Below are 55095 nucleotides of genomic sequence, written 5' to 3' on the forward strand. Positions count from 1 at the left end.
CGAGGCCAGCCATTGCGGCACCGTGCCGTCGCGCAACTCGCGTCCGATGGACGTGACGACGGCAACGACGATGAATATCTGCAGCATGGCCGGCATCAGGGCCAACGTTAAAAATGCTTCATAGCTGGTGTTTTCATTGTACAAACTGTTCAGTGTCGTGCGGATCGGTTCGAACTGGGCCGCCGCCTGCACGCCCGACATGCCCTTTTTTGCGCGCGCCGTCATCTCGATGCCGGCCGACAAGGTCGTGCTCACCGTGCGCACGTCGCGCAGCAAGGCGCCCGCATGCGAGGAAAACTGCGCGTTGTACAGCCATTGCACGGTGGCTTGCCTGCCGCCCAGCAGTTTCTGTTCGAAATCGTTGGGGATCAGCAGGTAGCCGAACGCCGTACGCTCGCGCAAGCGATGCAGGGCTTCGTCGCTGGACGCCACTTTCGCCGCCACCGCGATGCCGGGCGAAGCGTCGAGCCAGCGCGTGAGCTGGCGCGACAAGGTCGAGTTGTCGTTATCGATGACAACGATGGGCAAGTCGCGCGCAATGCCAGCGGAAAACACCAGCCACAGCATGCCGCACAACACGACGGGAATCCAGCTGAGCATGCCGAAGTCCCAGAAATCGCCGCGCAGCCGCGCCCACTCGCGCGCCAGCGCAGAAACCGGCCCCTTATCCGCTTCGTTCATCGCGTATCAGAGCGGTGGAAACACGACCGACATGCCCGGGCGCAAGCCCTCGACCTTGATGGCGGGGCGCAGCCGGATTTCAAACGTGCGCAAGTCAGTGCCGCCCGGGCGGGCCGCGCGCCACGTGGCGAAATCGGGCAGCACGGCCACGGAACTGACCTTGAAGCTCACTTGCTGCTTCAAGCCCGGCACATTGGCCGTATGCGTGCTGCCCATGGCAAACGCGGCCATTTCATCTTCGCGCACCTGCAGCACGGCCCACGCGTCATCGAGGTTCACCAGGGTGATCACGGGGAAGCCTTGCGGCGCCAGTTCACCGGGCTGTATCTGGATCTTGCTGACCTGCCCGGCCACGGGCGCGGCGATCTTCGTTTCCGCCAGGGCGACCTGCGCTTCCGTCAGCACGGCGCCCACCTGGCGCGCCTGGGCGGCGGCGGCCGTCTTGTCTTCCGGACGGGCGCCCTTTTGCGCCATGTCATATTGCGCGCGGGCCGCTTGCGCCAGCTGGTCGGCGGCGCGCCATTGCGCTTGCGCCTCGTCGCGTTTCTGCTGCGCGATCACGCCTTGCTCGTACATATTGTTGACGCGGGTGTACGTGGTCTTGGCGATGGTGGCGCCCGTTTGCGCCCGCTCCCAGTTGGCTTTCGCGGCGGCGATTTCTTCCGGACGCGCACCCGCTTGCGCCTTTTGCGCCACGGCATCGGCTGCCTGCGTGGCGGCCGTCGCTTGCGCGATCTTCGCGTCCACTTCCGGACTCGTCAGCTGGAACAGCAGTTCCCCTTTCGGCACCGTCTGGCCCAGCTTGACGTACAGCTGGCCCACCCTGCCCGGCACTTTCGACGAGACATTGACTTCCTGCGCATCCATCTGTCCCTGCAAAGGCAGGCGCTGCGGCTGGAACGCCTGGTACAAGCCCCAGCCCACGAAGCCGAGGACGGTGATGGCGGCGACTATGGCCAATGGTTTTTTGGAGGTGCTCATTATTATTTGTCCACAGGTAATTGGATATCGGCCGCAGCGGCCAGGCTGCCCAGGCGCTGCGTCTCGCCCGTCGCTTCCAGCAATTGCGCCAGGCCCATCACATAGTTATAGGCAGTCTGCGCGCGCTGGGTCTCGACCTTGGCCAGGTTCAGGCGCGCGTCGACCACTTCCAGCGACGTCACTTGTCCTTGCTGGAAAGCGACCGTTTGCAAACGGATATTTTCGCGCGCCAGCTCCACCGACGACGCCGTGGACAGGTACTGGATGCGGGCGTTTTCCAGCGCGCGCCAATTCTTTTCGATCAGGGTGGGAATGTCGCGCTCGGCCTGGCGCGCCACCACTTCCACGCGCTCCTGGTCCAGCTTGGCGGCGGCGATCATCTTGCCTGTGTTGATGCGGTGCACGAGCGGCACGGCCACGACGAGGCCGATGGCCCAGTTCGACCGCACGAGTTTTTCGTTGCCGCGATTTAGGTTGTAATTACCGATGGCAAACACGGTGGGCGCATATTCCTTGCCGTGCAGCTTCAATGCTTGTTCGGCCTGCACGCGCTTGCTGTCGATCTTTTTCCAGTTCGCATTTTCACGCATGCCCGTGCTGATGAACGATTGCAAGGTGCCCACCGGCAAGCTGTTGACGAACAGGGGCGTGCTGGGCCGTACTTGCGTGTTGACGGCGAGCAAACGGTCGAGCGCCACCTGGGCGATTTCCTCGTCGCTGCGCGCCTGCGCCTCGTCGCTGCGGGCGCTGTCCAAGGCCACGTCGGCACGCAGGCGTTCCGCGCGCGAAATCAGGCCGCCCTTTTCCAGCCTGGCCGCGTCGCGCTGGTGCTGCGTCACGCCGGCCGTCACTTCGGCCCGCACGGCCACCACCCGCTTCGCCAGCAGCAACTGGAAATAGCGCTGCGCCACCAGGGTGGCCAGCTGCTCTTCCGCTTCCGCGCGCTCCGCCTGCGCGGCCAGGGTCAGGCTCGAAGCGAGGCCCTTGACGGCGTCCAGGCGCCCGCCCGTGTAGATGGGCCACATGCCCAGCAAGCCGAACGAGGTCAGGTCCGTCACCACTTCGCGGCTCAGGGAATTGGGAATCTGTGGCTTGGGCAAGCCGGGAATCGATGGCAGCACGGACTCAATGCCGCCCACCACGCCGGACAAGCCGCTCGTATCGATGTTCAAGTCCGTCGACAGGCGGCCGCGAAACGCCGTCAAGTCCACGGAAGGGCCGTCGATATTCGACAGCGCCTCCGCCTTGAGGGTCTTCGCGCGCACGTCGAGCGCGGCGCCCTGCACGGCGCCCGAAGCGGCTGCCGCTTGCTGCAGCGCTTCGCTGAATGTCAGAGGTTCCGCCAGGGCCGGCATGGCCGCGCCCAGCGCGCTCGCCAGCAATAATGATAAATGTCCTTGCAATCTGCCCATGTAGCGTCCAGTCAATGAATGAGGGGAAAGCACGGGGTTGCCATGTTTATACTTTCACAATAGCAATTATATCCACGGATGTCCATTCCAGCCTGCACTATTGGTTACGCAAGCTGACAGACAAAAACGGGCGCCTCATGCGGGGCGCCCGTTTTTGTCAGACTACACGGCTAGCGGCTTACTTCTTCGCCTTCTTGCCGCCCTTTTCCTTTTCCTTTTCAAACACGGCAAAGAACTCGGACGCCATGCTGCGGATGGCGCGGCCGATATTGGCGTAGTCGTATTCGTTCAGGTTGGCCAGCGAGACGCGGCCGGACGGATGCGTGGTACCGAAGCCGCGGCCCGGCAGCAGGATGACGCCCGTTTCCTCGGCCAGGCGGAACAGCGCTTCGTTCGGCTTGAGTTTTTTCAGCAGCCACTGCGAAAACTCCACGCCATGCATCTGCGCGGCCAAGGATTCCATGTCCAGCAGATGGTAGTAGCGCACGGAATTGGCGTCGTGCACCATCGGCAAGCCCAGTTCGCGGTACAGCGCTTCCTTGCGGCGCAGCACGATGCGTTTCATCGATTGCTTGTACTTTTGCTCTTCATCCATCAGCGAGAACAAGGAGAACAGGGTCATCTGCGCCTGCACGGGCGTGGACAGGCCGGCCGTGTGGTTCAGCGCCACCGTGCGGCTGTCGGCCACCAGGCGGTCGATGAATTTCAGCTGGCGCGGTTCCGTCGTGATGGAGTGATAGCGCGCATCGAGCTGCTTCTTGATGGTTTCAGGCAACTTCGCAATCTTGTCGTCGAGCACATTGTTTTCATGCGTGGCCACCACACCCATGCGCCAGCCCGTCGCGCCGAAGTATTTCGAGAACGAATACACGAGGATGGTGTTGAACGGGCAGATGGCGAACAGCGAGACGAAATTGTCGGCAAACGTGCCGTACACGTCATCGGTCAAAATGATCAGGTCCGGGCGCTTCTTGATGATCTTGGCGATGTATTCCAGGGTCTCGTCGTCGATCTTGACCGAAGGCGGATTGCTGGGGTTGACGAGGAAGAAAGCCTTCACTTTCGGGTCCAGCAGCTTGTCCAGCTCCTTCTTGGTGAATTGCCAGTTGTTCGATTGCGGCGCATCGATGTGCACGGTGTTCAGCTTGTAGTCGTTCAGCTGGGGAATCTCGATGTAGGGCGTGAAGATCGGCATGCCCAGGGCGATCGTGTCGCCTTCCTGGATGATGTGGTTCGATTTCAGGCTGGCGAACAGATACGTCATGGCCGCCGTGCCGCCTTCGACCGCGTACATGTCGAAGTTGCCGACGAATGGATGGTCGCCGATCATTTCGCGGTGGATATACTGGCCGACGATTTTCTCGGACAGGCGCAGCATGCGGTCCGGCACGGGATAGTTGCAGCCGAGGATGGCTTCGCACATTTCATAGATGAAGTCGCCCGCGCTCAGGCCCAGCTGGTCGCGCACATACGACACGGCCGCCTCGATGAAATGCACGCCCGGGTTGCCTTCGTGCTTGCGCACGAAGATTTCAAAGCGCGCCTCGATGCCCTCGCGCGTGGGAAAGCCGCCCACGTCGTCCATGTACACATACGAGCGCTCCGCTTCCGTCATGGCGAACTGGCCGAACTGGAAGAAGCCGTGGCGTGGCGTGGTCGCCAGGAAATTCGGGTTGCCGCGGCCCGCATTGAGCATCAGGCGGTTGCTTTGCTTGGCCGTCTGGATCAGCGCATCCTTCAATTCGAAGGGGCTCAACAGGGCGAGTTTGCTTGGGTTACTGAAATCCATTTTTGCTACTCCTTATCAGACTGATAATTTTGAGGGTTCTTGCAAAGGTGCTTGCACATACATGCAGACTCAGACGAAGGCCACAATCAGCGGCCCCAGCAAGGTCAGGAAAACGTTGGCCAGGGCATATGTGATGGCAAACGGTACGGTGGGAATCGAGTTTTGCGCCGCGTTCAGCACTTCGCCGAATGCGGGATTGGCGCTGCGCGAGCCGGACAAGGCGCCCGCAAACACGGCAACGTTGTCATAGCGCAAGATGTAACGGCCGATCAGCATGGTCAGTATCATCGGCAGGATGGTCACCACGACGCCCACGCCGAACAGCGTCAGGCCGTGTTCGCGCACGGTTTGCACGGCTTGCAGGCCGGACGTGAGGCCGACGACGGCAACGAAGCCGGCCAGGCCCAGATCCTTGAGGATTTGCACGGCGCCGCTGGGCATGTAACCGAAGGTCTGGCGCTTGGCGCGGAACCAGCCGAACACGAGACCCGACAGCAGCACGCCGCCGCCGCTGCCCAGTGTCAGCGGAATCGAACCGATGCGCGCCACCAGCAAGCCCACCAGCAGGCCGACGACGAGGCCGGCGCCCATGTAGACGAAATCCGTCTTGGCGCTCGGCACGATCATGTAGCCCACTTCGGCCGCCACGCGCTTGACGTCCTGCTCGGCGCCATAGATGGTCACCACGTCGCCCGTCTGCACGACGGTTTCCGGCTGCATGGGCAGGATCTTGCCCATGCGGCTCAGCTGCACGACAAAGATGCCGTGACGCACGCCCGGCGCCGTCGCGCTGCGGATTTCGCCCACCGTCTTGTTGTGGTAAGCCTTGTTGGTCAGCACCATGTCGCGGCGCTGCATCACCAGTTCCATGCCTTCGACGGCCAGCAATTCCTTGCCCAGCTGGGAAGACACGCTGAGCATGGCTTCGCGGCGGCCCACCAGCAGCACGATATCGTCGGCGGCCAGCACCAGGTCCGGGCTGACGTCGATGATCTGGCCATTGCGTTTCACGCGCTCGATGGTGATGGCCGTATTCGGATGAGCGCTTTCGATCTCTTCCACGGTGCGGCCGGCACCGGGACCCACGTCGTAGATGCGGCCGATCAAGTCGGGCGCGGCCGGCGTCTGGCCAGGTCCCAGCACCTGCACGCCCGCCTGCAGCGCCGTTTCCGCCTTGATCGCATCTTCGCGGATGGTGCGACCCATGAGTTTCGGCAAGATATTGACGCAGACGATGATGGCGCCAAACGAGCCGAACACATAGGTGACGGCATAGCCGACGGCCACGTTGCCCTGCAGGCGCGCCACCTCGTCGGCCGCCAGGCCCAGCTTGGTGATCGCGTCGCCGGCCGTGCCGATGATGGCCGACTGCGTCAAGCCGCCCGCCGCCACGCCGGCCGCCAGGCCCTTGTCCAGGCCGAACACCTTGGCCATGATGACCACCGTCAGCAGCGCCGTCACGGCCAGCACGACGGCCAGGATGATTTCGCGCACGGACTGGCGCCCCAGGGAATTGAAGAATTGCGGTCCGCTTTCATAACCGACCGCGTAAATGAACAGGGCGAACAGTACCGACTTGACGCCGGGATCGATGGCCACGCCTACCTGGCTGACGAGGACCGCCACCAGCAGTGAACCGGCGACCCCGCCCAGCTGAAACGAGCCGAACTTGATCTTGCCGATGTAGTAGCCCACTGCCAGGGAGAGAAACAAGGCAATTTCGGGCGACTTCTTGAATAACTCATGCAACCATTCCATGCGGACCGCCTTTCGTGTTGAAGGAATTCTTTACTGCCTGTGCTCTTGCAAGCTGCTCATGCATGAACGGACCCGGCCAGGGCCACGATGAGCGGCCCCAGCAGAGGCAGCACCACGTTCGAGATGGCATAGGTAATCGTGTAGCCCAGCAAGGGCGTGGAATTGCCGGCCGCGTTCTGCACGGCCGACAAGGCTGGCGTGCTGCACTGCTGGCCGGCGATGGCGCCCAGCAGCACGGGCGCTTCCAGCTTGAGGAAAAAGTGGCCCACCAACAACGACAGCGAGGCGGGGATGACGGCGATCAAGACGCCCATCAGCGGCAGCGACAAGCCGTACTGGCGCACCAGCTCGATTGCCTGCGGTCCCGACGCCAGGCCCACGCAGGCGATGAAGGTGGCCAGGCCGATATCCTTCATCATGTCGAGCGCGCTGGGGTGGATGCCCGGCATGCCAGGTTTTCGCGCCTGGTACCAGCCGAATACGAGCCCCGTCAGCAAGGCCCCGCCGCCCGTGCCCAGCGAAAACGGAATGCCGCCCAGCCTGGCGGTAAAGCCGCCGATATACACACCGAGCACGATGCCAATGCTGGCGTAGACGATATTGCTGCGGTCGCCCGTGGGCACGCGCTTGCCGATGGCCGACAGCGCCGTGTTCAGTTCGCGTCCTTCCGTCGTGCCGTACAGGCGCAGCACGTCGTCGCGCTGCAGGGCCAGGTCGGGCAAGGGCGGCATGCTGTGCTCGCCGCGGATGACGGCCGCCACATGCACGCCGGTGGGCAAGGCCAGCTGGCGCAAGGGCTGGCCGACCAGCGCGGCTTGCTGCAGCACCACTTCGACGGCGGAGACGGCCATGTTCAAGCCCGTCGTGTCGGCAAATTCCTCGCCCAGGATGGCTTCGGCCGCCACCAGCGCGGGACGGTGGCCGATCACCAGCACTTCGTCGTTATTGCGCAGGCGCAGTGCCGGCTCCAACGGCAAGACCTTGCCATGCCGGCGCACGCGCGTGATGCTGGCGCGGCCCGCAAAAATATGCTGCAAGGCATCAAGGCGGCGTCCCGCGCCCCGGCTGATGCGGTAAGCGCGGCCGACCATTTCCGGCGTCGCCTGCAAATCGTCGGCGCCCGCCTGCGCGCCGCCCATTTTTTCCCATAATTTGTCCGCTTCCTCGCGCAGATTGACGCGCAACAACAGCGGAAAAATCTGGCTGGTGACGATGACGATGGCGATCAGGCCGAAGATATACGTGATGGAATACGCGGTGACCACATTGGCTTGCAGCTCGGCGATGCGGGCCGTCGGCAGCGCCAGCTTCGAGATCGCGTCCGTGGCTGTGCCGACGACGGCCGATTCCGTCGCCGCGCCCGCCATCATGCCGGCCGCCGTCCCCTGGTCCAGGCCCAGGAAACGCGTGGCCAGCAGCACCAGCGCCAGCACCACCACCACTTCGATCAGGCACAGTATTCCCAGGCGCAAGCCCTTGGCATTGAGGTTGGCAAAGAACTGGGGACCGCCCGCGTAGCCGAGGGCAAAGATAAACAGCATGAAGAAAACGTTTTTCACGCTGGCGTCCAGGGTAATGCCAAGCTGGCCGATCAGCAGCGCGGCGATCAGGGTGCCGCACACGCCGCCGAGCTGGATCGGGCCGAAGCGTATCTGCCCTACCGCGTAGCCCAGCGCCAGCGCCAGGAACAGGGCCAATTCCGGCACCTGGTGCAATACCGACGCGATCGAATCGAGCATGGGCAAACCTTCGAAAAGATAACGGATGGTTACAAGGGAGCACAGCGTTCGGTGGCTGGCGGCGGCTTGCCGTTGAACGGGCGCACGGGTCCGCACGACAGCCGCCATGGCGGCTATCGCTGGGAAAGTATTGCAAAGTGTTGCAAGATGGAATGATGTTCGGCGAAAATTTTATAAGTGTCAACAGGTGTTCTGTTGAACTCGCTTTGCGTTTCCTCAAACATCCTGCGCACGATTGAAGCAGTCATTTGACATAGCTCAACTAAACCATTAGTAATGATTTGGACGATACCAAAGTGCCTTGCGCGCCAGCGGCGTCTCCTCCGGCAGGTCAGGATTGACGAGCTCCAGCACGTAACGCCGGGACAGATTCAGGCCCTGCGCGAGACGGCCGAAATGGCGCTGGAACAGCTGCGCAAAGCTGCCATCGGCCAGCATGGTTTCCAGTCCCAGTTCAATGTGGCGCGCCAGTTCCGGCCTGTGCTTGCCGACAAAAAAGTACAGTACGGCCGGGTAGCGGAAGACCAGATGGGTGTCTAGCGCGAGCGGCAATTGCGCGTGGCTGGCCAGCTCGCTTTGGGCCTCGATCACGGAGCGGGGAAAGTAGTCGATGCGCCCCGCCGCCAGCTGCTGGAACAGGCCTTCGTAGGTGCTCGAGGTATCGAGGCGCAAGCCGTTCGCCTGCAGGATGGCGCAGTCGGGCCAGTCGCGCATCTGGCCGGCAGACAGCCGCGCCAGGGCGGCGACGCTGCGCACGCCGCGCAGCAGCTGCGTCTGGCGGGCATGGATCAGGGCCACGCGCCAGCCGATCAGGCCGCGGTCGATCGGTATGCGCACCGGCAGCAATTGCGTTTCGCGCGCCCGGCTCGTCATGGCCCAGACGACATCGACGCTGCCTGACGCCATGGCGATTTCCTGCATGGCGCGCGTCTGCACCATGCGCAGTGCGGAGCGGCGCAAGGCATAGGCATGGCCCGACCGCGACAGCGCCATTTGCAGCAAGGCCGTCACATAACCTTGCTGCGGATCATCGAGCGCCTGATGGCGCGGATACACGAGCTGCAGCGGCGGCGACGTGCCGGCGGCGGCAGCGCCCAACGGCCACAGGGCGGCAAGCATGAGCAGGGGGCGGCGCTGCATGGCCCCTCCTTTCCAGCGCTTTCATCAGCGTTCTTATCAGAATGACAGTATCGCGCAGCGGGGCACGCTTGTCGACTGGATTATGGAAACTGTGTACAAAACAACAGCAATTCAGGCGGGAGTGGAGCGGTGCAAATTAATCCAGATCAATAAAACCGCAAATAGAAAATAAATCTTGCGTGCTGCTCTGGACGGCATGCGCGCCCCTCGCCTACGCTGTTTTTTTATCTGAAAAACAAGAGGACCACATGCAGACAGCGCGCTTGAATATTATTGGAATGGATCACGAAGGCTGCGCCGACAGATTGACGGGCGCACTTGAGGCCGTCACAGGCGTGGCCACCGTCTGCGTCTCGCTGGCGCGCCACGGCGCCACGGTGCAATTCGACGAACGCCTGGCCACGCAGGAACGTTTGCTGACCGCCGTCAACGACGCCGGCTTCATGGGCGAGGCGTCCGATGAAGAACAATTGCCATCGTGCAGCGGCGCCTGCGGCCACTGCCGCCACTGAGCGCCGCCTCCCCTTTTCCGCTCAGCCTCCCCGCGCGCCCCGGTCGCGCAAATGCGCCAGCACGCGACGCGGTCCCAGCGACTGCAGGTCGAACGGCGGCAATTCGATGGCATCGAGCGTATTCTTGAACAGCAAGCCCAGCTCCGTATCGCCTTCCAGACTCAAACGGCGGCTGAAGAACAAGGTGTCCGGATCTTCCTGGCGCCGCGCCAGCAGCATCAAGTCATGCACGCTGGCGGCGATGCACAGGTCCGGCACGTCGACATAGCGTTCGGCCACGAACACCGTGCCCTGCCACTCAAAATCGAAGGCGATACCGGCGTCCAGCAAGCGCAAGCGCAGGCTGCGCCCCTCCAGGCTGCAGCGCACGTCGTCGGGCAATTGCGGCGCCAGCAGGCGGTTCAAGCCTTGCACGAACAGCCAGGAGGCGGGATACGGCGGCAGCTTGGACAGCAATTCGGCCAGCGGTTCGGGCAGCCGGTACGACACGGCGGGCTTGCTCATGGCAGGCTTGGCCGGGACCGGGACCGGGACGGGCAATCTTTCCAGTTGATCTTGCATGTTCTTCCTTTCGATGCGTTCAATGGGCGGCGTGCTGTTCCATGCCGGGCTGGCCGTGCCAATAGCCGTCGCAGGCGCCGGCCGGCTGGCAGGCCGCCAGTTGGGCCTGGGCGCCGATGCCGCTGACCTGCCCCCGGCGGGCGCGGTCGAAGATGGCGATCACCTGTTCCGTGTGCATGGCTTGCGGACTGATGCGCGCCACCGACACGCCCATGTCGCGCATGGCGTCGAGTTCGCGCACCAGGTTGTAGACGAGCGCCGACTGCGTCTGCGTGCCATTGAGTACGAGGAAGGGCACTTCGTCGCGCGTGCGCAGCAGCAGCCCGTCCGGCTCTTCCAGGCAGCTGTAGCCGCAGTCGTCCTTCGGCAGGTTGCGGTTGCGCGCCGTGAAGCAGCGCGCGGAAAACGCCAGCGGCATGCGTCCGTAGGCAAACACTTCCGTCTCCAGCCCTTCCGGTTTCTGGCGCTGCATCTCGGCCAGCGCCGTCTGTCCCATTTCCAGCGGCATCACCCAGCGCCGCGCACCGAGGCGCGCCATCAGTTGCAGGCTGGGGCCATTGAACAGGTTCAAATGGGGGCCGGCGACGAAGGATGCGCCCTTTTCCATGCAATGCACGGCGCCCATGTCGTTGGCCTCGACGCCGTAGCGCCCATTGCCCGTGATGCGGCGCAGGGTCGCCAGTTCGGCGCCCGCCTCGATCAGCGCCTGCGTCGACAGCACCACTTCCTTGCCGGCGGCGGCCAGCATGTCGGCGATATCGAGCCAGTCGGCCAGGCGCAGCTCATGCCGGCGCGAGCAGACGGTTTCGCCCAGGTACACGATATCGACGGCGGTGCCGGCGATCTGCTGGTAAAACTCGAAGACGGTGGCGCGCGGCCAGTAGTACAGCAAGGGGCCCAAAGAGAGTTTTAGCATGCCTTTTCCAATATTTTTTTAAGTGACAAAACCGTAGCGAGCGGCTCGCGGCGGGGCCGAGAAGCGCAGCAGGTTTTGCTATTTCCAGGAGCGGTGATACGCGCCCAAGGTGTGCTGCTGGCCTTCGGCCAGCTTGTCCATGGCCGCCATCCAGCCCGGCTTGACGGCGTAGCGCGCATTGCCTTCGCGGCAGGCGTCGATCGCTTCGCGCCACACGCGCGTCACCTGCGCCACATACGCGGGGCTGCGCTGGCGCCCTTCGATCTTCACGGCGCGCACGCCCATGGCGATCAGCTGCGGCAGCAGCGCCAGCGTGTTCAGGCTGGCCGGCTCCTCGATGGCGTAATACTCTTCGTCGTTGACTTCGAAACGCCCCTTGCACAGGGTCGGATAGCTGGCGTTTTCGCCCGGTGCGTAGCGGTCGATCAGCACGCCGTTCAGGCGCGATTCGAGGCCGCTCGGCGTTTCCAGCCAGCGCACGGATTTCGCCGGCGAGCACACGCCGTGCGTGTTCGGCGCCTCGCCCGTCGCATACGACGACAGCGCGCAGCGCCCTTCGACCATCACGCACAGGCTGCCGAAGCCGAAGACCTCGATCTCGACGTCCGTCTTGCTGATCAGTTGCTCGACCTGCGCCATCGACAGCACGCGCGGCAGCACGGCGCGGGCGATGCCGAAGTGTTCCTGGTAAAAATTGATCGCTTCGTAGTTGGTGGCCGAGCCTTGCACGGACAGGTGCAGGCGCAGCTGCGGGTGATGCTCGCTTGCATACGCCATCAAGCCCGGATCGGCGACGATCATGGCGTCGATGCCGGCTTGCGCGGCGCGGTCGATGGCGCTGCGCCACACGGCCCAGTTGTGCGGCTGCGGATAGGTATTCAGCGCCAGCAGCACCTTGCGTCCATATTGGTGGGCGTAGCGCACGCCCTCGGCGATGGCCTTTTCGTCGAAATTGAGGCCGGCGAAATTGCGTGCATTGGTGGCGTCGCGAAAACCCAGGTACACGGTGTCGGCGCCATTGTCGACGGCCGCTTTCAAGGCGGGCAGGCTGCCGGCGGGGCAGACCAGTTCCAGCGGTCCGGCCACGCGGGTGGCGGTAGTTGATTCAAGCATCATGATATTCACAGTCCTGTATCGGCTCAGGGTGCAGACTATAGCCCCGCCCATACCGCCCAGTCCTTGACACAGGTGAAGGAATGCACGCATGGCTGGCGCGCGTTCAACTTGCTTGACCTGGCTGTAAAATGCCCCACTTTTTCCCTATCCGATTGCCCGCCATGACCCGCAAACCGCTGCTGATTTTCCTGCTCACCCTGTTCCTCACCGCGCTGCAGGTGCAGTGGGCCGGCCCGCCCGATGGCTATGACGCAGGGACCATCTCCGTGCTGTCGCCGGAAGTGCTGGGCGCGTATCCGGGCGTGCTGCTGCTGTTCCTGCTGGCCGTGTTCGCGCGCCGCAAGATGCCGCTGCTGCGTCAGGCCGCCATCTGCACGGGCCTGCTGGCCGTCTACTGGCTGCTGGCGAACTACGTCACCTTCGACGCGCGCGTGGCCAGCTGGAGCACCTACACGCCGCTGGAAATCTGGACGCACGTGCTGCCCGCCTCCGTCGCCAGCGTCGCCGCCTGCGGCGCCGCGTTCTTTTGCGCGAGCTGGCTGATCCTGCGCGAAACGCGCTGGAACAAAAGCGGCTGACGTGGATTTTTCACCTGCATCAAGGATTCGTCACGCAACTGCACGCACCCTTTGACGCCACTATATTTAGTGATTAATCTCCATAAAAACACCGCATGTTGTGTTTATTGGAGGTTTCATGACGACAAATGCAGTTTCCCCCACACGCGGCCACGTCGATGTCGCCGCGTCCATCAATGAATACCTGGAGCGGCGCGACTGGCGTGTCAACGCCAACGCCAACCAGGGTTACTCGCTGGGCGGCCTGATACTCAATGTATCGGGCAAGGTCATCGCCAACTACTGGCTGGACCAGGTGTATCCGCCGGAAGTGGGCGCGGCGCACCGCGAAGCGGCCCTGCACATCCACGACCTCGACATGCTGGCCGGCTATTGCGCCGGCTGGTCGCTGCGCACCCTGCTGCACGAAGGCTTGAACGGCGTGCCGGGCAAGATCGAATCGGGCCCGCCGAAACACATGTCGAGCGCCATCGGCCAGATCGTCAATTTTCTCGGCACCCTGCAAAACGAGTGGGCCGGCGCGCAGGCGTTCAGCTCCTTCGACACCTACATGGCGCCCTACATCCGCAAGGACAGCCTGCGCTACGAAGATGTGCGCCAGTACATGCAGGAGCTGATCTTCAACCTCAACGTGCCGTCGCGCTGGGGCACGCAGACGCCGTTCACCAACCTCACCTTCGACTGGGTCTGCCCGGACGACCTGCGCGAGCAGATTCCCGTCATCGCCGGCCGGGAAATGGACTTCAGCTATGGCGAGCTGCAGGCGGAGATGGACATGATCAACCGCGCCTACATCGAGATCATGATGGCGGGCGACGCCAAGGGCAGGGTCTTCACCTTCCCCATCCCGACCTATAACATCACCGAGGATTTCGACTGGCATAGCGAAAACGCGGAACGCCTGTTCGAAATGACGGCCCGCTACGGCCTACCCTACTTCCAGAACTTCATCAATTCGGAACTCAAGCCGAACATGATCCGCTCCATGTGCTGCCGCTTGCAGCTGGACTTGCGCGAACTGCTGAAAAGGGGCAATGGCCTGTTCGGTTCCGCCGAGCAGACGGGCTCCCTGGGCGTGGTGACGATCAACTGCGCACGCCTGGGCCACCTGTGGCGCGGCGACGAAGCGGCCTTGATGGCGGACCTGGACCGCCTGCTGGAACTGGGCAAGACCAGCCTGGAAATCAAGCGCCGCACCATCGAGGAACTGATGCAGCAAGGCCTGTTCCCCTACACGAAACGCTACCTGGGCACCCTGCGCAACCACTTTTCCACCCTGGGCGTGAACGGCATCAACGAGATGATCCGCAATTTCAGCGGCGACGCCCATGACATCACGTCCGCCGAGGGCCATGCGCTGGCGATCCGCCTGCTCGACCACGTGCGTGCCCGCATGGTGCAATTCCAGGAAGAGACGGGCCATATGTACAACCTGGAAGCGACGCCGGCCGAAGGCACGACGTACCGCTTCGCCCGCGAAGACCGCAAGCGCTATCCCGCCATCCTGCAGGCCGGCACCGTCGACAATCCGTATTACACGAACTCGTCGCAGCTGCCCGTCGGCCACACGGACGACCCGTTCGAAGCGCTGGAATTGCAGGACGCGCTGCAGCGCAAATACACGGGCGGCACGGTGCTGCATTTGTACATGACGGAAGCGCTGTCGGACGCGAACGCCTGCCGCGAGCTGGTCAAACGCGCCCTGAGCCGCTTCTCGCTGCCCTACATCACCGTCACGCCCACGTTTTCCATCTGCCCGCGCCACGGCTACCTGGCCGGAAAACACGAATTCTGCCCCACCTGCGACGCGGAACTGATCGCCCGCAAGCAGGCCCACATCGCTCCATCACTTGAGGAAACGCCATGAATGCACGTCCCGACTTCACTCCCGCCATCACCCTGCTCGACAGCGAACGCCAGCGCTGCGAAATCTGGACGCGCGTGATGGGCTATCACCGCCCCGTCGCCTCGTTCAACATCGGCAAGCAGGGCGAATTCCACGAGCGCCAGTATTTTACGGAAGCGAGCGCCCGGGTTGGCCAGCCGGCCTGCCATGGCTGAGTTGAAAGTGGGCGGCCTGACGCCCTTTTCCGCCACCGACTACCCGGGCAAGCTGGCTGCCGTGGTGTTCGTGCAGGGCTGCCCCTGGCGTTGCGGCTATTGCCACAATCCGCATTTGCAGGCGCGCACGCCCGAAGGCGCCATGCCGTGGCAGGACGTACTGACCTGGCTGCGGCGCCGCGTGGGCCTCGTCGACGCCGTCGTCTTCAGCGGCGGCGAGGCGTGCATGGACCCGGCGCTGGGGCGCGCCATGCTGGACGTCAGGGCGCTGGGTTTCGGCATCGGCCTGCACACGGCCTGCATCTATCCGCAGCGCCTGCAGGAAGTGCTGCCCCTGGTCGACTGGGTCGGCTTCGACATCAAGGCGCCGTTTGCCGACTATCGTCATGTGACCCGCGTGGCCGGCAGCGGCGACCCGGCGCGCGCCTGCCTGGACGCCATCCTCGCCCGCGGCGTCGCCTACGAATGCCGCACCACCACCCATCCGGACTTGCTGCCGGACGCACAGCTGCTGTCCCTGGCCGCCGCCCTGGCCGCGAAAGGCGTCGATAACTACGTGCTGCAGCAGTTCCGCGCCGAAGGCTGCGCGGACGCGGCGCTGTCCGGCCGCCCCCTGCACGGCTATCCGGCGGCGGCTACTGTGGCGCAAATCGGCGCCATGTTTCCCCGTTTTACATTCCGTAATCATGGCAGTTGATCGTGCAGCCACATAATTATTGAAAGTCCCGCAAAATTCCCCGTTCTGCAACGCTGAAATGTCTTGCGTGCTGTAATGTATCAACTGTGCCGCGCACCATGCGCAGCCCGTCAGATTCCTCACACCGCATTACAGATAAGCGTCATCCATGAACGATTTCACCGCAGTCAGCCCAGGCATCCCTTCCACCCACGCCGACATCCTGTACGGCCCGCCGCGACCGGATCTGCTGCGCGAGGAAGTGCTGGCCGACCTGCTGGAAGCGACGGCGCGCCGCTGCCCGCAGCACATCGCCCTGATCGATGGCGCGCGCCGCATCACGTATGCCGAACTTGATGCGCAGGCGGGCCTGGCGGCATCGCGCCTGATGGCGGCCGGCGTCAAGCCCGGCGACATCGTGGGACTGTGGCTGCCGCGCGGCGCACATCTGCTGCTGATGCAGGCGGCCATCGCCAAGGCGGGAGCCGCCTGGCTGCCCGTCGATGAAGACACGCCCGTCGAACGCCTGCAGGTGTGCCTCGACGACGCCAATGGCGCTGGCGTCGTCAGCTGCGCGCAGTTCGCGCCGCGCCTGGAGCAGGCTGGCGTCGAGCGTCCCGTGTGGACCGCGGAAAGCCTGCTGGCCCCCGCCGCGCCGGGCGAACTGCTGCCCGCGCGCGGCACAGTCTTGCCCGAACACCCGGCATACGTGATCTACACGTCCGGCTCCACGGGCAAGCCCAAGGGCATATTGATCAATCAGCGCAGCATCTGCCACTTCCTGCGCAGCGAAAACGCCGTGCTGGAAGTGGAGCAAAGCGACACCGTCTACCAGGGATTTTCCGTCGCCTTCGACATGTCGTTCGAGGAAATCTGGATCGCCTACCTGGTGGGCGCCACCCTGTGGCTGGGGCCCAAGGAGATTTCGGGCGACCCGGAAGCCTTGCCGCGCGCGCTGGCCGCCAACCACGTCACCGTTCTCCATGCCGTGCCGACCCTGCTGGCCCTGTTCGCCGAGGAAGTACCGAGCCTGCGCCTGATCAACCTGGGCGGCGAGATGTGCCCCGAGTCCCTGGTCGAGCGCTGGTCGCGCCCGGGCCGCGCCATGTTCAACACCTATGGTCCCACGGAAGCGACCGTTTCGTGCAGCCTGGCGCGGCTGCGCCCCGGAGAACCCGTCACCATCGGCACGCCGCTGCCCAACTACGGCTTGCTGGTGCTGCAGGTGGCCGAGCACGGAGAAAACCGCCCATTGACATTGCTGGCGCGCGGCGAAACGGGGGAACTGTGCATCATCGGCCCCGGCCTGGCCGAGGGCTATCTGGGCCGGCCCGACCTGACGGTGGAAAAATTCCTGCCCAACCCGTGGGCGACCAGCGACGATGACGCGCGCCTGTACCGCACGGGCGACCTGGCCCGCATCGATGCGGACGGCCAGGTGCTGTGCCTGGGCCGCGCCGATGACCAGGTGAAGATACGCGGCTTCCGCGTGGAGCTGGGCGAGATCGAAGCCGTGCTGGCGCAGCAGCCGGGCGTGGGCACGGTGGCCGTCCTGTTGCGCAAGGATGACGGCATCGACCAGCTGGTGGCCTACATCGTCGGCAGCGACGAGGCGCCCGGCGACGCCCTGGCGGCGAAAACCCTGCGCGCGGCCCTGAACCTGCACCTGCCGCCCTACATGGTGCCGGGCCGCTTTGAATTGCTGCCGCTGATGCCGCGCCTGACCTCGGGAAAAATCGACAGAAAAGCCTTGAAAGCCATGCCCCTGTCTGCCCCGCCCGCCGGCGAGGCGGGGATCTCGGACGTGCCGGAAACGCCGGCCGAAGCGGCCCTGTTCGCGGCCCTGGCCAAGCTGTTCCCGGGCCAGGCCATCTTGCGCCAGCTGGATTTCTTCAGCGACCTCGGCGGCCACTCCTTCCTGGCCGCGCGCCTGGCGTCCGCCCTGCGCGCCGATCCGGCCTACGCCCACATGACGGTGCGCGACATTTACCAGAACCGGCAGATCGGCAAGATCGCCGCCGTGCTGAACGAAGCGCCCGCGCTGGCCACGCCGGAAGCGGATTGGACGCCGCCGTCGGCCTGGAAGCGCTGGATCTGCGGCGCGGCGCAGGCGGCGGCCGTGCCTGGCCTCGTCACCCTGCGCATGGCGCAGTGGATGGCGCCCTTCTTCACCTATCACTTCTTCACGGGCGACACGGGCGACACCGTGCCGCGCGCCATCGCCGCCTCCATCGGCGTGTTCTTGCTCGCGACCCTGGCCGAATTTGCCATTGCGATTGCCGGCAAGTGGCTGATCGCCGGGCGTCTGAAACCGGGCAGCTATCCGCTGTGGGGTGTCACCTATTACCGCTGGTGGCTGGCCGACCGCCTGGTCGAATCGGCGCCCGCCTATCTGCTCAGCGGCTCGTCCCTGAACAGCTGGTGGCTGCGCGCGCTGGGCGCGAAAGTGGGCAAGGAAGTGGTCATCGGCTCGATGACCCTGCGCGCGCCCGACTTGCTGTCCATCGGCGACAACGTCAGCGTGGGCAATGCCGTCAACTTTGAAAACGCCCGCGTGGAACGGGGCCGTTTGCTGCTGGGGCAGATCAGCATCGGCGACGATGCCTGCATCAGCTCTTACGCTATCCTGGAAGGCAATACGCAAGTAGGCGCCTTCGGTCACCTCGAGGGCCAGTCGGCACTGGCCGACGGCGCTTCGGTGCCGGCCGGGCGCGTCTGGACGGGATCGCCCGCGCGCGACATCGGCCCCTATGACCGGGCCAGCCAGCCGCCGCGCCCCGCCGTCTCGCGCCTGCGCCTGACGGGCGAAACCGTGTTCTTCTGCTTCGGCATGGTCCTCATCGCCGTGCTGTTCTTCATGCCCGTCTTCCCCAGCTTCGTGCTGATCGACTGGTTCGACGAGCGCGAAATGATGCCGTGGCTGCAGGGGCGCGACGTGACGACCCAGCTCGCCCGCTACTTCCTGCTGGCCTTCCCCGCCAGCGCCGTGCTGATCGTGCTCACGGCCCTGCTGTCGGCCGCCATCCGCTGGGGCGCGCTGCCGCGCCTGAAACCGGGCAGCTCGCCCGTGCACAGCAATATCTATTGCGCCAAGTGGCTGGTCAGCCATATCCAGGAATCGAGCCTGAACGTCCTGCACGGCATCTACGCCACCGTGTACGCGCCCTACTGGTACCGCCTGCTGGGCGCCAAGGTCGGCAAGGGCGCGGAGATTTCCACGGCGCTGGGTGTCGTGCCCGACATGCTGACACTGGGCGACGACACCTTCATCGCCGACGCCGTCATGCTGGGCGACGAGCAGATCGACGGCGGCTGGATGACCATGCGCCCCACTGTCGTCTCGCACCGCAGCTTCGTCGGCAACGGCAGCTATATCCCGGACGGCACCGTGCTGCCCGAACATGTGCTGATCGGCGTGCACACGCACGCGCCGCGCAATGAGCAGATGCACAGCGGCGATACCTGGCTCGGTTCCCCGCCCATGCATTTGCCCGCGCGCGAACAGGTCAGCGGCTTTGCCGAGCACCTGACGTTCAAGCCGTCGCTGCTGCGCCGCCTGGGCCGCAGCCTGATCGAAGCGTTCCGCATCGTCGCGCCGCACGCCGTGGTGATCGCCGTCGGCTATACGCTGGTGCTGGACGTGATGCCCATCGCGGGCGCAGGGCGCTGGGGCGAAGTGGTGAGCGACCTGGCAATTGCCGGCATCGCCTATGGCATCGGCAATTTTTTGGTGGTCGTGCTGTTCAAGTGGCTGCTGCTGGGACGCTACCGCAAGCACGCGGCGCCCATGTGGACGCCGTTCGTGTGGATTTCGGAAGGCGTGACCAACCTGTATGAAGGCATCGCCGTGCCCAACTTCATGCGCTACCTGCGCGGCACGCCGTGGCTGCCGCTGGCCTTCCGCCTGTTCGGCTGCAAGATCGGCCGCGGCGTCTACATGGACACGACGGATATCACGGAATTCGACTGCGTGCACATCGGCGACTACAGCGAATTGAATGCACTCACCTGCCCGCAGACGCATCTGTTCGAAGACCGCGTGATGAAGATCGACCACGTGGAAATCGGCCAGCGCGTCTACATGGGCCCGCGCAGCTCCGTGCTGTACAGCGCCAAGGTGGGCGACAATGCGCGCCTGGGACCGCTGACCCTGGTGATGAAGGGCGAGCACATCCCCGCCGGCAGCAACTGGGCGGGATGTCCGGCCGCGCCTTTGCGTAGCTGATTGCAGCTGATGGATTTTACGGTGCTTTGGGCGGGCGACGGCGTGCTGGCGATCGGCATCGTGCCGCCGCCATCCCGCGTGGAAGCGCGCGCGCACCTGCGCCAGGCCGTGCGCGAAGCGGCGGCACAGTGGCAAAACCTGGACATCGAGGCGATTACAGTGGAATCGACACCGGGCGCCCCTCCCCGTTTGCTGCTGGCCGGCCGCGCGGCCAGCCTGTCGTTCAGCCATGACGAAGGACTGTCGCTGGCCGCCATCGGCCTGCATGATCTCGTCGGCATCGACGTGATGCGGGTGCAGGACATTGCCGACTGGTTCCATCTGGCACGCGACTATCTGGGGCCGCAAGTGGCAGCTAAGCTGGCCGACTGCCCTGCCGATCAGCGCCCGCGGCGCCTGGCGCAGGCGTGGACGGCGCGCGAGGCGGCGCTCAAGTGCGCGGGCAAGCAGTTGGCGGAGTGGGATGGGGTGGCATTGAATTGTCATTTGCAAGCCGTGGAGACTCCGCAAAATTTCGTGGCAATGTTAGCGACAATCCGGGGTCAGACCCGACGGGTCTGACCCCAGCTTCACGCTGTTGGGTTAATTCCCTATCAATCCTCTTTACCGTCATCAGCCGCGCCGATCTGGACGAAAATCAGTTTTACGATAATACTGACGAGCAGTCCCAGCACCCCGATCAATTCCAGCATGGTCTTTCCTTTGCAGTGACAGCAGACCAGGCCACTGTAGCGCGAACGCCGGGGCCAGGCCAATATCAAATCAGGCAGTCTCCGATCTCGAAAAGGCATACGATTGATTTCCATCAGACAGTTCCGCTACTTTGTCGAAGTCGTCGATGCGGGCAGCTACTCGCGCGCGGCGGAAAAGCTGTATATCGCGCAGTCGGCCCTGAGCCGGCAAATCAAGGAGCTCGAGGGCGAGGTGCAAGCCCTGCTGCTCACGCGCGACGCGCGCCATATCGAGCTGACGCCCGCGGGACAGCTGTTTTATGAACGCGCCAGGCGCATCCTCGACGACATCGAGGAAACCGTGCGCCAGACACGCCACGTGGGACAAGGCGCGCAAGGCATCATCCGCCTGCTGCATTCGAGTTCCGTCACTCTCACGCCCGCCATCGGCGCCGTGCTGAACCGGCTGCTGGCGCAATTCCCCGGCGTTTCGCTCGACGTCTCGAAAGGCTCGTCGGAAAACCAGGCGTTTGATATCGAAGAAGGCCGCGCCGACCTGGGCCTCGTGCGCCTGCCCACCCTGCGCAAGCACGCCAACATCGTCGTGCGCGAACTGTACGCGGAAAAACTGGTGGTGGCCGTGTCGGCGATGTCGCCGCTGGCGGCGCTGGAGCGCACGACGATCGCCGCCCTGCGCGACGAAGCGTTCGTCTCTATCCCGCACAAGGACCGGGGGGGCCTGAGCTACCTGGTGGCGGGCCTGTGCCTGGCACAGGGCTTCTTCCCGAAGGCGGCGCGCGCCCTGTCGCGCAAGACCTCGCAACTGAACCTGATCGAAGCCAATATGGGCATCGCCATCGTCCCCGACAGCATGCGCCTGGTGGCGCCGCCCGGCGTGCGTTTTATCGCGCTGCCGGACGAGGAATCGCACTCCGTCGTGGGCCTGATCTCGCCGCGCGCGGCCAGCGGCATGGTGGCCGCGTTTACGGAAGCGTTCGTGCGCGAGATGAACGCATCGGCAACTACGGCTTAGCCTTCCGCATACAGCGCCGCATCCGCGTCGCGCACGGCCGCCATCAGCAAGGCCAGCTTCATGACATCGAGCTGGCCGTCCGTGCGCACGCGCGAGCACAGGTCGATGCCGTAGGGGCGTACCTGGCGCAGCGCCTCCATCACGTTGTTCGCATCGAGGCCGCCGGCCAGGAAGACGGGACGGGGGCTGGCGCGCACGAAGCGCGCGCTGACGGACCAGTCATGCGTGCGGCCCGTGCCACCCAGCTCCGGCACAGCCGCGCCGGGGCGTCCCGAATCGAGCAAAAAAGCGTGGACATGGGGCGCGTAGGCGGGGATCAGCGCCAACGCCTCCGGTCCCTCCACGTGGATCACCTGCACGCGCCGCACGTGCGGCAGCAAGCGCGCCAGCTGCGCCACTTCGCCGGGGTCGATATGGCCGACGATCTGCACGGTGGACGGCTGCGTGGCGCGCACGTGTTCGGCGATGGCTGCCGCCGTCGTCTCGGACGTCAGCAGGAAGGTGGCCACGGGAGGCGGCGTCCAGGCGGCGATCTGCGCGATGCGCGCGTCGGGAATCGGGCCAGGGCCGGACGGCATGGCGGCCACCAGGCCCAGCGCGTCGGCGCCGGCGGCAATGGCCAGTTGCGCTTCGTCGATGGAAGCGATGCAGCAGATCTTGATGCGGGTTCTCATGGCCTTGCGTACTCCGTCGGGATGATCAACATTACAACACAGGGCGGCGCGCGCGCCAAGACACGCGGTCAAGGCCGTGCACGATTGTGTGCCAGAATGGGGACCTGCCCACATCCAGAGGAATCCATGGCCGACTACAAAAACCCCAGCTACGTGGCGCGCTCCATGCACCCGCGTTTCGATGAACTGACCTCGCCAGGCGAAGCCGTGCCGTATTCGGGCATCTACCGCTGCGACGGCTGCGCGCACGAGATCGTCTCGACGGAAGGCCACGTCATGCCGCCGCAAAACCACCACCAGCACAGCAGCGGGCAAGGCGCCATCCGCTGGCGCCTGATCGTCAGCCCCCGCTGATTGACATGCGCCAGGCGGGGGACGATACTTGATTGATCCCGGATCGCCATTGGAACGTCACTGGAACACCAGCATGCGCATCGTCGATTTTGAAGTCCGCAAGGAGTGCCCGCCGCAGCTGTGCGACTGCGAGCGCGAGCGATTGCTCGACGATCCGCAGGCGGACCTGTCCATCCTGCGCCTGAACCTGACGGAAGAAAAGCGCCTGCTGGCGCACATCGAGGGCATCGCCACGTATGCACAGCTGCAGAAGCTGCAGCGGCTGTTGAAGAGCAACCTGGGCGTGGAATTGCAGATCGTGCCCGGCAGCGGCGAAGTGCGCACCGTGCGCGGCTTCCAGATCCGCCTGCTGGAGCGGCCCGGCCTGTGCCGCAAGACGCGCGCCGCCATTCCCGCCGCTGTGCGCCGCTGCCTGGCCGCGCATCCCGAGATCGCGTTTGCGATATTGAATGAAAATGATTTGCTCGGTGGGGTGTGAGCCGAGTAGGTCGGATTAGCGGGCACCGCGTAATCCGACATCATTGTTGGCGTATGGGCGAATGTCGGATTACGCTCCGCTAATCCGACCTACGCCGTCACGCTGGCACGGATGGGAATGACCTTGCCCTTCGCTTCGCGCGCCCGCAACTGCCCGCAGCCGCCCTCCACGTCCTGCCCGGCCGAATCGCGCAATTTGGTCAGCACGCCGCGCGCGTGCAGGGCGGCGGCGATGGCCCGCGCCTTGTCCCAGCTGGGACGCCTGAACGGCAAGTCATCGATGGTGTTATACGGGATCATGTTGAGCACCGCGTACTTGCCCTGCAAGAGCGCGACGATGCCGTCCATCTCGTCGTCGCCATCGTTGACGCCCTCCATCAGGGTCCATTGATACTGCACCGGATAGCCGGTCAGGCGCGCATACGCTTCGCCGAAGTCCACCAGCTCGCGCGGGGTGAGCCTGGGCGCGCGCGGCAGCAGCTGTTCGCGCAGCGCCGGCTTCGTCGTGTGCAGCGACAGGGCCAGCGCCGGCTTGACCCGCCCCTGCGGCAGGCGTTCGAAGGCACGCGGGTCGCCCACGGTGGAGAACACGAGGTTCTTGTGGCCGATATTGCCCTCCGTGCCCAGCAGCTCGATCGCTTCCATCACATTGTTCAGGTTATGCGCCGGTTCGCCCATGCCCATGAAGACGACTTTTTTGACGGGACGCAAGGTGCGCGCCAGCACCACCTGCGCCACGATCTCGCCGCTGGTCACTTGCCGGATCAAGCCGTCACGGCCCGTCATGCAGAACTGGCAGCCGACGGCGCAGCCCACCTGGCTCGACACGCACAGGCCGTCGCGCGGCAGCAGCACGCTTTCCACCGTCTGGCCGTCGTGCAGCCCCACCAGCAGGCGCGCCGAACCGTCGGCACCCGGATGGGTGCTGAGCAGTTTCAGCATGCCCTGCAGTTCGAGGTCGAGCGCAGGCAAGGCGTCGCGCACGGGCAGCGGCAAAAAGTCTTCGGCGCGGCGCCGGCCCTGGTCGTGCGGCTGGCCCTGTATCCAGTCGCGCAACACGCGCTGTTCGTGCAGAGGCTTGGCGCCCAGGGCGCGCAGGCGCTGGCGGAGATGGTCGATTTGCATGGGATCTGAAATAAAAAACGGCGCGCCGGCAACAATGCGAGGCGCGCCGCGAATGGCAAGGAAAAGTCTTACACTTTCTTGACGAATTCCGTCTTCAAGCTCATGGAACCGAAGCCGTCGATCTTGCAGTCGATGTCGTGGTCGCTGTCGACCAGGCGGATGTTCTTGACCTTCGTGCCCATCTTGACGACACCGCCGCCGCCCTTCAATTTCAAGTCCTTGATGACGCTGACCGTGTCGCCGTCCTGCAGGATATTGCCGGCCGAATCGCGGTACACACGGGCGCCCTCTTCCACGGCTTCGCCAGCCGTGGCCGACCATTCATGCGCGCACTCAGGGCAGATCAACTGGCTGCCGTCTTCGTACGTGAATTCGGATTGGCATTGCGGGCATGGTGGTAATGTGCTCATTTTCTTCTCTGTCTGGTGAACAGCGCGTGCTGTAAAAGCCGACATTATACGGCCTACGCCCTGCATCAACGGGCTTTTTTCCCCATCATTATCAAGGCCGGTGAATAATCTCGATGGTGCTGTGGACGATTTCCTCGTGGAGGCCGATGCGCGCGCGCAGTTCGGCGGCCGTCAATGCAGCGTCGCGGCTGACGACGGACAAGGCGCACGAATACAGCTGCTTGCCGACTCGCCACACGTGCAGGTCGACGATGCGCGGCGTGTCGCCGGCGCTTTCCATTTCCACCGCTTCGCGGATTTCATCCACCACGGGGTGGTCCATCTCGCGGTCCAGCAAGACCTTGCCCGTGTCCAGCATCAGCTTTTTCGCCCACAGCGCCACCAGCACGGCGCCCGCGATACCCATCACGGGATCGAGCCACTGCCAGCCGTAAGCCCACGCGCCGGCCAGCGCCACGATGGCCAGCACGGACGTGGCGGCGTCGGCCAGCACGTGGATGTACGCGGCCTTCATGTTCAGGTCTTCGCCATGGCCATGGTGGTCGTGGTGCCCGTGATGGTCATGATGGTCGTGACCATGATGGTGGTCATGGTCGTGGTGGCCGCCGAGGATCAGCGCGCACACGAGGTTGACCGCCAGGCCGAAGGCCGCCACCGCCATCGCCTGCGGATATTGGATGGGCTGCGGCGAGAACAGGCGCTCGACGGAAGCGGCCACCATCAGCACGGCCACGCCCAGCAGCAGGATGGCGCTCGTATAGCCGGCCAGCACCTCGATCTTCCACGTGCCGAAGGCAAAGCGGGGGTCGCGCGCATAGCGGCGCGCCGCCGCATACGCAAACGCGGCCAGGCCGATGGCCAGCGCGTGCGAACTCATATGCCATCCATCGGCCAGCAGGGCCATGGAGTTGTACCACCAGCCGGCGACGATTTCCAGCACCATGGTGGCCAAGGTGATCCACATGACGATGCGCGCGCGGCGTTCGGCCTTGTCGCTGGCGGCGCCGAAGACGTGTTCGTGCTGCCAGGCGGAGAGGTCTTCGCTCAGGGATTGCGTTTTCATGACGTTCTCCTTATTTGAGGTAGGTGCGCAGGATGCCCGCGATGTCGTCGGCGCCTCTGGCCCGCTCTTCGCCGGAGAGATCGGGACTGGCCACGTGCTCGCGCAAATGCTCTTCGATGACTTCGGCCATCAGGCCATTGACGGCGCCGCGCACGGCGGCGATCAGCTGCAGCACTTCGCCGCAGTCGCGGCCCTCTTCCAGTCCCCGCTCCAGGCCTTCCACCTGGCCGCGGATGCGCTTGACGCGATTGAGCAGCCTGGTCTTGTTGTGTGCCGTGTGGCCCATGATTCACTCCGATAAATACTATAGGGGGGTATACTATCAGAAAGCGCCATGGCTGAGTCAACAAGGCATACCCGCCTCAGGGAACGGGTGCGATCTTCTGCAGCTTGCTGGCCAGCGAAGCGTCGGACAATTCACCCAGGTGGGTGTCGGCAAGACGCCCCTGCGCGTCATAGAACAGGGTGGTGGGCAGGGCCGAGGAACCGGCCGCCTTGCCCAGCGCCGCTCCGCTGTCGAGCACCACATTGCGCAGGGTCGTGCCGCTCCTGTCCAGGAAAGCGCTGGCCGCCGCCGCATCCTCGCGCTGGTTCGCGTACACGAAGACGATATCGGCGCGCGCCTGCTGTGCGGCGGCCAGCACGGGCATCTCGCGCCGGCATGGCGGGCACCAGCTGGCCCACAAGTTGACCACCATGGGCTTGCCACCGGCCAGCGCCGCCAGGCTGGTGGAGGTGCCGTCGAGCGCATGCAGGGCCACGGCCGGCAAGGCCGCCGGCTTGTCGTACGCCAGCCCCAGCCCTGCGCTCAACACGCCCCAGGCCAGCGCACCGCAGGCCACGCTGATGGCCAGCGGCCGGCGCATGAGCGCCATGGCTGGACGCCGGCAGCGCCACGCGGCGATGGCCAGCGCGGCCGCGATGCCAGCCGGCGCCAGGAAGCCGCCGTCGCGGATATTGAGGATGGACGCGGGCGCGGCCAGATACTGTTCGTGCCAGCGCAGCACGAACGCCACGCGCGCCCCCAGCAGGCCGGCGATCAGCATGTCGGAAACGAGGGGGCCGGCGTCCGGCAGCCGGCGGTGCTTCCGCAGCCACCACGCCGCGCCGTAGGCGACGCACAGGGAAACGAACAACAGGACCAGGCCCGTGGGCAGGGCCAGGGGACCGATTTGCAGGGACAGCATGGGCGCTCGCTATAACATCGAATGGATGGCCATTCTGCCCCATGCGGATTAAGCAGGCGTTAATCCGGCATCAAAAATCGGCCAGCGCCTCCTTGCGCACGAAATGCATGGCTTGCGGCTGGTCCACCAGCACGCACTGCTTGCCCGTGCGCTTGCAATGGTCATGCACGCGCCAGTAGGCATCGTGGCTGACACAGCCCGTCTGGCAAATCACCAGGTCGGCCGCCACCAGACCGGCTTCCAGCGCCGCCGCGTCGTCGGCGCCGTCATCGCCGCCCGCATGGTGCAGGAAGCGCCCGCCCGCCTGCTCGATGGCCAGCTGCGCCACGTTGGCGCCAGCCGCGTGCTGTCCCGGCGCCAGACTTGAATAAGTGCCCACATACAGCACGGCTTTTTCGCGCACGTCGGCCTGCAAGGATGGCGCCGGCAGCCACTGCAGGCGCAGCAGCTCGCGCATCAGGTCCTGCACGCGCTCACCGAGCCACTCGACCCGGCGGGCCAACCTGGCACGCGTCGGCAAGCCCGGCACGCTGGCCGCCAGTTCGGCCAGTTCATCGCGCGCCAGCGCCAGCCTGGAATCGCGGATCACCACCTGCGCCCGCGCGCGCATCAATTCCGACTCCAGCTGCGCGATGCGGGCCGCCTGCGCCGCCAGCTGCGCACTGCAACGCGCCTGCGCCCGCCCATATTCGCCCATCAGTACACGATGCTCGTGCGCGATCGCGTCCTCGTAGCCATACACACTGCCCATCATGCCCTCCTTCACCACCCGTGGCGCTATGGCGCCAGCCCATTGCATCCCCATAGCGCTGAATTATAAATGAGAATCATTATTATTTGTGTATGCACGTGCACGCAGCAGGGATATGCGAAGGCGACCGGCTTCACGCGGCCGGCGGGCAGGACAGCATGCGTTTCCAGACATCGTCCTGCACTTGCCGCACCTGCCGCAGGGCATCGGGGCCGCGATAGATATCCAGCGTGTTCGGCCACGCGATATCGATGAACAACTGCCGTGCCGGATCGATCAGCAGCGACTGCCCCACATAGTTCCCCTTGATCTCACCCTTGTTGACGGCCAGCAGGCGCGCGCCGCCCGCAAGCGCCCGCTCGTCCAGCGCCACGCCGCTGCGCTCGGCCACGTCGCGCAGCCAGCGCTCGCGCCAGCGCGCCTGCTCCGCGAACTGTCCCTGTGGCGGCCGGTCCAGCTTGACGACGGCCGCCACGGGACCGCCTGTGCCCGCCTGCAGCGAAAAGCCCATGCGTTCCTGCAGTTCGACCGTGTAGGCCTCCCCCTTGACGTCGATCTGGTAGCGCCCCGCCCCGTCCTGTACCAGCAGGTCGGCCTGATGGTAGGCAGGTTTGACGCAATTGGCGTACTGATAGGCGAGCACATCGAGGAATGGTGGTGCGGCCGGGGTGGACGCCGCCATGGCGGGCGACAGGCTGGCCCATAAGGCCGCTGCGGCCGCGTATTTGATCTTGCTCATGCTTGCTCCGGTTCACGTAAAAGACGATGACGGCCGAAAAATACCTGCGGCACGCCATCGAGTCGCTCATGGTAGCTATTTTGAATATTTCTTTCTGGCACACGATTCAATTGAATCGCGCTTGTTGAATCACTATTTCTAGTATGTAATCTTGCAAACAAGTCATTACATCAACTGCCAGTACGTTTCCCTCATCACACGGAGTCCCAGGCAATGTCCGCATTTTTCCATGTAAACGCATCTTCCTTACGCGTCGATCACGACGGCAGCCAGACAAGATGAACAATCGTCCATTCACTGAGCGGCGCCGCCAGCAATTTCTGGATGAAGAACTGTATGTCAAAACGCGCAGCAATCAATTTGCGCTGATTGCAGGAGGACTGGAAAACAAAAAGGTCGCCGACTCAGCGCAGGAAAATGCTTCCGTCCATCATTTTTTGTATTTAGAAGAACTCTGGATCTGGATGCTCGACTATACGGCGGGCGAGTCCATCGAGGCCTTGGCGCAGCGCATCGCGGGCATCGTGGATAAGTTTGAAGAATGGAATGCGGTCGATCAACTCTATCAGCAGGATGCGGCGCTTGAGTTTCCAGAGTTTGGGCCCTACGAATATGAGGGAGCACCAGAGTTTTACGTCCTGTCCGACTATGAGGACACCTTGCAACTGCTCAGCATTGCCATCCTGCTGCGCGATCACCGTTCGGTGCTGCGCATCATCCACGTGCTGCGCAGCCACCGTGGCCGCGATGGCCTGTTCGAGCAATTGATCGACGGGTATGTGGAGGATGGACAAGCACTCGACGCCTGCATCATCGCCAGGCCCTATGACACCCTGCTGCAAGTGTTCTATGAGGAGGATGAGGACGCTACCTTGGCCCTGCTCCAGAAATACCTGAAACAATGGTATCCGGCCATGAAACATCATCCGCGCTGGTACAACGAGCATCTCAATATCAGCGAGGAAGGCTATGCCGGCTACTACGGCTACTGGGCATTCGAAGCGGGGGCGACGGTTTTCCTGCTCGACCTGGAAGATAGCCAGGCCGCGCATCTGGTGTACCCCAGGGATCTGGTCGACTATGCGCGACGGCTACGCAAGGAAGGCCGCTACACCAGCGAAGTTACATGGCCGCAACCATAATCAGCAAGGGGCAAGGATGCAGACGCTGAACGAACGGGATTTTTGGGCCCGGCGCAGGGAAGCGCGGTTGTCCTATGCCATCTACCTTGAAAGCAAGGAAAGCCAGGATGAGTGCTACGACATGGTGGCAGCCGGCTTGCAACAGCCGGCGCACGTGCTGCAACATATTCCACCAGAAAATTTCATGACGGCCACGCGCCAGCGGGCCTGGGATGGCGTCGACCAGCTAGCCCTCGCCTACAGCGCCGGTCACGCGCTGGATGAGTTGCGCGCCGCGTACTCCACGATACTCGCTTACTGGCTGGCGTTTGCCCGCTATGACATGGCATTTGACGCTCAGGCCGGCGAAGCCGAACAGGGATTTCCCCACTTCGCCCTGCCCGGCGACGGCTACGAGCAGGTCAACCGCATGGTCTGCCTAGGCATTTTGCTGGGCTGCGGCAGTTTGCTGCCCCGGCTGGCGCCCGTCATCGATTTCAATAACCATGAAAAGGATGGCTTGCTGGAGCGGCTGCTGGCATGCTTCGTCGCCGGCAGGGATGCCGCCTGGCCAAAGTGCACGCGCCATCTGCCCTACGTCAATACACTCAAGATATTCGCGGCAGAAAAAGATGCCCGTCCTGCGCTGATGCACGCTTATCTGCAGCAATGGTATGCAGCCAGCCGCCGCGAGCCCTATTACGACAGCCACCGGCGCGACACCTCGTTCTGGGGCTACTGGTCCTGGGAAGCGGCCGCCATCACCTGCGTGCTCGATATCGATGACAGCGGCTATCGCGGCGCGCCCTTCTATCCGGCCGACCTCGTGGCGTTCTGCCGGATGAAAGGGATCGCCCCCGGCGCCACTGCGGCAACGCAGGACACGCAGCAACAACGACTGGACGAAGCATGAAAACCAGCACTGCCATCGCCACCGGCATCGCCATCGTTGCCGGACTCTGCTTTGCCATGCCCACGCTGTGGCGTGTCGCCACCAATCCCTTTCCGGGCATTTATTCCATCATCGACCCCGTCACTGGCGAGACCAAGGATGTCCTGAAAGTAAAATCGCTGCTGGGCGAGTACGTGGTACTCGCGCGCTTTGGCGGCCATGGTCCATGGACGGGCCCCATCTACGCCAAAGTCATGGGCAACGGCGACAGCTACGCGTCACCGCCACTGTTTCAGCAAGACCGCATGGTCAGCGCGCTATCGCTGGACGAGATCGGCTACCTCTACCACACGCCGGGCAACAGCGACTCGCGCGTCGGCCCGTCCGATACCGGCTATATCAGCAGTATCGCGAGCTTCGGCATTACCCCCCTGTTCCACCGGCCCCTGCTTGCGGGCGGCAACGAGCGCGGTGAGCGGGGCTTGCACGCGTACACGCCCGGCGCCGGTGAGCGCAAGGTAACGGTCAGTACCTTGAACTACAGTCCGCGCATGATACAGGTGGGCATCAGTTCCGTCGGCGATCCCGACAACGCTGTCGATACCGATCCACTGAGTCCTTACATGAGCAGCGCCGCCAGCTGCTGCTTCTACCTGCCGGCGCAGGCCGCAGCGCCGTTGCAGGTCAAGCTCGAATATCGCTGGCTGCCCAAGGGCAAGCCTGAAGTGCTGGCCATGACCTTGCCAGCCAACAGCGACGCCGACGAACTGCTGATACTGGTGCAGGCGGATGGAACAATGGGCGTGGAATTTCGCGCCCCCGGCAAGGACCTGGATCCGACGCCCGAGGGCGTCAGATCCATCAATGGCAAGCCGTATCCGCTGCCACCGGCCGCCGAGCGCAAGGCGCGCCTGGCTGCGGAACTGGCGCGAAGAAAACGCTTCTTGAAAGATATGTACAGGCTGCGGGACAAAGGCACAGGCGAATCTGTCGAGATGGCATATCAGCTGCGCTACCTGATCGACGAATACGAGAAAACCATCACCTATCTGGAAACGTTTTCCGCATGCACAGGTACCTTGGCAACGTGCGACAAACAAGCCACGGCAGCGGCCCGCGCGCCATAGCGCAGCCACGCCCAGGAAACGCCAAGCCGAACGGCGTCCTGACCGCCAGCCAGCCTGTCACCGGCCCGGATGCGCGGGCGCCGCCAGCGCGCTGGCAGCGCCGCCCGCATCGAGCTTGAACACGCCCACTTCCCGCACCAGACTGGCCGCCTGCTCTTCCAGGCTGCCGGCGGCGGCCGCCGCTTCCTCGACCAGGGCGGCGTTCTGCTGCGTGACCTCGTCCATCTGCGTGATGGCCTGGTTGACCTGTTCGATGCCCAGGCTCTGTTCCTGGCTGGCGGCGGCGATTTCGCTCATCAAGTCGACCACCTGCTTCACGGATGCCACGATCTTGTCCATCGTGGCGCCCGCCTCGTCCACCAGCTTGCTGCCCGCGTCGACGCGCTCGACCGAATCGCCGATCATGGCCTTGATTTCGCGCGCGGCACTGGCCGAACGTTGCGCCAGGCTGCGCACTTCGCTGGCGACGACGGCGAAGCCGCGTCCCTGCTCGCCCGCCCTGGCAGCCTCTACCGCTGCGTTCAAGGCCAGGATATTCGTCTGGAAAGCGATGCTGTCGATCACGTCGACGATATCGACGATCTTGCGCGAGCTGGCATTGATGGCGCCCATGGTATCGACCACGCGCCCGACCACCTGTCCGCCCTGCACGGCAAATTCCGACGCCGACACCACCAGCTGATTGGCCTGCCGCGCATTGTCGGCATTCTGCTTTACCGTGCTGGTCAGCTCCTTCATCGCGGAAGCCGTTTCTTCCAGCGAACTGGCTTGCGCCTCCGTGCGCGACGACAGATCGAAATTGCCGGCCGCGATTTCGCGCGAAGCAATAGTGATGCTTTGCGTGCTGCTGCGCACTTGGCCCACGGTGTGCGACAGGCTGCCATTCATCGCTTCGAGGGCCTGCAGCAATTGACCAGGCTCGTCGGAAAAGCGCTTGTCGACACGATTGCTCAGGTCGCCGGCCGCCACCCTCTGCGCGGCCAGCAACGCCTCCTGCAAGGGGCCGGTAATGCTGCGGCTGATCAGCACGGCGCCGGCGATGCTGACGCCCAGTGATGCCAGCAGCAAGCCCGCCAGCAGCACGGTTGCCGAGCGTGCCTTGTCGGCCGATTCGGTCTCGAACGCGGCCGAGCGCTTGCTGGTCATGTCGACCACGCGGTTGATGGCCGCCAGATGGCTGTCGTAGCTGGCGGCCATGGCCGCCATGGCAGTGGCCACGCCCGCCTTGTCCTGCCCCTGCAGCGCCGGGATGAAGCGCGTGAATGCCGTCTCATAGAATGCCACGGCAGGGGCATGCGCCTGCGTCAGCAAGGCTTCGGCGATATCGTGATCGAGATCCTGGGTACGCCAGAACTGATGGCGCGTGTCGTACTCGGCCTTCAAGGTTTTCAGGCGTTCGACCAGCTTGTCTTGCGCACTTCTGTCTTCGGACGCCATCAGCTGGAAGGCGACCAGATACGATTCGAGGATGTATTCCGGCGGCGGCAGCACGTCGGCCACCAGGTCCTTGCCCTGTACGATGCGGTGATATACGGGACCGTTGACCTTCAGTTCGTGCAGCACGCGCAGCGACCAGCCGCCATACACGATCAGGCCCAGCGAAAAGATGGCGACCAACAAGGCCAGCCGGCGCGACAGTTTGACTTGGCGAAGCAGCTGCATGTGCGTACCCCCTCGTTTATGCGGACCATGCCTCAATGCCGCCGGCATAGGCCGCGCTGGCCAGTATGAAATTTCTGCGCGGCATTTGTGGATTATGCAACTTTTTAAGGGGATTGGGCTGAATGCGGTGAAAAAGAATCTCTTGCTGAGCAAAGGCTGGCGCAGGCGCCCGCAGAGGCCGGCGCAGGCGCTGGCCGCTACTGCCTGAGATGAGGGGACGGCGTTGGCCGCGCAGCGGCCAACGGGGCCGCGCGGGCGCGGCAGATGGGCGATTCGGAGAGCCTGCGCGCCCTTCAGGGCGCTCCGTCTTCGAATCCCACCGTTCCGTCCAGACAAATAAAAAAGCCTCCCGCAGGGGAGGCTTTTTTATTTGATTCTGGCGGAGACGGTGGGATTCGAACCCACGATACAGGTATAAGCCGTATGCATCCTTAGCAGGGATGTGCCTTCGGCCACTCGGCCACGTCTCCTAGCTGATTACTCAACTATGTCTCTGTAGCTAACTGCGCTGCAGCGACGAACGTCATAATATCGATTGCCCCCCCTTTGGTCAAGGGCGTGGGGCAATATTTTTGGATATTTAAGCTTTTTCCAGCTCGAACGCTTTATGCAGCGCGCGCACGGCCAGTTCCATGTACTTTTCATCGATCAGCACGGAGATCTTGATCTCGGAAGTGGAGATCATCATGATGTTGATGCCCTCTTCCGACAAGGTACGGAACATTTGCGATGCGACGCCCACGTGGCTGCGCATGCCCACGCCGACGACGGACAGTTTCGATACTTTCGCGTCGCCCGTGATGCTGGCCGCACCCAGTGCTTCGCGGTTCGCTTCCAGCACGGCCAGCGCGCGCGTGTATTCGCCGCGCGAGACGGTGAAGGTGAAGTCCGTTTTACCGTCGACCGACTGATTCTGTATGATCATGTCGACTTCGATATTCGCGTCCGCCACCGGTCCCAGGATGTGGTACGCCACGCCTGGACGGTCGGGCACGCCGAGCACGGTGATTTTGGCTTCATCGCGGTTGAAGGCGATGCCGGAGATGACTGCTTGTTCCATGTTTGTATCTTCCTCAAACGAAATCAGGGTGCCTGAATTGGCTTCTATTTCCAGCGGCAACATCGGGTCGGTCAGCGACGACAGCACGCGCGTGGGAACGCGGTAGTTGCCGGCAAATTCCACCGAACGCGTTTGCAGCACTTTGGAACCCAGCGAAGCCAGTTCCAGCATTTCTTCAAAGGTGATGGTCTTCAGGCGGCGCGCCTCGGAAACCACGCGCGGGTCGGTCGTGTAGACGCCGTCGACGTCCGTGAAGATCAGGCATTCGGACGCCTTCATGGCGGCGGCGATCGCCACGGCCGAGGTGTCGGAACCGCCGCGGCCCAGGGTCGCGATGTTGTCGTGTTCGTCGACGCCCTGGAAACCGGTAATGATGACGATCTTGCCCGCATCGAGGTCGCGTTTGACTTTCTCGTCATCGATCGACTGGATGCGTGCCTTGGTAAAGGCGGAATCGGTCTTGATCGCGACTTGCCAGCCAGCATAGGATACGGCTTGTTTGCCGATCGCCAGCAGTGCCATCGACAATAGGCCGACGGACACCTGTTCGCCTGTCGAGGCGATCATGTCAAGTTCACGGGGATCGGGTTGATCCATGATTTCCTTGGCCAGTCCAATCAGGCGGTTGGTTTCGCCCGACATGGCGGATGGCACCACCACGATTTGATGCCCAGCGTCGTGCCACTTGGCAACGCGCTTGGCGACATTCTTGATACGGTCAGTCGAGCCCATCGACGTACCGCCATATTTGTGGACGATTAAAGCCATAAGAGTGAAGTTTCCGCTCAAGAAGAATAAAAAAGGAGGGCTTTACTCTACATGCCGCAATGCAAAATAACAAGCTAAAAAGCGCATTAGCTCATACCAATTGTACATATGGAAATAACCAATCCATACAGTCCAGCTGGCTGGAGCAGCCACTTGGCGATCACCGCGAGAGTGGCCGTGGAGGCTGCCCCTGCGCTCAGCAGGAGAGCCAGCGCAAGGTCACGCGAGGACGGTCCAGCAGACTCAGACAATGGCAGTCGAGGCCGATACCGGCCGCATACAGCAATTGTTGCGCCGCACAGACAAGCGGCAGGCGTTCACGCTCCCAGGCGGGCACGTCGAACGCCTGGTAATGGTATTTCAAGCTCTTGGTGGGACGGTTCAGGGCCAGCTTCAGGCGTTCGCCGCCCTGGCGAAAATCGATGGTCAGTGTCTGTGCTTGCAGCCAGGCAATATCGATACCCTGGCCGCCGTCTTCCACCGCATCGAAATGCAGCACGCCGCCATACGCGGGAAAGGCCAGGCTGGCTTCGCCCTGCCACGTAAATTGCTGGCCGGCTTTTTCCAAGCCGGGAATGCCGGCATCGTCACGCTCGCGCATGCCGGCCAGATCATCGAGCTTCGGCGTCAGGTACAGCCGGTCGCGGTGGCGCCGCACGTGGCATTCGGGGTGCGTGACCAGCAGTTGCGCATCGGGCCGTGCCTCCAACAGTTGCGCCAGCATTTCCGCCAGCCATGCCGTCGACGGCATGCGCAAGCCGCGCGTGCCGAACCAGTGGCGCAGCAGGTTGTAGCAACGGTCCGCGCTCAGCGCGCGCAATTTCGCCAGTTCGATGCAGTCGCCATCGAGGCACATTGCCAAATCCTGCGTCGCCAGTTCAGTCAGCAGGCGCTGCGCCGATTGCGCGTGCTGGGCGCTGCGGGCGAAGCGTTCCTGGAAACCGGGAAAGGCCTGCGCCAGCACGGGCATCACCTGGTGCCGCAGGGCATTGCGGGCAAAGCGGGGATCGTCGTTCGACTCGTCGTGGATGTGCGCGATCGCATGCTTCGCCACGTACGCTTCGAGTTGTTTGCGCGACACGGAAAGCAGCGGGCGCGCCATCACCAGGTCCGGATTGCCCAGCAGCTCGGGCGCGCTGTTGGCGCCATCCATGCCGGACAGGCCCGCCGTGCCCGAGCCGCGCAGCAATTGCAGCAGCACCGTTTCCGCCTGGTCATCCTGGTGGTGGGCCGTCAGCAGCAGGCGCACGCCGTGCGCGGCGCACAATTCACCCAGGGCCGCGTAGCGGCGCTTGCGGGCCGCCTCTTCCGTACCCGTCTTCGCATTCTTTTCCAGGGTGACCTTGCGTGCCTCGAAGGCGATACCCAGGCCGGCGCACAACTGCGCGCAATGGGCCAACCAGGCATCCGCGTTCGGACTCAGGCCATGGTGCACGTGAAACGCGTGCAGGGCCACGCCGTGCTCTTGCGCCCAGGCATGCGCCAGGTGCAGCAGGGCCGCGGAATCGAGGCCGCCGCTGAGGGCGATGCCGACGGTGCTGCCGGGTGCAGGTGCGCAGGCGTCCAGCGCGCGGGCGAAGATGTCGGGCACGGTGGCGGTTTGTTGCTTTTTCATTCGGACTCCGGGAATGCAAAGAGGGACAGGCGGCTAAACGGATGGTGTCGTTTAGCGGACTGTCCCTGGTAACTCTTGATATTTTGTCGGCTTACGTCTTGTCGGCTTACGCTGCGCTAAGCCGACCTACGCCGACCTACGTCGACCCACGTCGACCTACGCCGACTTGCGCTGGCTTACTCGCTCGGCGTGGTTTCCTTGAACTTGCCGTAGCTCAGCAGTTTTTCGTGGCGCGCGGCCAGCAGGTCCTTGGTTTTCATGCCCTGGAACTGGCGCAGGGTGTCGGCCAGTGCGCGTTTTAGCAAGGTGGCCATCTGCTTCGGATCGCGGTGGGCGCCGCCCAGCGGTTCGTTGATGATCTTGTCGATCAGGCCCATCGCTTTCAGGCGGTGGGCAGTCAGGCCCAGCGCTTCGGCCGCGTCGGAGGCGCGCTCGGCGCTCTTCCACAGGATCGAGGCGCAGCCTTCCGGCGAGATCACTGCGTAGGTCGAGTATTGCAGCATCAGCACGGCATCGCCCACGGCAATGGCCAGCGCGCCGCCGGAACCGCCTTCACCGATGATGGTGGCGATCAGCGGCACTTTCAGTTCGGCCATCACATACAGGTTGTGGCCGATGGCTTCCGACTGGCCGCGCTCTTCCGCGTCGATGCCGGGGAAGGCGCCTGGCGTGTCGACGAAGGTGAAGATGGGCAGGTTGAACTTTTCCGCCACTTTCATCAGACGCATGGCCTTGCGGTAGCCTTCCGGTTTCGGCATGCCGAAATTGCGCATGGCGCGCTCTTTCGTGTCGCGGCCCTTCTGGTGGCCGATGACCATGCACGGCTGGCCGTTGAAGCGGGCCAGGCCGCCGACGACGGACAGATCGTCCGCGTAGCTGCGGTCGCCATGCAATTCGTGGAAATCGGTAAAGATTTCATTCACGTAATCCATGGTGTAGGGGCGTTGCGGGTGGCGCGCGATCTGCGCCACTTGCCAAGGGGTCAGCTTGGCGTAGATATCCTTGGTCAGCTGCTGGCTCTTCTTGGCCAGGCGGTCGATCTCTTCCGAGATATCGACGGCCGAATCGTCTTGCACGAAGCGCAACTCTTCGATCTTGGAATCGAGTTCCGCGATCGGCTGTTCAAAATTGAGGAAAGTCGTTTTAGTCATTGTACCTCCAGGTTTTACCGGCCACGGCGCCAGGGCGCGCGGCGTCATCTATGTTTATTTTACCGTACCGGCTGGTGCGCCGGGGGCTGTATCGGATGCGGCAGGGGCGGCTGCAGGGTCGAGACTGCGCCACAAATACCACGTCGCCACGGTGCGCCACGGTTCCCAATTGGCAGAAACTTCGCGCGCATCGCTGCGGGAAACGGGTTCGCCGGAGAAATAATTGACGCTGATGCCCTGGATCAAACCAGGGTCGTCAAGCGGCAAGACATTCGGCCGGAGCAGATTAAATATCAGAAACATCTCGGCTGTCCAGCGGCCGATGCCGCGGATCTGCACCAGTTCGGCGATGACGGCTTCGTCATCCATCTGGTCCCACTGGCTCGCGTGCACGCGCTTGGCCTTGAAATGGTCGGCCAGGTCGAGGATGTATTCGGTCTTGCGTTTGGACAAACCGCAGGCGGACAATTGCTCGGCGCCAGCCTTCAATACTTGCGAAGGCGTGCATTTCGGGCAAGCCAGCAGCAGCTTTTTCCAGGCGGCATCAGCCGCCTTGGGCGTGATCTGCTGCCCCACCAGCGAACGGGCCAGGGTGGTAAACGGGTCGCTGTGGCCGACCAGGTGCAGGTCGCCAAACTGCGGGATGAGTTTTTTCATGATGCGGTCGCGCTTCATCAGCTCGATCTTCGCCTCTTCCCAGTAATGCGGCACCTGGATCACCTGCGCAGCGATTACTGGCGCTTCCCCGTTTTCCCTGGACGTCGCCATCATGCGCGGCGCCAGTTGGTCGAGCCGTCAGGCTTGTCTTCAAGAATGATGCCTGCGGCCAGCAAGTCGGCGCGGATCTTGTCGGACTGGGCAAAGTCGCGCGCCTTTTTCGCCGCACTGCGCGCCGCGATGGCCGCTTCGATGCCGGCCGCCTCGTCCTGGCCGCCGGCGGCGCCGACGGTCGCCTGCAGGAATTGCTGCGGCGTGCGCTCAAGCAAGCCGAATACGCCCGCCAGGCCCTTCAATTGACGCGCCAGGGCGGGCGATTTGCTCTTGTTGACTTCCGTTGCCAGATCGAACAGGGCCGCCACGGCCAGCGGCGTATTGAAATCGTCGTCCATCGCTTCGCGCACGCGCACGGCATGCGCTTCGCTCCAGTCGATGGCGCCCTCTTCCACCGCCACGTCGGCCAGCGCCGTGTACAGGCGCGTCAGCGACAGGCGCGCATCATCGAGGTGCACGTCCGAGTAATTCAGGGGGCTGCGGTAATGCGCGCGCAGGATGAAGAAGCGGATCACTTCGGCATCGAACTTTTGCAGCACTTCGCGGATGGTGAAGAAATTGCCGAGCGACTTGGACATTTTTTCATTGTCCAGGCGCACGAAACCGTTATGTATCCAGTAATTGACGCTGGTGTGGCCGAACGCGCCTTCGGACTGGGCGATCTCGTTTTCGTGGTGCGGGAATTGCAAGTCCGCGCCGCCGCCATGGATGTCGAATTGTTCACCGAGCAAGGCGCACGACATGGCCGAGCACTCGATATGCCAGCCCGGGCGGCCCTTGCCCCACTTCGAATCCCATTTGACTTCTTCCGGCTCGGACTCCTTCGACGACTTCCACAGCACGAAGTCGAGCGGATCGCGCTTGCCCGTGTTGACGTCGACACGCTCGCCCGCGCGCAGGTCGTCGAGCGACTTGCCCGACAGCTTGCCGTAGTGGGGGAAATTGCGCACGGCGTAATTGACGTCGCCGTCGGCCCCCTGGTAGGCCAGGTCCTTCGCTTCGAGCTGCTCGATCAGGCGCAGCATCTGCGGCACGTACTCGGTGGCGCGCGGCGTGTGGTCGGGCGTCAAAATGCCCAGCGCGGCCGTGTCTTCATCCATGTACTGGGTGAAGCGCGTCGTCAGCTGGGAAATCGTCTCGCCGTTTTCCACGGCGCGGCGGATGATCTTGTCGTCGATGTCCGTAATGTTGCGCACATAGGTGACGTCGAAACCGGACGCCTTCAGCCAGCGGTAGATGACGTCGAAGGCCATCATCATGCGCGCATGGCCGATATGGCAATAATCGTAGATGGTCATGCCGCAGACGTACATGCGTACCTTGCCCGCTTCCATCGGGACGAATACCTGCTTCTCGCGAGCCAGGGTGTTGTAAATCTTTAGATTGCTCATCGTACTTTGCAAGTGAAGCGGCCGCCAGCCTGGCAAAACGACAGACAGGCGCGGACACCGGGGGTGCCGCGCCACTGAACTGCCGTGTGCGCCGAAAACTGTCGACCCGCTATATTGTTGTTCTTGTTTGTTAGAATTGGGGCGTTAGCGGTCAAGTATAACATTGATAAAAACCATACTGGCCCGATATGAATCAGGTTTTTACGATGTTCAACCGAATTTTCAGCTCTTTACAATTAAAGCAAGTTTAGAGAAAAATAACGATCAAGGACGCCTTCATGCAAGAAACCAAATCGAAACGCCTGTCTTTCCTGGCCCGCTTTTGCACCCTGTTTGCCGGCCTGACGCTGGGCAGCGCCGTCGTGGCGGCCGCTCCGGCGACCGCCCTCGACCCCACGCCCCATGTGGCCCTGAAAACCAGCATGGGCGAAATCGTGCTGGAACTCAATCAGGAAAAAGCGCCGCAAAGCGTCGCCAATTTCTTGCAGTATGTCAAAAGCGGTTATTACAAGGGCACGGTGTTTCACCGCGTCATCGACGGCTTCATGATACAGGGCGGCGGCTTCGACAAGAACATGAAGCAGAAAGCTACCAAGGCGCCGATCAAGAATGAAGCGCAGAACGGCTTGCAAAACGTCACCTACAGCATCGCCATGGCGCGCACGGGCGATCCGCATTCGGCCACCGCGCAATTCTTTATCAACGTGAACGACAACGGCGCGCTCGACTACCCTGGCCGCGACGGCTTCGGCTACACGGTGTTCGGCAAAGTCATCAAAGGCATGGACGTGGTCGACAAGATCAAGGCCGTGCCCGTGGCAGACAAGGGACCGCACCAGAACGTGCCCGTCACCCCCGTGGTGATCGAATCGGCGACTTTACTCAAGCCCGCGCCCGCAAAACTGTAAAATAGCGTTTTTGCGGCGCCGGCCTGCCTGGCGCCGCTGAATCAATTATTCATCCAATTTATTAAGGATCATCATGACCTCCGTCATCATCACCACCAATCTGGGCAAGATCACCGCTGAACTGGACGCCGAAAAAGCGCCGAAAACGGTTGCCAACTTCCTGGCCTACATGCAAGCCGGCCACTACGACAACACGATCTTCCACCGCGTCATCGACGGCTTCATGATCCAGGGCGGCGGTTTCGAGCCAGGCATGAAACAGAAACCTGCCGACACCACCGTGGAAAACGAAGCCAAGAACGGCCTGAAAAACGATACCTACACCCTGGCCATGGCCCGCACGTCGGACCCGCACTCGGCATCGGCCCAGTTCTTCATCAACATCAAGAACAACAGTTTCCTCGACTACCCAGGCCAGGACGGCTGGGGTTACGCCGTGTTCGGTAAAGTTACCGATGGCAAGGAAGTCGTCGACGCCATCCGCGCCGTGAAAACCTCGCGCGCCGGCATGTTTGCCGATGTGCCAGTGACCGACGTCATCATCGAGAAGGTAGAAGCCGCGTAATTCGGCTCTGGCATCATGAATCAAAGGCATTGCCGCGTTGGCGCCTCTCCATCTACATCACTTTTTGGGAGCGTTGAACGATGACAATGCCTGCCGCACTCTTTATTTCCGACCTGCATCTGCAGAGTTCGCACCCGCGCACCAGCGCGGCGTTTCTTTCTTTCCTGGAACACCATGCGCAATATGCGCAAGCGCTGTATCTATTAGGCGACCTGTTCGAATACTGGGCCGGCGACGATGACCTGGAAGACCCGTTCAATGCGCGCATGACGGCCGCCATCCGCGCCGTCAGCGATGCCGGCGTGCACGTCTACTGGATCGCCGGCAACCGCGACTTTCTTGTCGGCTCCGGCTTTGCCGCCGCCGCCGGCGCCACCCTGCTCAGCGAACCGCACGTGGCCACCATTGCCGGCCGCCGCATCGTCTTGCTGCATGGCGACGCCGAATGCACGAAAGACGTCAGCTACATGGAGTTTCGCGCCATGGTGCGCCAGCCCGCCTGGCAAAAACAGTTCCTGTCCATGCCGCTGGCGCAGCGCAAGGCCATCATCGATGGTTTGCGTCAAAGCAGCCGCGAGCATAATGGCGAAAAATCCATGGACATCATGGATGTCACCCCCGATGCTGTCGCGCAAGTGTTTGCCGAACATGCGAGCACCGTCATGATCCACGGCCATACGCACCGCCCCGCCCTGCACCAGGTCGACAATACCTTGCGCTATGTCCTGCCCGACTGGGAATGCGACGTGACGCCGCCACAACAGCCGCGCGGCGGCTGGATCGCCATCGATACGCGCGGCAACATCACGCGCCACGACCTGAACGGCGAGATCGTCGACTAGGCCTGCGCCGACGGCCGCACGGGTGTTTGTCCGATAGCCGCGCCCGCCTGGCCTTGCTGTAATGGCGCCATGCATACCGTTTACATCGGCACGGCTGGCTGGAGCATCGCCAGCGCCGCCGCCAGCCACTTTCCCCTCGATGGCAGCCACCTGCAGCGCTATGCCCAGGTACTGGACTGCGTGGAAATCAACAGCTCGTTCTACCGTCCGCACCAGCCCTCCACGTACGCGCGCTGGGCCGCCAGCGTGCCCGAGCATTTCCGCTTCAGCGTGAAATTACCGCGAAGCATCACGCACGAACGGCGCTTGCGCGACTGTGCGGCCGAACTGGATCGCTTCGCGGGAGAGGTCATGCAACTGGGGAATAAACTGGGCTGCGTGCTGGTGCAGCTGCCGCCCAGCCTGCGTTTCGAGGCCGACGTGGCCGCCGCATTTTTCCATGCGCTGCGCCAGCGCTTCGACGGCATGCTCGCCTGCGAAGCGCGCCACCCCAGCTGGTTCGAGGCGGGCGCGACCGAACTATTGACGCTGCAAGGCATCACGCGCGTGCGGGCCGATCCGCCTGCGGGACAGCCGGGGCCGCACATACCGACGACCAGCGTGGCCTACCTGCGCCTGCACGGCAGCCCAAAGATTTATTACTCGGACTACCCGGCCGACTACCTGGCGGCGCTGGCCGCCGACTTGCACACATCGGCGCAGGCGGGCAGCTGGTGCATCTTCGATAACACGGCGGCCGGCGCAGCCCTGTTCAATGCGCTGGACCTGCATGCGCGGCTGGCCTGAAAATACGTGTTGATTTTTTGAGACTTAGTGTTATAGTTAACTACAACACCGATCAACTACATCACGGAGCTTCGATGCCTACAGCATTTTTCACGCGCCGCACGGCCCCGCCCTTGTCGGAGCACATCCCATGAGCACGGAATGGAATGACAATAGCCCCATCTACCGCCAGCTCAAGGCCAGGGTGGTGGGCATGATGCTCGATGGCGTGCTGCAGTCCGGCGACGCCCTGCCGTCGGTACGCCAGGTGGCGGCCGATTATCAATTGAATCCCATCACGGTTTCGCGCGCCTATCAGGAACTGGTCGACGATGCCCTGGTGGAAAAACGCAGAGGACTCGGTATGTATGTCTTGGAAGGCGCCCGCGACAAATTGCTGGCCAGTGAACGCGAGCGCTTCATGCGCGAAGAATGGCCGGCGATGCTGGAACGCATCACGCAACTGGACCTTAACCTCGAGCAACTACTGCAGGCGAGCCGCGACAGTGGCGCACACGGAGAGAGCGCATGAATGCATTGAACAAGGACAGCGTCATCAGCGCCCGCGGCCTGCGCAAGCAGTATGGCAAACAGGTCGCCATCGACGGCATCAGCTTCGATATCGCGCCGGGGCGCATCGTCGGCTTGATCGGGCCGAACGGTTCGGGCAAGACCACCACGCTGAAAGCCATCCTGGGCCTGACGGGCTTCGAAGGCCAGCTGTCGGTGCTGGGACGCGATCCGCGCCTGCAGCGCGACGCGCTGATGGACGACGTGTGCTTCATCGCCGACGTGGCCATCCTGCCGGGCTGGCTGCGCGTGGCCGACGCCATCGATTTCGTTGCCGGCGTGCATCCACGTTTCGACCGCAGCAAGGCCGAGCGCTATCTGGCCCACACCAAGCTGGCGCCGAAGATGAAGGTCAAGTCCATGTCGAAAGGCATGGTGGTGCAGCTGCATCTGGCGCTGGTGATGGCCATCGACGCCAAACTGCTGGTGCTCGACGAGCCGACCCTGGGGCTGGACATTCTGTACCGCAAGCAGTTCTACCAGAACTTGCTGCAAGACTATTTCGATGAAAACAAGACCATCGTCATCACCACGCACCAGATCGAGGAAGTGGAACACATCCTGAGCGACCTGATGTTTATTCGCGACGGCAAGATCGTGCTGGCCTCGAGCATGGAAGACGTGGGTGAGCGCTACATCGAGGTGATGGTGGGTCCGCAGCACGTCAATCCGGCGCGCGCACTGCAGCCGATCAGCGAACGCAGCGTGTTCGGCAAGTCGGTGATGCTGTTCGACGGCGTCGCCCGCACCCAGCTGGCGGCCCTCGGCGAAGTCCGCACACCCAGCCTGGCTGACCTGTTTGTCGCGACCATGAAAGGATCGTACCAATGAGTATTTCCCCTGCAAACAAGATGCAATGGCTGATCCGGCGTGAATTGTGGGAACACAAGGGCATGCTGGTTTGGACGCCCGCCCTGATCGGCGTCGTCATGACCGTGCTGGGCGCCCTGGTGACGATAGGCACCATCGCCAAGACCAAGATGCGCACGGCGCTGATCGTCAATGGCGAAGAAGTGTCCTGGAGCACCGTCTTCAATACCCGCACCTTCGGCCCGCGCCGCACGGAAATCATCGACGCCGTCGCCAACAACTACACGTACGCGGCCGCGCCCCTGTTCCTGGCACTGGGCTTTCTCGTGTTTTTCTATTGCCTGAGCGCCCTGCATGAAGACCGCCGCGACCGCAGCGTGCTGTTCTGGAAGTCGCTGCCCATCTCGGATGCCCAGACGGTGCTGTCGAAAGCGGCCATCGCCCTGCTCGTCGCGCCGCTGATCGTGGCCGCCGCCGCCAGCGTGACCTCGCTGCTCCTGGTGCTGATCCTGAGCGGCGTGCTGGCGGTCAACGGCATCCATGTGTTCGCCGAACTGCTCGCCACGCCCGGCCTGTATCTGGGACCGCTGCGCGTATTCGGCTTGCTGCCCGTGTATTGCCTGTGGGCCTTGCCGACGGTCGGATGGCTGCTGATGGTGTCGAGCTGGGCCAAGTCGAAAGTCTTCCTGTGGGCCGTCGGCGTGCCGCTGCTGCTGCTCATCCTGGCCGTCTGGGCCGGCAAGCTGACGCAGACGGAAAGCGGCGTCGACTGGATACAGATGAACGTCATCGGACGCGCCCTGCTGGGCACCCTCCCCGGCAGCTGGTATCTGTTCGAGCCGGACCTGCTGCCGCAGATGCACGCGCTGGCAGAGGGGGGATCGCACGCGACGCGCACTGATGTGTTCAGCAACTCCTGGTCCAGCCTGGCCTCGCCAGCCGTGTGGCTGGGTGCGGCGGCAGGTACGGCGCTGATTTACGCCGCCATCCGCCTGCGCCGCTGGCGCGAGGAAGGCTGAGTCCCCTCTTCCATGATGGGAGGATTTGGGCGGCGCCCTGCACGCGTAACGCGTATGCCGGCCCGGCATACGCGCAGCGGACCGGCGGGGATCAGGCCCGCGTCAACCGGCCGATCACGCTGGCCACCTTGGCCGTGATCATGTCGACCGCGGGACCGTTGGCGCCGTGCGGCAAGATCACATCGGCATTGCGCTTGGTCGGTTCGATGAATTGCTTGTGCATCGGGCGTACCGTTTCCAGATACTGCTCGATGACGCTTTCCACGGAACGGCCGCGTTCCGTGATATCGCGTTGCATGCGGCGGATGAAGCGCACGTCGGAAGCCGTGTCGACAAAGATCTTCAGCGACATCATGTTGCGCAAGTCTTCGTCATACAGGGCAAACAGGCCTTCGATCACGATCACCGGCGCCGGCTTGACGGGAATGGTCCTGTTGGAGCGGTTGTGCAGCGTGAAGTCGTACTCCGGCATCTCGATCGCTTCGCCATTGCGCAAGGCCTGGATGTGCTGCACCAGCAATGGCCACTCGAACGCCTGCGGATGGTCGTAATTCTGCTGGCGCCGGACTTCAGGGGAGAGATGGGTTTGGTCGCAGTAATAGTCGTCCTGCATCACGACCGAGACCATGTCGGCGCCGAACGACGCCAGCACCTGCTGTGATACGGTTGACTTGCCACTGCCGCTTCCGCCAGCGACACCAATAACAAACGGTTGGAAGGAAATATTATTCATGCCGAATGATACCGGAAACGCGGGCGGACTGACAGGGAGCGGCTCCTGTCACGCGTCATGCACGAGCCGCACATACAGCTCGGCCACCCGCTCGGCCGTGATGCCGTCGCGCTGTTCCACCGCCAGCGGATGGCCGGTCGGCTCCAGCTCGAGGTACGGACGCATGCCGTCGTCGCGCAGGTGCACCCGGGTTTTCAGGTTCAGAGTAGCCGGATACACGGGCAGCTGCGTGCTGAGCCAGCCGAAGAAGGGGCCGATATGCGTGCGTCTGGCGTCATTGAAACAGGCATCCCACACATCGAAGCTCTCGCTGCTCAGCGACACCCACACGCCCCAGCTGAATGGTTCATCCGAGCCATGCACGGGGATGTCGATGGTGGCGCGCACGAAGCAGTGTTTTTCGTCGACGATGCAGGCGTCACTGTCGAGCTGGCAGCGCGTTTCGCGCTCGGCGGGCGCCATCTGCTCAACCAGCCACGGCGCGTCGGCGCCGAAGCTGGGCATGCCCGTGTGGGTCTCGCCGCAGGCGCGGCACAGGAAGGAAAAACGCATGCGTGAAGGCTGCTTATTCGAATTGCTTGCGGAACGCCTCGAACTGCGCCGCCAGGCCATCGAAGTCGCTGCGCAGCTGCAGCACTTCCTGTTCCAGCTGGGCCACCCTGCTGCCCTGCTGCGGCGCGCTGACGGCACCAGCGTAACCTGCCGCCGTCTCGATCTGCGCCAGCGCTTCCTCGCCGCCCAGCAAATGGCCGTAGCGCGGCTCCTTGGCGCCGGGTGCGACGGCCAGCTTGGCCACCAGCGGCGGATATTTGTCGATCAAAAACTGCAGGCCGGATTCCACCTCGGCGACGGACTTGAATTCATGTACGCGGCCGCTGCGGCTGCGGATTTCGCCCGCCGTCTGCAAGCCGCGCAGCATCAGGATCGTCAGGATGGCCAGCTTGTCCTGTTCCAGCGACCACTTGATGCGCATACGGTGTTCGTACTTGGCGACCCGCGCGCCGGCCTGCGTGATGCCGTTGACGAACTTGCGCTGCATCAGGCGCTGCAGCACGTCGTAGACGGTTTCTTCGGACAGGGCCATGACGGGGTCGCGGCTCGACAGCTGGTTGCAGCCGTTCGTCAGCGCGTTGAGCGAGAGCGGGTAGCTGTCCGGCGTCAACGCTTCCTTTTCAGCCAGCACAGCCAGCACGCGGATCTCGAAGGGGTCGAGCAGATTCGGATTGTCATTGCTTTTTTCGCCTGCCGTCACATCAGTATTCATGCCTGTATCCTTAATCAACCAGCTTGTTCATTTGCTCGGAATCGAATTTATCACACTCGGGCACGCCCTGGCAGCAGATGCCCGCCGCCTTCAGGGTGGCGAGGATGGTTTCGATGCGCTGCTCCTGCGCCACGGCGTGCGTGATCAGGCCTTGCAGGGCTTTCGACAGTGGATCGTCGCCGTTGGGCGTGACGCCGTACGCGGCAAACAAATGCGCCGTGCTGCCCTCGCGCAGGGCGCTGACATCCTTTTGCACGATGTGCGCGGGGTTGCCCACGGCCGTGGCGCCGGACGGCACGGGTTTCAATAGCACGGCGTTCGAGCCCACCTTGGCGTATTCGCCCACCGTGAAGCTGCCCAGCACCTGCGCGCCGGCGCCGACGATGACGCCGCGCTCCAGGGTCGGATGACGCTTGGCGCCGCTGTGCAGCGAAGTGCCGCCCAAGGTGACCCCCTGGTAAATGGTGCAGTCGTCGCCGACGACGGCCGTCTCGCCGATCACCACGCCGAAACCATGGTCGATGAAGACGCGCCGGCCGATGACGGCGCCCGGATGGATCTCGATGCCCGTGATGATGCGGGCGATATACGAAATGAAGCGCCCCACCCATTTCATGCGCCGCGTCCAGCACCAGTGCGCCCAGCCGTGCATGACGATGGCGTGCAGGCCCGGATAACAGGTCAGCACCTCCCAGCCATTGCGGGCGGCGGGGTCACGTTCGATGATGCTGTTGATGTCTTCGCGCAGGTGGTGGAACATAATGAAAATGGATAAGGTGGAACGCAAATGGTAGCGTATTCGGCGGCGTGCTGCCGGAGAGGCAGATAAACAACCGCCGCCTCAAGGGCGGCGGCTGATCAAGTACACTCAACCCAAAGGTGAAAGTGCCGGGGTCGTACCCTGAGGGTACGACCCCAGGATTTGCTTTTGGGGTAAAAATAAATCAGGCAAATGGCACGCTAAAGACTTGCCCGCTTATTTCGGTTCCAGCGCAATGCGCTGGCGGCGGGCTTCGTACAGACACACACCCGATGCCACGGACACGTTCAGGCTCTCGACGGAGCCGAACATCGGGATGCTGACGAGGATGTCGCAGGTGTCGCGCGTCAAGCGGCGCATGCCTTCGCCTTCGGAACCCATGACGAGGGCCGTCGGGCCCGTGAAATCGGCTTCGTACAAGCCTTTTTCGCCGTCGTCCGAGGTGCCGATCAGCCAGATACCGCGGTCCTTCAGTTCGCGCATGGTGCGCGCCAGGTTCGTCACGGTGATGTACGGGACGGTTTCGGCGGCGCCGCTGGCAACCTTGGCGGCCGTGGCGTTCAAGCCCACGGCGCGGTCCTTCGGCACGATGACGGCATGCGCGCCGACACCGTCGGCCACGCGCAGGCAGGCGCCCAGGTTGTGCGGGTCGGTGATGCCGTCGAGAATCAACAGCAGCGGCGGGCCGTCGATGGCGTCCAGCAACTCGTCGAGATTGCGCGCCAGCGACAGCTGCGACGCAAACGCGATCACGCCCTGATGGCGGCGCGTGCCGACGATTTTATCGAGACGCGACGAATCGACGGGCATGACGCGCACGTTGGCCGCCTTGGCGGCGGCGATCATGTCCTTCATGCGGCCGTCGACGCGGCTGGCATCGACGAAAATTTCTTCCACGGACGACGCTTCATGACGCAGACGCGAAGTGACGGCGTGGAAGCCGAAAATCATTTTATTCTTCATTTGTTATCGTTTCTTTTATCGCTTGTTCTTGCTTGATTTTGATACAGTTTTTGCTGCTCGTGGTGCCGCCGCAGCGGGTGCCGCGGCTGGTTTCTTGCTGCGCTTCGGCGCGGCGGCCTTGGGGGCTGCTGCTTGCGGCGCTGCCTTGGCTTGCGCCTTGGCGGCAGGTTTGGCGCCATTGGCACGGCCGCCGGAACCATTGCCGGATTTGCCGCCGTTGTTGCCGCTGGCCTTGATTTCATGGCGCTGCTCGGTCGCGGGACCGGGCTTGACCATCGACTTCTTTTCGCCCTTGCGCTTGCCGCCAGACTGCTTGGCCGGCGCTTCGTCGCCCGCCAGTTCCGCATCGGTCACCAGACGCAGGTCGATCTTGCGCGTTTCCAGGTCGACACGCGCCACTTGCACCGTCAGACGGTCGGTCAGCTGGTAGCGCTTGCCCGTGCGTTCGCCGCGCAATTCATGGCGCGCATCGTCGTACTGGAAGTAATCGGTACCGAGCTCGGTGACGTGCACCAGGCCTTCGACAAACAGGGTGTCGAGCTGCACGAACACGCCGAAGGTGGTCACGCCGGTGATGGTGCCGGTGAACTCCTCGCCCAATTTGTCTTGCATGAAGTAGCACTTGAGCCAGGCTTCCACGTCGCGCGACGCTTCATCGGCGCGGCGCTCGTTGGCCGAGCAATGCACGCCCAGCGCGTCCCAGATGGTCAGGTCCGTCTTCTTCGGCTTGCCGTCGGCCTTGTCCTTCGCCTGCTGCTTGCGCGTGGCGTTCGACACATTCGTGTTCAGCACGACCTTATCGGACAGTTTCGGCTCGTATTTCTTGCCTTGCAGAATCGCCTTTATGGCGCGGTGCGTCAGCAGGTCGGGATAGCGGCGGATCGGGCTGGTGAAGTGGGCATACGCCTCGTAGGCCAGGCCGAAGTGACCGATATTGTCCGGGCTGTAGACGGCTTGCTGCATCGAACGCAGCAGCATCGTTTGCAGCAGGGCCGCATCGGGACGCTGCTTGATCTGCTGCATCAGGGTCTGGTAATCGGATGCCGACGGCGTGTCGCCGCCCGTCAGGTTCAAGCCAACCTGTTTCAGGAAAGTACGCACTTGCGTGAGCTTTTCCTTGGTCGGGCTGGCGTGGATGCGGTAGGTGCCTGGATGCTTATTACGCAGCAACAAATCAGCCGCGCAGACGTTGGCCGCCAGCATGCACTCTTCGATGATCTTGTGCGCTTCGTTGCGCGTGCGGGGGATGATCTTTTCGATCTTGCCAGCGCTGTTGCAGACGATATACGTTTCCGTCGTCTCGAAGTCGATGGCGCCCCGCTCCGTGCGTGCTTTCAGCAAGGCGCGGTAGACGGCTTCCAGGTTCTGCAGGTGCGGCAGGATGTCCGCGCGGCGTGCCGCTTCAGGTCCCTTGGTATTGCCCAGCACGGCAGCGACTTCGTCATACGTGAGGCGCGCGGCCGAGTGAATCACGGCCGGGTAGAACTGGTAAGCCTTCAGTTCGCCCTTGTCGCTGACGACGGCGTCGCAGACGAGGGTCAAACGGTCGACGGCCGGGTTCAGCGAACACAGGCCATTCGACAGTTTTTCCGGCAGCATCGGGATCACGCGGCGCGGGAAGTAGACGGACGTGCTGCGTTCGAGCGCGTCGATATCGAGCGCGTCGTTCGGTTTCACGTAATGGCTGACGTCGGCAATCGCCACGATCAGGCGGAAGCAGTTGGCGCGGCCTACCTTGACGGGTTCGCAATACACGGCATCGTCAAAGTCGCGCGCGTCTTCGCCGTCGATGGTGACGAGCGGCACGTCGCGCAGGTCGACGCGGTCTTTCAGATCGGCGGCGCGCACTTCGAATGGCAGTTTTTCAGCTTGCTTGAGGGCGGCGGCGGAAAAGATGTGCGGCACATTGAATTTGCGCACGGCAATCTCGATTTCCATGCCGGGGTCATCGAGCGCCCCGAGCACTTCGACGATCTTGCCGACCGGCTGCTTGAAGCGCATCGGCTGCTCGGTCAGCTCGACGCTGACGATCTGGCCGGCTTTCGCCTTGCCCACCGAACCGGTGACGAGAATGTCCTGGCCGATGCGCTGGTCTTCCGGCGCCACGACCCAGGTGCCGTTTTCCTGGATCAGGCGGCCGATGACGTGGGTATTGGCGCGCTGCGTGACTTCAACGATCGTGCCTTCCGGGCGGCCGCGGCGGTCCGTGCCGACGATGCGGGCCATGACCTTGTCGCCATGCAGAACTTTCTGCATTTCTTTCTCGGGCAGGAACAGGTCGGCGCTGGCGTCGTCGGGAATGACAAAGCCGAAGCCGTCGCGGTGGCTCATGACGCGACCGGCGACAAGCGCGCTCTGGTCGGCCAGGCTGAAAACACCGCTGGCGTCAGACTTGAGCTGGCCGTCGCGCTCCATCGCCTTCAGGCGACGGACCAGGACATCCATGGAATCGGCATGCACTTGCAGCGTTTTCCCGAGAGACTGCGGGTCGAGAGGCGCGTTGACGCTGCGGAATATGCCGAGAATGTCCTCCCGGCTGGGGATGGTGTGGGTATTTTGGCTCAAAAGTATTTCTATAGTTGTTATTGACAGTGATCAAACGGAAGACAAAGACCGATGACATCACCGTCAATATTGACACGGTGATGTGCGGTAGTGTACCGGAGGACGCCTTGGTTTGCCTAACGCACAGCGTAGCGGAAACCGAACAAGTGCCCCGCCGATGAAAAAAAGGAGAAAAGCTGCGCAATGCATTTGACTTCGGCAAATATTGCTCTATAATCTCGGTCTCTTGCAGCAACAAACCTTCACGGGAATGCAGTTACAGGAAAGCGGTACAGGGTTGATGTGCAGTATGGAGCGAAAGCTCATCTGGCGCAAAACTCTTCAAGTCGCTATAATAGCAGAATTGCTGTAAAGTTATTTTGCAACAAGTACTCGAGCAGTAAAGTAATAAGTCACAGCAGCATCAGTGCCCACGTGGCGGAATTGGTAGACGCGCATGGTTCAGGTCCATGTGCCTTCGGGTGTAGGGGTTCGAGTCCCTTCGTGGGCACCATTACCTAATTCGCAAAAAAGCCGCAAACTTTCACGAGTTTGCGGCTTTTTTCATTTCCGATGCAGCACATAGAACGCCAAATAATTATCAAAAAAGAATATTTGCATTCCATTTAATAGTATATTGACATCTCCCCCATGCCACGCATCGCGCGTGGCTGGCAACAGCATTACGGAGAGACGTCATGACATGCAGGCCCGGCAAACACAAACGGATTCTTTTCAGCAGCCTCATCGTATTAAGCCTCGGCGCTGGCACCAGCCAGGCGACCGACTGGGTGAGCACCCGTTCCAGCAGCCCCGAAATCGTCAAACCGGCGCCCGAACAGGTGACTTTGCAGGTGCAAAATCCCCCTTCCTTTGCCTGGCCGCGCCATGCCAGCTATCCCGCGCAATATGTCGTGGAGATTTTGCCGGCTGAGGGCGCAGCAAGCACCCACACCGTTTCGCGCAACTTCCTGCTGCCGTCAAGCGCACTGCCGCCAGGCAATTATGAATGGCGCGTGAGCCCTCTCTCGACGTCCCCCGACTGGTCCAATAAGCGGCCATTTACCATCGACAGCAATTCACGCACTTTTGTCGTTCCCGAATCGTCCGAGCTGGCGGCCACCGTGCGAGCCCACCCGCGCCCGCGCCAGTTGCCAGCCTCCTTTGCGCAAGCAAGCGCCTGGGATGCCGCCATGAACAGCAAACGGCGCCCCTTCCTGAACCGCCTCGTGAGTGAGGTCAATCTGAATACCACCGCCGTGGCCAGCGTCCACGATGGCCTGTGGACCCAGCCCAACGATAGCGGCCAGTACAACCGCATTGCCAATGCCGCCGGCGCCGTAATCCGGCAGATGGAAGCGGCCGCCCTCCTGTTTCGCCTGACACAGGAACGCAGATATCTGGACGAAGCCATACTGCGCGGCGACCAGTTGGCCGCGCTGAATCCGGAGGGCCCCACCAGCTATAAGGCGCAGGATCAGGTCGCGCGCATGATTGCCCTGGTACTTGCGAAGGGCGCCGATTTTCTGTGGCTGGATCTGGACGCACCTCGCCGCGCGCACTGGCTGTCGGTCGCCGCGCAGCGGCTGACACCGATTTATGCGGACCTGTCCATCGCCGGCGGACGTCTGGACCAGTCCCCCATGGACTCGCACGGCGTCGAGGCGCTCGGTTACCTTGCCGCCACCTCAACCCTGCTGCTCGATGCCAGACCGGAAGCGCAAGCCTGGTTCAACTTCGCCGTGCGCTCGTACATGCATATCGTCCACGTCTGGAGTGGCCCGGAAGGCGGCTTTGCCAACGGCTCGGCGTATGGCCAGTACACCACCGACATGCAAATGCAATTATGGCAGCCGCTGGCCGAAGCCACTGGCGTCAGCCTGTTCAACAAACCCTGGACGGCGGGATTCTCCAATTATTTCATGCAGTTCATTCCACCGAACGCACCGCGCCATGTCTTCGGCGATGTCCATGAAAGCAAACCGGACCCGGCACTCCTGAAGGCATATGTAGCACGGCAAGCCACGCCAGCGGCCGCCTGGTACAGCAACCAGCCAGGCGCACAAGAAAATCCCATCACCCTGCTGCAGGCGCCCTACCCGCTTCCCGCCGATACGGTCGCACCCGAAGCACCGCCCAACGCCATGCTCTTTCCCAGCATTGGCTGGGCGGCCATGCATAGCGACATCAGCAATGCTGCCCGCACTTCCGTCTACTTCAAATCGAGTCCGTTTGGAGCCTTCAATCACAGCCACGGCGATCAAAACAGCCTGGTCATCAACAGCGGCAACAAACCATTGCTGATCGAAGCCGGCTACCAGGACTACTATGCATCGCCGCTCTCGAAAAGCTGGTACCGCCAGTCGCGCGCGCATAACGCCATCACATTTGATGGCGGAAAAGGCCAACTCGTCGAAGGCCATTACGAGACGCGCTACAAAAACGGCAAGATCACGGCCTTCACGCACGGTACGGACCTCGACTATGTGGAAGGCGATGCCAGCGCCGCCTACAGCAACGACCTGAGCCTGGCCAGGCGCCAGGTATGGTACTCGCGCCAGAATGACGTGGTGGTAGTGCTCGACAAGCTGACCTCCGCGACGGCCCGCACTTTCGAATGGAACATCCATGCACTCAATACCTTGTACCTTTACCCGAATGGCCGAGCCAGCATAGAAAATGGCACGGCATCACTTTGCCTGCAATCACTACGGCCAGACGAGGAGCAATTGTCCGGCTTTAGCGCCCCCAATCCGCCCCTCGAAGCCAGCCAGCAGCATGCCGCCTACGTCAAGACCAGCCCGGCCATGGCGGCAGAGTTCCTGATCGTGCTCGATATCGGCTGCAAATCGGTGCCAACTTCATTGCAGCCGGTGTCTGGCGGACGCTTGCTGCAGATAGGCACGCAAACCATCACCCTGCCCCAATAAGCGCCAAACGCCTGTTTTTTGCTAAAAAAACAGCTGCATCCATCCTCCGCTCCTAGGGAAATGCCTTTTTTCAGGTGAAAAGGGTATTTCTTGAAGAAAAGTACAAAATGTTGATTGACCGAATGCGCGCCAGCCCTTATGATTTTGTCCTCGCTGCAGAACACGCAGCGACAAGCAGCAAAGCAGCATCAGTGCCCACGTGGCGGAATTGGTAGACGCGCATGGTTCAGGTCCA

51 protein-coding genes and 2 tRNA genes (1 of these 53 cut by a window edge) are annotated in these 55095 nt (G+C 62.9%); 22 read left to right on the forward strand and 31 right to left on the reverse strand.

Annotation, left to right across the window (positions count from 1 at the left end):
• The 7 genes from JAB8_RS12615 to JAB8_RS12645 form a co-directional block, all read right to left on the reverse strand.
• A protein-coding gene (locus JAB8_RS12615) for an ABC transporter permease (RefSeq protein WP_070289772.1) crosses the window boundary here: on the reverse strand, positions 1–681 show its 5' portion. It extends 501 nt beyond the left edge of the window; only the first 681 of its 1182 coding nucleotides appear in the window; the start codon lies at positions 679–681; its stop codon lies off the left edge, out of view.
• Between the two features lie 6 nt (positions 682–687).
• Entirely contained in the window at positions 688–1662 is a 975-nt protein-coding gene (locus tag JAB8_RS12620) for an HlyD family secretion protein (protein ID WP_070289774.1), read from the reverse strand.
• A gap of 2 nt (positions 1663–1664) precedes the next feature.
• Positions 1665–3074: a TolC family protein gene (locus JAB8_RS12625; protein ID WP_070289776.1), complete on the reverse strand. Its 1410-nt coding sequence runs from the start codon at positions 3072–3074 to the stop codon at positions 1665–1667.
• Between the two features lie 178 nt (positions 3075–3252).
• A complete protein-coding gene (locus JAB8_RS12630; RefSeq protein ID WP_070289784.1) occupies positions 3253–4863 on the reverse strand; it encodes a bifunctional aspartate transaminase/aspartate 4-decarboxylase in 1611 nt (536 codons plus the stop codon).
• Between the two features lie 69 nt (positions 4864–4932).
• Positions 4933–6621 carry an aspartate-alanine antiporter gene (gene aspT, locus JAB8_RS12635; RefSeq protein WP_070289786.1) on the reverse strand — a complete coding sequence of 563 codons (1689 nt, stop codon included), beginning with the start codon at positions 6619–6621 and terminating at the stop codon, positions 4933–4935.
• 56 nt (positions 6622–6677) lie between these two features.
• A complete protein-coding gene (aspT, locus tag JAB8_RS12640) occupies positions 6678–8360 on the reverse strand; it encodes an aspartate-alanine antiporter (protein ID WP_070289788.1) in 1683 nt (560 codons plus the stop codon).
• Between the two features lie 270 nt (positions 8361–8630).
• On the reverse strand, positions 8631–9500 hold the full coding sequence (locus tag JAB8_RS12645; protein ID WP_070289790.1) for a transporter substrate-binding domain-containing protein: 870 nt from the start codon (positions 9498–9500) through the stop codon (positions 8631–8633).
• A 248-nt stretch (positions 9501–9748) separates the two neighbouring features.
• Here JAB8_RS12645 and JAB8_RS12650 point away from each other — a divergent pair, with 248 nt between their 5' ends.
• Positions 9749–10012, forward strand: coding sequence for a heavy-metal-associated domain-containing protein (locus JAB8_RS12650; protein WP_070218296.1), 264 nt, complete (start codon positions 9749–9751; stop codon positions 10010–10012).
• 21 nt (positions 10013–10033) lie between these two features.
• Here the strand turns inward: JAB8_RS12650 and JAB8_RS12655 are convergent, their stop codons facing one another.
• The 3 genes from JAB8_RS12655 to JAB8_RS12665 all read right to left on the reverse strand — a co-directional run bounded on the left by JAB8_RS12655 (position 10034) and on the right by JAB8_RS12665 (position 12602).
• The gene (locus JAB8_RS12655; RefSeq protein WP_070218324.1) at positions 10034–10516 is read right to left on the reverse strand and encodes an SCP2 sterol-binding domain-containing protein; all 483 of its coding nucleotides are present in this window, start codon (positions 10514–10516) and stop codon (positions 10034–10036) included.
• 76 nt (positions 10517–10592) lie between these two features.
• Positions 10593–11489: a U32 family peptidase gene (locus JAB8_RS12660; RefSeq protein WP_070218297.1), complete on the reverse strand. Its 897-nt coding sequence runs from the start codon at positions 11487–11489 to the stop codon at positions 10593–10595.
• Positions 11490–11567: 78 nt separating this feature from the next.
• Positions 11568–12602 carry a peptidase U32 family protein gene (locus tag JAB8_RS12665; RefSeq protein WP_070289867.1) on the reverse strand — a complete coding sequence of 345 codons (1035 nt, stop codon included), beginning with the start codon at positions 12600–12602 and terminating at the stop codon, positions 11568–11570.
• 164 nt (positions 12603–12766) lie between these two features.
• Here JAB8_RS12665 and JAB8_RS12670 point away from each other — a divergent pair, with 164 nt between their 5' ends.
• The 7 genes from JAB8_RS12670 (at position 12767) to JAB8_RS12700 (ending at position 21849) form a co-directional block, all read left to right on the forward strand.
• The gene (locus JAB8_RS12670; RefSeq protein WP_070289792.1) at positions 12767–13183 is read left to right on the forward strand and encodes a hypothetical protein; all 417 of its coding nucleotides are present in this window, start codon (positions 12767–12769) and stop codon (positions 13181–13183) included.
• A 118-nt stretch (positions 13184–13301) separates the two neighbouring features.
• Positions 13302–15050, forward strand: coding sequence for a ribonucleoside triphosphate reductase (locus tag JAB8_RS12675; RefSeq protein WP_070289796.1), 1749 nt, complete (start codon positions 13302–13304; stop codon positions 15048–15050).
• Complete coding sequence (gene nrdD, locus JAB8_RS12680) at positions 15047–15244, forward strand: anaerobic ribonucleoside-triphosphate reductase (protein WP_070218300.1); 198 nt, start codon at positions 15047–15049, stop codon at positions 15242–15244. Before JAB8_RS12675 ends, nrdD begins: the two co-directional genes overlap by 4 nt.
• The gene (locus JAB8_RS12685; RefSeq protein WP_070289798.1) at positions 15237–15941 is read left to right on the forward strand and encodes an anaerobic ribonucleoside-triphosphate reductase activating protein; all 705 of its coding nucleotides are present in this window, start codon (positions 15237–15239) and stop codon (positions 15939–15941) included. The genes nrdD and JAB8_RS12685 overlap by 8 nt, the downstream gene beginning before the upstream one ends.
• A 148-nt stretch (positions 15942–16089) precedes the next feature.
• Positions 16090–20145, forward strand: coding sequence for a Pls/PosA family non-ribosomal peptide synthetase (locus tag JAB8_RS12690; RefSeq protein ID WP_070289799.1), 4056 nt, complete (start codon positions 16090–16092; stop codon positions 20143–20145).
• A gap of 9 nt (positions 20146–20154) precedes the next feature.
• Positions 20155–20706 carry a 4'-phosphopantetheinyl transferase superfamily protein gene (locus tag JAB8_RS12695; protein ID WP_070289869.1) on the forward strand — a complete coding sequence of 184 codons (552 nt, stop codon included), beginning with the start codon at positions 20155–20157 and terminating at the stop codon, positions 20704–20706.
• Between the two features lie 234 nt (positions 20707–20940).
• Entirely contained in the window at positions 20941–21849 is a 909-nt protein-coding gene (locus tag JAB8_RS12700; protein ID WP_070289800.1) for a LysR family transcriptional regulator, read from the forward strand.
• Here the strand turns inward: JAB8_RS12700 and JAB8_RS12705 are convergent.
• Positions 21846–22523: a phosphoribosylanthranilate isomerase gene (locus tag JAB8_RS12705; RefSeq protein ID WP_070218304.1), complete on the reverse strand. Its 678-nt coding sequence runs from the start codon at positions 22521–22523 to the stop codon at positions 21846–21848. The genes JAB8_RS12700 and JAB8_RS12705 overlap by 4 nt on opposite strands.
• Positions 22524–22649: 126 nt before the next feature.
• On the opposite strand from JAB8_RS12705, the gene JAB8_RS12710 reads away from it, so the two are divergent.
• Together JAB8_RS12710 and JAB8_RS12715 are read left to right on the forward strand one after the other, a co-directional pair.
• Positions 22650–22877, forward strand: a complete 228-nt coding sequence (locus JAB8_RS12710) for a hypothetical protein (protein ID WP_070289802.1) — start codon at positions 22650–22652, stop codon at positions 22875–22877.
• A 73-nt stretch (positions 22878–22950) separates the two neighbouring features.
• Complete coding sequence (locus JAB8_RS12715; RefSeq protein ID WP_070289804.1) at positions 22951–23355, forward strand: hypothetical protein; 405 nt, start codon at positions 22951–22953, stop codon at positions 23353–23355.
• Positions 23356–23444: 89 nt separating this feature from the next.
• Here JAB8_RS12715 and JAB8_RS12720 read toward each other — a convergent pair whose 3' ends face one another.
• From JAB8_RS12720 to JAB8_RS12750, 7 genes are all read right to left on the reverse strand, one after another.
• Positions 23445–24479 carry an RNA methyltransferase gene (locus tag JAB8_RS12720; RefSeq protein ID WP_070289809.1) on the reverse strand — a complete coding sequence of 345 codons (1035 nt, stop codon included), beginning with the start codon at positions 24477–24479 and terminating at the stop codon, positions 23445–23447.
• A 68-nt stretch (positions 24480–24547) separates the two neighbouring features.
• On the reverse strand, positions 24548–24889 hold the full coding sequence (locus JAB8_RS12725) for a zinc ribbon domain-containing protein YjdM (protein ID WP_070218308.1): 342 nt from the start codon (positions 24887–24889) through the stop codon (positions 24548–24550).
• A 91-nt stretch (positions 24890–24980) separates the two neighbouring features.
• Positions 24981–25952 (reverse strand): CDF family Co(II)/Ni(II) efflux transporter DmeF, encoded by a 972-nt coding sequence (dmeF, locus tag JAB8_RS12730; RefSeq protein ID WP_070289811.1) that lies wholly within the window; start codon positions 25950–25952, stop codon positions 24981–24983.
• Between the two features lie 10 nt (positions 25953–25962).
• A complete protein-coding gene (locus JAB8_RS12735) occupies positions 25963–26238 on the reverse strand; it encodes a metal/formaldehyde-sensitive transcriptional repressor (RefSeq protein ID WP_070218310.1) in 276 nt (91 codons plus the stop codon).
• 76 nt (positions 26239–26314) lie between these two features.
• A complete protein-coding gene (locus JAB8_RS12740) occupies positions 26315–27139 on the reverse strand; it encodes a TlpA disulfide reductase family protein (RefSeq protein WP_070289813.1) in 825 nt (274 codons plus the stop codon).
• 70 nt (positions 27140–27209) lie between these two features.
• The gene (locus tag JAB8_RS12745) at positions 27210–27749 is read right to left on the reverse strand and encodes a DUF2325 domain-containing protein (protein ID WP_254679512.1); all 540 of its coding nucleotides are present in this window, start codon (positions 27747–27749) and stop codon (positions 27210–27212) included.
• Positions 27750–28023: 274 nt separating this feature from the next.
• Complete coding sequence (locus JAB8_RS12750; RefSeq protein WP_070289815.1) at positions 28024–28629, reverse strand: hypothetical protein; 606 nt, start codon at positions 28627–28629, stop codon at positions 28024–28026.
• A gap of 278 nt (positions 28630–28907) precedes the next feature.
• Between JAB8_RS12750 and JAB8_RS12755 the strand changes: the two genes are divergently transcribed.
• From JAB8_RS12755 to JAB8_RS12765, 3 genes are all read left to right on the forward strand, one after another.
• Entirely contained in the window at positions 28908–29771 is an 864-nt protein-coding gene (locus tag JAB8_RS12755) for a PoNe immunity protein domain-containing protein (protein ID WP_070289817.1), read from the forward strand.
• A gap of 67 nt (positions 29772–29838) precedes the next feature.
• Positions 29839–30663, forward strand: a complete 825-nt coding sequence (locus JAB8_RS29080) for a PoNe immunity protein domain-containing protein (protein ID WP_175445190.1) — start codon at positions 29839–29841, stop codon at positions 30661–30663.
• A complete protein-coding gene (locus JAB8_RS12765) occupies positions 30660–31769 on the forward strand; it encodes a hypothetical protein (RefSeq protein WP_070289821.1) in 1110 nt (369 codons plus the stop codon). Before JAB8_RS29080 ends, JAB8_RS12765 begins: the two co-directional genes overlap by 4 nt.
• Positions 31770–31826: 57 nt before the next feature.
• On the opposite strand, the gene JAB8_RS12770 is transcribed toward JAB8_RS12765, so the two are convergent.
• The 7 genes from JAB8_RS12770 to cysS form a co-directional block, all read right to left on the reverse strand.
• Positions 31827–33431 (reverse strand): methyl-accepting chemotaxis protein, encoded by a 1605-nt coding sequence (locus tag JAB8_RS12770; RefSeq protein ID WP_070289823.1) that lies wholly within the window; start codon positions 33429–33431, stop codon positions 31827–31829.
• Positions 33432–33808: 377 nt separating this feature from the next.
• Positions 33809–33901, reverse strand: a tRNA-Ser gene (locus JAB8_RS12775).
• A 110-nt stretch (positions 33902–34011) separates the two neighbouring features.
• Positions 34012–35259 (reverse strand): aspartate kinase, encoded by a 1248-nt coding sequence (locus JAB8_RS12780; protein ID WP_070221317.1) that lies wholly within the window; start codon positions 35257–35259, stop codon positions 34012–34014.
• A 196-nt stretch (positions 35260–35455) separates the two neighbouring features.
• Positions 35456–36874 (reverse strand): tRNA lysidine(34) synthetase TilS, encoded by a 1419-nt coding sequence (tilS, locus tag JAB8_RS12785; protein ID WP_070289826.1) that lies wholly within the window; start codon positions 36872–36874, stop codon positions 35456–35458.
• A gap of 176 nt (positions 36875–37050) precedes the next feature.
• Complete coding sequence (locus tag JAB8_RS12790; RefSeq protein WP_034784047.1) at positions 37051–38025, reverse strand: acetyl-CoA carboxylase carboxyltransferase subunit alpha; 975 nt, start codon at positions 38023–38025, stop codon at positions 37051–37053.
• A 54-nt stretch (positions 38026–38079) separates the two neighbouring features.
• Positions 38080–38793, reverse strand: a complete 714-nt coding sequence (locus JAB8_RS12795; protein WP_070221359.1) for a DNA-3-methyladenine glycosylase — start codon at positions 38791–38793, stop codon at positions 38080–38082.
• Positions 38793–40187, reverse strand: coding sequence for a cysteine--tRNA ligase (cysS, locus tag JAB8_RS12800; RefSeq protein ID WP_070289829.1), 1395 nt, complete (start codon positions 40185–40187; stop codon positions 38793–38795). The genes JAB8_RS12795 and cysS overlap by 1 nt, the downstream gene beginning before the upstream one ends.
• 278 nt (positions 40188–40465) lie before the next feature.
• On the opposite strand from cysS, the gene JAB8_RS12805 reads away from it, so the two are divergent.
• The 7 genes from JAB8_RS12805 (at position 40466) to JAB8_RS12835 (ending at position 45666) form a co-directional block, all read left to right on the forward strand.
• Entirely contained in the window at positions 40466–41095 is a 630-nt protein-coding gene (locus JAB8_RS12805) for a peptidylprolyl isomerase (RefSeq protein ID WP_175445191.1), read from the forward strand.
• A 73-nt stretch (positions 41096–41168) separates the two neighbouring features.
• Positions 41169–41660, forward strand: coding sequence for a peptidylprolyl isomerase (locus JAB8_RS12810; RefSeq protein ID WP_070289832.1), 492 nt, complete (start codon positions 41169–41171; stop codon positions 41658–41660).
• A gap of 86 nt (positions 41661–41746) precedes the next feature.
• A complete protein-coding gene (locus JAB8_RS12815; protein WP_070221313.1) occupies positions 41747–42502 on the forward strand; it encodes a UDP-2,3-diacylglucosamine diphosphatase in 756 nt (251 codons plus the stop codon).
• A 69-nt stretch (positions 42503–42571) separates the two neighbouring features.
• The gene (locus JAB8_RS12820; RefSeq protein ID WP_070289835.1) at positions 42572–43288 is read left to right on the forward strand and encodes a DUF72 domain-containing protein; all 717 of its coding nucleotides are present in this window, start codon (positions 42572–42574) and stop codon (positions 43286–43288) included.
• Between the two features lie 130 nt (positions 43289–43418).
• On the forward strand, positions 43419–43799 hold the full coding sequence (locus tag JAB8_RS12825) for a GntR family transcriptional regulator (protein ID WP_070289838.1): 381 nt from the start codon (positions 43419–43421) through the stop codon (positions 43797–43799).
• On the forward strand, positions 43796–44668 hold the full coding sequence (locus JAB8_RS12830; protein WP_070289841.1) for an ABC transporter ATP-binding protein: 873 nt from the start codon (positions 43796–43798) through the stop codon (positions 44666–44668). Before JAB8_RS12825 ends, JAB8_RS12830 begins: the two co-directional genes overlap by 4 nt.
• Positions 44665–45666, forward strand: a complete 1002-nt coding sequence (locus JAB8_RS12835; protein ID WP_070289842.1) for a hypothetical protein — start codon at positions 44665–44667, stop codon at positions 45664–45666. The genes JAB8_RS12830 and JAB8_RS12835 overlap by 4 nt, the downstream gene beginning before the upstream one ends.
• 91 nt (positions 45667–45757) lie before the next feature.
• Here JAB8_RS12835 and udk read toward each other — a convergent pair whose 3' ends face one another.
• The 6 genes from udk to rnr all read right to left on the reverse strand — a co-directional run bounded on the left by udk (position 45758) and on the right by rnr (position 51951).
• Positions 45758–46399 (reverse strand): uridine kinase, encoded by a 642-nt coding sequence (gene udk / locus JAB8_RS12840; RefSeq protein WP_070221308.1) that lies wholly within the window; start codon positions 46397–46399, stop codon positions 45758–45760.
• A 48-nt stretch (positions 46400–46447) separates the two neighbouring features.
• Positions 46448–46951 carry a DUF2199 domain-containing protein gene (locus JAB8_RS12845; RefSeq protein ID WP_070289844.1) on the reverse strand — a complete coding sequence of 168 codons (504 nt, stop codon included), beginning with the start codon at positions 46949–46951 and terminating at the stop codon, positions 46448–46450.
• 13 nt (positions 46952–46964) lie between these two features.
• Positions 46965–47663, reverse strand: a complete 699-nt coding sequence (locus tag JAB8_RS12850) for a YceH family protein (protein WP_070221306.1) — start codon at positions 47661–47663, stop codon at positions 46965–46967.
• A gap of 10 nt (positions 47664–47673) precedes the next feature.
• On the reverse strand, positions 47674–48423 hold the full coding sequence (gene cysE, locus JAB8_RS12855; RefSeq protein WP_034756915.1) for a serine O-acetyltransferase: 750 nt from the start codon (positions 48421–48423) through the stop codon (positions 47674–47676).
• Between the two features lie 216 nt (positions 48424–48639).
• The gene (gene rlmB, locus JAB8_RS12860; RefSeq protein WP_070289845.1) at positions 48640–49386 is read right to left on the reverse strand and encodes a 23S rRNA (guanosine(2251)-2'-O)-methyltransferase RlmB; all 747 of its coding nucleotides are present in this window, start codon (positions 49384–49386) and stop codon (positions 48640–48642) included.
• 15 nt (positions 49387–49401) lie between these two features.
• Positions 49402–51951, reverse strand: a complete 2550-nt coding sequence (gene rnr / locus JAB8_RS12865; RefSeq protein WP_070221305.1) for a ribonuclease R — start codon at positions 51949–51951, stop codon at positions 49402–49404.
• Between the two features lie 408 nt (positions 51952–52359).
• On the opposite strand from rnr, the gene JAB8_RS12870 reads away from it, so the two are divergent.
• Positions 52360–52444 (forward strand) — tRNA-Leu (locus tag JAB8_RS12870).
• 277 nt (positions 52445–52721) lie between these two features.
• On the forward strand, positions 52722–54860 hold the full coding sequence (locus JAB8_RS12875) for a heparinase II/III family protein (RefSeq protein ID WP_254679510.1): 2139 nt from the start codon (positions 52722–52724) through the stop codon (positions 54858–54860).
• Positions 54861–55095: the final 235 nt, after the last annotated feature.

The sequence above is a fragment of the Janthinobacterium sp. HH106 genome, from assembly GCF_001758725.1.
GTDB lineage: Bacteria > Pseudomonadota > Gammaproteobacteria > Burkholderiales > Burkholderiaceae_D > Janthinobacterium.

Excerpts from the sequence above, each read along its gene's own strand:
- JAB8_RS12620 (WP_070289774.1), bottom strand. The coding sequence starts at position 1,662 with ATGAGCACCTCCAAAAAACCATTGGCCATAGTCGCCGCCATCACCGTC.
- JAB8_RS12625 (WP_070289776.1), bottom strand. The coding sequence starts at position 3,074 with ATGGGCAGATTGCAAGGACATTTATCATTATTGCTGGCGAGCGCGCTG.
- JAB8_RS12630 (WP_070289784.1), bottom strand. The coding sequence starts at position 4,863 with ATGGATTTCAGTAACCCAAGCAAACTCGCCCTGTTGAGCCCCTTCGAA.
- aspT (WP_070289786.1), bottom strand. The coding sequence starts at position 6,621 with ATGGAATGGTTGCATGAGTTATTCAAGAAGTCGCCCGAAATTGCCTTG.
- aspT (WP_070289788.1), bottom strand. The coding sequence starts at position 8,360 with ATGCTCGATTCGATCGCGTCGGTATTGCACCAGGTGCCGGAATTGGCC.
- JAB8_RS12645 (WP_070289790.1), bottom strand. The coding sequence starts at position 9,500 with ATGCAGCGCCGCCCCCTGCTCATGCTTGCCGCCCTGTGGCCGTTGGGC.
- JAB8_RS12650 (WP_070218296.1), top strand. The coding sequence starts at position 9,749 with ATGCAGACAGCGCGCTTGAATATTATTGGAATGGATCACGAAGGCTGC.
- JAB8_RS12655 (WP_070218324.1), bottom strand. The coding sequence starts at position 10,516 with ATGAGCAAGCCCGCCGTGTCGTACCGGCTGCCCGAACCGCTGGCCGAA.
- JAB8_RS12660 (WP_070218297.1), bottom strand. The coding sequence starts at position 11,489 with ATGCTAAAACTCTCTTTGGGCCCCTTGCTGTACTACTGGCCGCGCGCC.
- JAB8_RS12665 (WP_070289867.1), bottom strand. The coding sequence starts at position 12,602 with ATGCTTGAATCAACTACCGCCACCCGCGTGGCCGGACCGCTGGAACTG.
- JAB8_RS12670 (WP_070289792.1), top strand. The coding sequence starts at position 12,767 with ATGACCCGCAAACCGCTGCTGATTTTCCTGCTCACCCTGTTCCTCACC.
- JAB8_RS12675 (WP_070289796.1), top strand. The coding sequence starts at position 13,302 with ATGACGACAAATGCAGTTTCCCCCACACGCGGCCACGTCGATGTCGCC.
- nrdD (WP_070218300.1), top strand. The coding sequence starts at position 15,047 with ATGAATGCACGTCCCGACTTCACTCCCGCCATCACCCTGCTCGACAGC.
- JAB8_RS12685 (WP_070289798.1), top strand. The coding sequence starts at position 15,237 with ATGGCTGAGTTGAAAGTGGGCGGCCTGACGCCCTTTTCCGCCACCGAC.
- JAB8_RS12690 (WP_070289799.1), top strand. The coding sequence starts at position 16,090 with ATGAACGATTTCACCGCAGTCAGCCCAGGCATCCCTTCCACCCACGCC.
- JAB8_RS12695 (WP_070289869.1), top strand. The coding sequence starts at position 20,155 with ATGGATTTTACGGTGCTTTGGGCGGGCGACGGCGTGCTGGCGATCGGC.
- JAB8_RS12705 (WP_070218304.1), bottom strand. The coding sequence starts at position 22,523 with ATGAGAACCCGCATCAAGATCTGCTGCATCGCTTCCATCGACGAAGCG.
- JAB8_RS12710 (WP_070289802.1), top strand. The coding sequence starts at position 22,650 with ATGGCCGACTACAAAAACCCCAGCTACGTGGCGCGCTCCATGCACCCG.
- JAB8_RS12715 (WP_070289804.1), top strand. The coding sequence starts at position 22,951 with ATGCGCATCGTCGATTTTGAAGTCCGCAAGGAGTGCCCGCCGCAGCTG.
- JAB8_RS12720 (WP_070289809.1), bottom strand. The coding sequence starts at position 24,479 with ATGCAAATCGACCATCTCCGCCAGCGCCTGCGCGCCCTGGGCGCCAAG.
- JAB8_RS12725 (WP_070218308.1), bottom strand. The coding sequence starts at position 24,889 with ATGAGCACATTACCACCATGCCCGCAATGCCAATCCGAATTCACGTAC.
- dmeF (WP_070289811.1), bottom strand. The coding sequence starts at position 25,952 with ATGAAAACGCAATCCCTGAGCGAAGACCTCTCCGCCTGGCAGCACGAA.
- JAB8_RS12735 (WP_070218310.1), bottom strand. The coding sequence starts at position 26,238 with ATGGGCCACACGGCACACAACAAGACCAGGCTGCTCAATCGCGTCAAG.
- JAB8_RS12740 (WP_070289813.1), bottom strand. The coding sequence starts at position 27,139 with ATGCTGTCCCTGCAAATCGGTCCCCTGGCCCTGCCCACGGGCCTGGTC.
- JAB8_RS12745 (WP_254679512.1), bottom strand. The coding sequence starts at position 27,749 with ATGCGCGCGCGGGCGCAGGTGGTGATCCGCGATTCCAGGCTGGCGCTG.
- JAB8_RS12750 (WP_070289815.1), bottom strand. The coding sequence starts at position 28,629 with ATGAGCAAGATCAAATACGCGGCCGCAGCGGCCTTATGGGCCAGCCTG.
- JAB8_RS12755 (WP_070289817.1), top strand. The coding sequence starts at position 28,908 with ATGAACAATCGTCCATTCACTGAGCGGCGCCGCCAGCAATTTCTGGAT.
- JAB8_RS12765 (WP_070289821.1), top strand. The coding sequence starts at position 30,660 with ATGAAAACCAGCACTGCCATCGCCACCGGCATCGCCATCGTTGCCGGA.
- JAB8_RS12770 (WP_070289823.1), bottom strand. The coding sequence starts at position 33,431 with ATGCAGCTGCTTCGCCAAGTCAAACTGTCGCGCCGGCTGGCCTTGTTG.
- JAB8_RS12780 (WP_070221317.1), bottom strand. The coding sequence starts at position 35,259 with ATGGCTTTAATCGTCCACAAATATGGCGGTACGTCGATGGGCTCGACT.
- tilS (WP_070289826.1), bottom strand. The coding sequence starts at position 36,874 with ATGAAAAAGCAACAAACCGCCACCGTGCCCGACATCTTCGCCCGCGCG.
- JAB8_RS12790 (WP_034784047.1), bottom strand. The coding sequence starts at position 38,025 with ATGACTAAAACGACTTTCCTCAATTTTGAACAGCCGATCGCGGAACTC.
- JAB8_RS12795 (WP_070221359.1), bottom strand. The coding sequence starts at position 38,793 with ATGGCGACGTCCAGGGAAAACGGGGAAGCGCCAGTAATCGCTGCGCAG.
- cysS (WP_070289829.1), bottom strand. The coding sequence starts at position 40,187 with ATGAGCAATCTAAAGATTTACAACACCCTGGCTCGCGAGAAGCAGGTA.
- JAB8_RS12805 (WP_175445191.1), top strand. The coding sequence starts at position 40,466 with ATGCAAGAAACCAAATCGAAACGCCTGTCTTTCCTGGCCCGCTTTTGC.
- JAB8_RS12810 (WP_070289832.1), top strand. The coding sequence starts at position 41,169 with ATGACCTCCGTCATCATCACCACCAATCTGGGCAAGATCACCGCTGAA.
- JAB8_RS12815 (WP_070221313.1), top strand. The coding sequence starts at position 41,747 with ATGCCTGCCGCACTCTTTATTTCCGACCTGCATCTGCAGAGTTCGCAC.
- JAB8_RS12820 (WP_070289835.1), top strand. The coding sequence starts at position 42,572 with ATGCATACCGTTTACATCGGCACGGCTGGCTGGAGCATCGCCAGCGCC.
- JAB8_RS12825 (WP_070289838.1), top strand. The coding sequence starts at position 43,419 with ATGAGCACGGAATGGAATGACAATAGCCCCATCTACCGCCAGCTCAAG.
- JAB8_RS12830 (WP_070289841.1), top strand. The coding sequence starts at position 43,796 with ATGAATGCATTGAACAAGGACAGCGTCATCAGCGCCCGCGGCCTGCGC.
- JAB8_RS12835 (WP_070289842.1), top strand. The coding sequence starts at position 44,665 with ATGAGTATTTCCCCTGCAAACAAGATGCAATGGCTGATCCGGCGTGAA.
- udk (WP_070221308.1), bottom strand. The coding sequence starts at position 46,399 with ATGAATAATATTTCCTTCCAACCGTTTGTTATTGGTGTCGCTGGCGGA.
- JAB8_RS12845 (WP_070289844.1), bottom strand. The coding sequence starts at position 46,951 with ATGCGTTTTTCCTTCCTGTGCCGCGCCTGCGGCGAGACCCACACGGGC.
- JAB8_RS12850 (WP_070221306.1), bottom strand. The coding sequence starts at position 47,663 with ATGAATACTGATGTGACGGCAGGCGAAAAAAGCAATGACAATCCGAAT.
- cysE (WP_034756915.1), bottom strand. The coding sequence starts at position 48,423 with ATGTTCCACCACCTGCGCGAAGACATCAACAGCATCATCGAACGTGAC.
- rlmB (WP_070289845.1), bottom strand. The coding sequence starts at position 49,386 with ATGAAGAATAAAATGATTTTCGGCTTCCACGCCGTCACTTCGCGTCTG.